The sequence below is a fragment of the Delftia sp. 60 genome (assembly GCF_002754395.1).
Taxonomy (GTDB): Bacteria; Pseudomonadota; Gammaproteobacteria; order Burkholderiales; family Burkholderiaceae_C; genus Comamonas; species Comamonas acidovorans.
In genome coordinates this window covers 12,501-69,276 of the sequence record NZ_PEFD01000001.1, presented here as the reverse complement: position 1 = coordinate 69,276, position 56,776 = coordinate 12,501, and the positions used below count along the sequence as shown (strand labels likewise).

48 protein-coding genes (2 of these 48 only partly in view) are annotated in these 56,776 nt (G+C 68.0%); 27 read left to right on the top strand and 21 right to left on the bottom strand.

The window, feature by feature from the left end; genetic code table 11:
* Positions 1–927 carry the 3' portion of a glycerophosphodiester phosphodiesterase gene (locus CLV01_RS00290; RefSeq protein WP_180288344.1) on the top strand. 237 nt of this gene lie to the left of the window's left edge, so the window shows 927 of its 1,164 coding nt (coding positions 238–1,164); the start codon falls outside the window, past its left edge; it ends in the stop codon at positions 925–927.
* Here CLV01_RS00290 and CLV01_RS00285 read toward each other — a convergent pair.
* Both CLV01_RS00285 and CLV01_RS00280 read right to left on the bottom strand, forming a co-directional pair.
* Complete coding sequence (locus CLV01_RS00285; protein WP_099732625.1) at positions 911–1,561, bottom strand: NAD(P)H-dependent oxidoreductase; 651 nt, start codon at positions 1,559–1,561, stop codon at positions 911–913. The genes CLV01_RS00290 and CLV01_RS00285 overlap by 17 nt on opposite strands.
* 52 nt (positions 1,562–1,613) lie before the next feature.
* Positions 1,614–2,111 (bottom strand): MerR family transcriptional regulator, encoded by a 498-nt coding sequence (locus CLV01_RS00280; RefSeq protein WP_257221161.1) that lies wholly within the window; start codon positions 2,109–2,111, stop codon positions 1,614–1,616.
* Positions 2,112–2,122: 11 nt separating this feature from the next.
* Here CLV01_RS00280 and CLV01_RS00275 point away from each other — a divergent pair, with 11 nt between their 5' ends.
* Both CLV01_RS00275 and CLV01_RS00270 read left to right on the top strand, forming a co-directional pair.
* On the top strand, positions 2,123–3,631 hold the full coding sequence (locus CLV01_RS00275; protein WP_099732626.1) for a M20 family metallopeptidase: 1,509 nt from the start codon (positions 2,123–2,125) through the stop codon (positions 3,629–3,631).
* On the top strand, positions 3,631–4,515 hold the full coding sequence (locus tag CLV01_RS00270) for an alpha/beta hydrolase (protein WP_099732627.1): 885 nt from the start codon (positions 3,631–3,633) through the stop codon (positions 4,513–4,515). The genes CLV01_RS00275 and CLV01_RS00270 overlap by 1 nt, the downstream gene beginning before the upstream one ends.
* On the opposite strand, the gene CLV01_RS00265 is transcribed toward CLV01_RS00270, so the two are convergent.
* Positions 4,502–5,254 (bottom strand): 16S rRNA (uracil(1498)-N(3))-methyltransferase, encoded by a 753-nt coding sequence (locus tag CLV01_RS00265; RefSeq protein WP_099732628.1) that lies wholly within the window; start codon positions 5,252–5,254, stop codon positions 4,502–4,504. The two genes, CLV01_RS00270 and CLV01_RS00265, sit on opposite strands and share 14 nt — an antisense overlap.
* A 13-nt stretch (positions 5,255–5,267) precedes the next feature.
* Positions 5,268–6,365, bottom strand: a complete 1,098-nt coding sequence (locus CLV01_RS00260) for an aminoglycoside phosphotransferase family protein (RefSeq protein ID WP_099732629.1) — start codon at positions 6,363–6,365, stop codon at positions 5,268–5,270.
* 92 nt (positions 6,366–6,457) lie between these two features.
* On the opposite strand from CLV01_RS00260, the gene CLV01_RS00255 reads away from it, so the two are divergent.
* The 3 genes from CLV01_RS00255 (at position 6,458) to rsmA (ending at position 11,205) form a co-directional block, all read left to right on the top strand.
* Positions 6,458–8,893, top strand: a complete 2,436-nt coding sequence (locus tag CLV01_RS00255; protein WP_099735025.1) for an LPS-assembly protein LptD — start codon at positions 6,458–6,460, stop codon at positions 8,891–8,893.
* A 41-nt stretch (positions 8,894–8,934) separates the two neighbouring features.
* Positions 8,935–10,362 (top strand): peptidylprolyl isomerase, encoded by a 1,428-nt coding sequence (locus tag CLV01_RS00250; RefSeq protein WP_013804794.1) that lies wholly within the window; start codon positions 8,935–8,937, stop codon positions 10,360–10,362.
* 75 nt (positions 10,363–10,437) lie between these two features.
* Entirely contained in the window at positions 10,438–11,205 is a 768-nt protein-coding gene (gene rsmA, locus CLV01_RS00245; protein WP_099732630.1) for a 16S rRNA (adenine(1518)-N(6)/adenine(1519)-N(6))-dimethyltransferase RsmA, read from the top strand.
* An 86-nt stretch (positions 11,206–11,291) separates the two neighbouring features.
* On the opposite strand, the gene CLV01_RS00240 is transcribed toward rsmA, so the two are convergent.
* From CLV01_RS00240 to CLV01_RS00195, 10 genes are all read right to left on the bottom strand, one after another.
* Positions 11,292–11,717 carry a barstar family protein gene (locus CLV01_RS00240; protein ID WP_013804792.1) on the bottom strand — a complete coding sequence of 142 codons (426 nt, stop codon included), beginning with the start codon at positions 11,715–11,717 and terminating at the stop codon, positions 11,292–11,294.
* Between the two features lie 149 nt (positions 11,718–11,866).
* A complete protein-coding gene (locus CLV01_RS00235; protein ID WP_013804791.1) occupies positions 11,867–12,286 on the bottom strand; it encodes a ribonuclease domain-containing protein in 420 nt (139 codons plus the stop codon).
* A 310-nt stretch (positions 12,287–12,596) separates the two neighbouring features.
* Positions 12,597–14,906, bottom strand: coding sequence for an NADP-dependent malic enzyme (locus CLV01_RS00230; RefSeq protein WP_012207827.1), 2,310 nt, complete (start codon positions 14,904–14,906; stop codon positions 12,597–12,599).
* A 194-nt stretch (positions 14,907–15,100) separates the two neighbouring features.
* A complete protein-coding gene (locus CLV01_RS00225) occupies positions 15,101–16,567 on the bottom strand; it encodes a M81 family metallopeptidase (RefSeq protein WP_099732631.1) in 1,467 nt (488 codons plus the stop codon).
* The gene (locus tag CLV01_RS00220; RefSeq protein WP_012207825.1) at positions 16,564–17,859 is read right to left on the bottom strand and encodes a Zn-dependent hydrolase; all 1,296 of its coding nucleotides are present in this window, start codon (positions 17,857–17,859) and stop codon (positions 16,564–16,566) included. Before CLV01_RS00220 ends, CLV01_RS00225 begins: the two co-directional genes overlap by 4 nt.
* A 32-nt stretch (positions 17,860–17,891) precedes the next feature.
* Positions 17,892–18,602, bottom strand: a complete 711-nt coding sequence (locus CLV01_RS00215) for an ABC transporter ATP-binding protein (RefSeq protein ID WP_013804788.1) — start codon at positions 18,600–18,602, stop codon at positions 17,892–17,894.
* A complete protein-coding gene (locus tag CLV01_RS00210) occupies positions 18,599–19,378 on the bottom strand; it encodes an ABC transporter ATP-binding protein (RefSeq protein WP_012207823.1) in 780 nt (259 codons plus the stop codon). Before CLV01_RS00210 ends, CLV01_RS00215 begins: the two co-directional genes overlap by 4 nt.
* A complete protein-coding gene (locus tag CLV01_RS00205) occupies positions 19,375–20,367 on the bottom strand; it encodes a branched-chain amino acid ABC transporter permease (RefSeq protein WP_170962116.1) in 993 nt (330 codons plus the stop codon). The genes CLV01_RS00210 and CLV01_RS00205 overlap by 4 nt, the downstream gene beginning before the upstream one ends.
* A 5-nt stretch (positions 20,368–20,372) precedes the next feature.
* Positions 20,373–21,233, bottom strand: a complete 861-nt coding sequence (locus CLV01_RS00200; protein WP_012207821.1) for a branched-chain amino acid ABC transporter permease — start codon at positions 21,231–21,233, stop codon at positions 20,373–20,375.
* A 199-nt stretch (positions 21,234–21,432) separates the two neighbouring features.
* Complete coding sequence (locus CLV01_RS00195) at positions 21,433–22,638, bottom strand: ABC transporter substrate-binding protein (RefSeq protein WP_099732632.1); 1,206 nt, start codon at positions 22,636–22,638, stop codon at positions 21,433–21,435.
* Between the two features lie 244 nt (positions 22,639–22,882).
* On the opposite strand from CLV01_RS00195, the gene CLV01_RS00190 reads away from it, so the two are divergent.
* Both CLV01_RS00190 and CLV01_RS00185 read left to right on the top strand, forming a co-directional pair.
* The gene (locus CLV01_RS00190; protein ID WP_063328573.1) at positions 22,883–23,899 is read left to right on the top strand and encodes a FadR/GntR family transcriptional regulator; all 1,017 of its coding nucleotides are present in this window, start codon (positions 22,883–22,885) and stop codon (positions 23,897–23,899) included.
* 113 nt (positions 23,900–24,012) lie between these two features.
* Positions 24,013–25,029 (top strand): Bug family tripartite tricarboxylate transporter substrate binding protein, encoded by a 1,017-nt coding sequence (locus CLV01_RS00185; RefSeq protein ID WP_013804784.1) that lies wholly within the window; start codon positions 24,013–24,015, stop codon positions 25,027–25,029.
* Between the two features lie 80 nt (positions 25,030–25,109).
* Here the strand turns inward: CLV01_RS00185 and CLV01_RS00180 are convergent, their stop codons facing one another.
* Positions 25,110–26,468, bottom strand: a complete 1,359-nt coding sequence (locus CLV01_RS00180) for an aspartate aminotransferase family protein (RefSeq protein ID WP_099732633.1) — start codon at positions 26,466–26,468, stop codon at positions 25,110–25,112.
* Between the two features lie 245 nt (positions 26,469–26,713).
* On the opposite strand from CLV01_RS00180, the gene CLV01_RS00175 reads away from it, so the two are divergent.
* Positions 26,714–27,682, top strand: coding sequence for a LysR family transcriptional regulator (locus tag CLV01_RS00175; RefSeq protein ID WP_088166382.1), 969 nt, complete (start codon positions 26,714–26,716; stop codon positions 27,680–27,682).
* Positions 27,683–28,109: 427 nt separating this feature from the next.
* Here the strand turns inward: CLV01_RS00175 and CLV01_RS00170 are convergent, their stop codons facing one another.
* The gene (locus CLV01_RS00170; RefSeq protein WP_043783055.1) at positions 28,110–28,367 is read right to left on the bottom strand and encodes a DUF2061 domain-containing protein; all 258 of its coding nucleotides are present in this window, start codon (positions 28,365–28,367) and stop codon (positions 28,110–28,112) included.
* 149 nt (positions 28,368–28,516) lie between these two features.
* Between CLV01_RS00170 and CLV01_RS00165 the strand changes: the two genes are divergently transcribed.
* The 5 genes from CLV01_RS00165 (at position 28,517) to sigJ (ending at position 35,496) form a co-directional block, all read left to right on the top strand.
* The gene (locus CLV01_RS00165; RefSeq protein ID WP_099732634.1) at positions 28,517–32,287 is read left to right on the top strand and encodes a PAS domain S-box protein; all 3,771 of its coding nucleotides are present in this window, start codon (positions 28,517–28,519) and stop codon (positions 32,285–32,287) included.
* The gene (locus CLV01_RS00160; protein WP_012207812.1) at positions 32,284–33,285 is read left to right on the top strand and encodes an HD-GYP domain-containing protein; all 1,002 of its coding nucleotides are present in this window, start codon (positions 32,284–32,286) and stop codon (positions 33,283–33,285) included. The genes CLV01_RS00165 and CLV01_RS00160 overlap by 4 nt, the downstream gene beginning before the upstream one ends.
* Positions 33,286–33,379: 94 nt before the next feature.
* Positions 33,380–33,904 carry a GNAT family N-acetyltransferase gene (locus tag CLV01_RS00155; protein ID WP_099732635.1) on the top strand — a complete coding sequence of 175 codons (525 nt, stop codon included), beginning with the start codon at positions 33,380–33,382 and terminating at the stop codon, positions 33,902–33,904.
* 79 nt (positions 33,905–33,983) lie between these two features.
* Entirely contained in the window at positions 33,984–34,484 is a 501-nt protein-coding gene (locus tag CLV01_RS00150) for an NUDIX hydrolase (RefSeq protein WP_012207810.1), read from the top strand.
* A gap of 70 nt (positions 34,485–34,554) precedes the next feature.
* Positions 34,555–35,496 carry an RNA polymerase sigma factor SigJ gene (gene sigJ, locus CLV01_RS00145; protein ID WP_099732636.1) on the top strand — a complete coding sequence of 314 codons (942 nt, stop codon included), beginning with the start codon at positions 34,555–34,557 and terminating at the stop codon, positions 35,494–35,496.
* Positions 35,497–35,504: 8 nt separating this feature from the next.
* On the opposite strand, the gene CLV01_RS00140 is transcribed toward sigJ, so the two are convergent.
* From CLV01_RS00140 to fur, 3 genes are all read right to left on the bottom strand, one after another.
* Entirely contained in the window at positions 35,505–36,719 is a 1,215-nt protein-coding gene (locus CLV01_RS00140) for a DUF1501 domain-containing protein (RefSeq protein ID WP_099732637.1), read from the bottom strand.
* Positions 36,720–36,736: 17 nt separating this feature from the next.
* Positions 36,737–38,314 carry a DUF1800 domain-containing protein gene (locus tag CLV01_RS00135; protein WP_099732638.1) on the bottom strand — a complete coding sequence of 526 codons (1,578 nt, stop codon included), beginning with the start codon at positions 38,312–38,314 and terminating at the stop codon, positions 36,737–36,739.
* Positions 38,315–38,455: 141 nt separating this feature from the next.
* Complete coding sequence (fur, locus tag CLV01_RS00130; protein WP_013804774.1) at positions 38,456–38,881, bottom strand: ferric iron uptake transcriptional regulator; 426 nt, start codon at positions 38,879–38,881, stop codon at positions 38,456–38,458.
* A 156-nt stretch (positions 38,882–39,037) separates the two neighbouring features.
* Between fur and CLV01_RS00125 the strand changes: the two genes are divergently transcribed.
* The 4 genes from CLV01_RS00125 (at position 39,038) to CLV01_RS00110 (ending at position 41,850) form a co-directional block, all read left to right on the top strand.
* The gene (locus CLV01_RS00125; protein ID WP_099732639.1) at positions 39,038–39,586 is read left to right on the top strand and encodes an outer membrane protein assembly factor BamE; all 549 of its coding nucleotides are present in this window, start codon (positions 39,038–39,040) and stop codon (positions 39,584–39,586) included.
* Positions 39,587–39,710: 124 nt separating this feature from the next.
* Positions 39,711–40,547 (top strand): 4-hydroxy-tetrahydrodipicolinate reductase, encoded by an 837-nt coding sequence (dapB, locus tag CLV01_RS00120; RefSeq protein WP_099735026.1) that lies wholly within the window; start codon positions 39,711–39,713, stop codon positions 40,545–40,547.
* 64 nt (positions 40,548–40,611) lie between these two features.
* Positions 40,612–41,346 carry a MotA/TolQ/ExbB proton channel family protein gene (locus CLV01_RS00115; RefSeq protein ID WP_099732640.1) on the top strand — a complete coding sequence of 245 codons (735 nt, stop codon included), beginning with the start codon at positions 40,612–40,614 and terminating at the stop codon, positions 41,344–41,346.
* A gap of 24 nt (positions 41,347–41,370) precedes the next feature.
* Positions 41,371–41,850 carry an ExbD/TolR family protein gene (locus CLV01_RS00110; protein ID WP_012207802.1) on the top strand — a complete coding sequence of 160 codons (480 nt, stop codon included), beginning with the start codon at positions 41,371–41,373 and terminating at the stop codon, positions 41,848–41,850.
* Positions 41,851–41,877: 27 nt separating this feature from the next.
* Here the strand turns inward: CLV01_RS00110 and CLV01_RS00105 are convergent, their stop codons facing one another.
* Entirely contained in the window at positions 41,878–43,092 is a 1,215-nt protein-coding gene (locus CLV01_RS00105) for a mechanosensitive ion channel family protein (RefSeq protein WP_099735027.1), read from the bottom strand.
* A gap of 362 nt (positions 43,093–43,454) precedes the next feature.
* Between CLV01_RS00105 and leuS the strand changes: the two genes are divergently transcribed.
* The 3 genes from leuS to holA are packed head-to-tail and all read left to right on the top strand — an operon-like array spanning position 43,455 to position 47,798.
* Positions 43,455–46,190, top strand: coding sequence for a leucine--tRNA ligase (gene leuS, locus CLV01_RS00100; RefSeq protein ID WP_099735028.1), 2,736 nt, complete (start codon positions 43,455–43,457; stop codon positions 46,188–46,190).
* Between the two features lie 43 nt (positions 46,191–46,233).
* Positions 46,234–46,740 (top strand): LPS-assembly lipoprotein LptE, encoded by a 507-nt coding sequence (locus CLV01_RS00095; RefSeq protein WP_012207799.1) that lies wholly within the window; start codon positions 46,234–46,236, stop codon positions 46,738–46,740.
* A 5-nt stretch (positions 46,741–46,745) separates the two neighbouring features.
* Positions 46,746–47,798 (top strand): DNA polymerase III subunit delta, encoded by a 1,053-nt coding sequence (gene holA, locus CLV01_RS00090; protein ID WP_012207798.1) that lies wholly within the window; start codon positions 46,746–46,748, stop codon positions 47,796–47,798.
* 10 nt (positions 47,799–47,808) lie between these two features.
* Here the strand turns inward: holA and CLV01_RS00085 are convergent, their stop codons facing one another.
* Positions 47,809–48,111, bottom strand: a complete 303-nt coding sequence (locus tag CLV01_RS00085) for a hypothetical protein (RefSeq protein WP_099732641.1) — start codon at positions 48,109–48,111, stop codon at positions 47,809–47,811.
* A gap of 189 nt (positions 48,112–48,300) precedes the next feature.
* Between CLV01_RS00085 and CLV01_RS00080 the strand changes: the two genes are divergently transcribed.
* The 6 genes from CLV01_RS00080 to CLV01_RS00055 form a co-directional block, all read left to right on the top strand.
* Positions 48,301–49,581 (top strand): glutamate-5-semialdehyde dehydrogenase, encoded by a 1,281-nt coding sequence (locus tag CLV01_RS00080; protein WP_012207797.1) that lies wholly within the window; start codon positions 48,301–48,303, stop codon positions 49,579–49,581.
* Between the two features lie 89 nt (positions 49,582–49,670).
* Positions 49,671–51,128 (top strand): Trk system potassium transporter TrkA, encoded by a 1,458-nt coding sequence (trkA, locus tag CLV01_RS00075; protein WP_012207796.1) that lies wholly within the window; start codon positions 49,671–49,673, stop codon positions 51,126–51,128.
* 10 nt (positions 51,129–51,138) lie between these two features.
* On the top strand, positions 51,139–52,605 hold the full coding sequence (locus CLV01_RS00070) for a TrkH family potassium uptake protein (protein WP_013804766.1): 1,467 nt from the start codon (positions 51,139–51,141) through the stop codon (positions 52,603–52,605).
* An 81-nt stretch (positions 52,606–52,686) separates the two neighbouring features.
* Positions 52,687–53,982 carry a glutamate--cysteine ligase gene (gene gshA / locus CLV01_RS00065; protein WP_012207794.1) on the top strand — a complete coding sequence of 432 codons (1,296 nt, stop codon included), beginning with the start codon at positions 52,687–52,689 and terminating at the stop codon, positions 53,980–53,982.
* Between the two features lie 97 nt (positions 53,983–54,079).
* Positions 54,080–55,948, top strand: coding sequence for a potassium transporter Kup (locus tag CLV01_RS00060; protein WP_034397428.1), 1,869 nt, complete (start codon positions 54,080–54,082; stop codon positions 55,946–55,948).
* A gap of 50 nt (positions 55,949–55,998) precedes the next feature.
* Positions 55,999–56,776, top strand: the 5' portion of a protein-coding gene (locus CLV01_RS00055; RefSeq protein WP_013804763.1) for a benzoate/H(+) symporter BenE family transporter. It continues 404 nt past the right edge of the window; only the first 778 of its 1,182 coding nucleotides appear in the window; it begins with the start codon at positions 55,999–56,001; its stop codon lies beyond the right edge, outside the window.

Here is a 56,776-nt window from a genome sequence, read left to right as displayed (position 1 = left end):
ATCACGCGTGATGGCGTGCTGGTGGCGCGGCATGAGAACGCCATCGCCATCCTGGCGGCCGACGGCAGCCTCAAGGAGGCCACCACCAATGTGGCCGACCGCCCCGAGTTCGCGGCGCGCAAGACCACCAAAACCATCGACGGGCAGGCGATCACGGGCTGGTTCGTGGAGGATTTCACGCTGGCCGAGCTGAAGACGCTGCGTGCGCGTGAACGCATCCCGGCGATCCGCCCGGCGAATGTGCAGTTCAATGACCGTTTCGAGGTGCCCACGCTGCAGGAGGTCATCGACCTGGCAAAGGCGGAGAGCGCGCGCACGAACCGCACCATAGGCATCTATCCCGAGACCAAGCACCCGAGCTACTTCCAGTCCATCGGCCTGCCGCTGGAGCCCGTGCTGCTGAAGCTGCTTGCGGACAACGGCTGGAACCATGCGCAGGCGCCAGTCTTCGTGCAGTCCTTCGAGGTCGAGAACCTGCGCTGGATACGCGCGCGCAGCAGCCTGCGCCTGGTGCAATTGCTGGCGCCCAAGGGCAAACCCTATGACAGCGTGGCGCGCGGCACGGGCCCCGGCTATGCCGACATGGTCACGCCCGCAGGCCTGGCCGAGATTGCGCGCTATGCCAACGGCATCGGGCCGAGCAAGAGCATGGTGATCCCCGTGGTGCAGGGCGCCAATGCGGCGCCCACGGCGCTGGTGGCCGATGCCCACCGTGCGGGGCTGCTGGTCCATCCCTGGACGCTGCGGCCCGAAAACGCCTTCCTGCCCCTGAGCCTGAAATCGCCACCCGCACAGGACGGCACCCGGCGCGGCAATGCACGCGCCGACATGGACGATTTCCTGCGCACGGGCATCGATGGCATCTTCACCGACGATCCGTCGGTGGGGCGCGCGGCCATTGATGACCTGCTCAAACCGAAGCCTTGAGACGGCGCGCCGCCGCGCGCTTGCCTGCTGCCTGCGCCTGCTCCAGCCACTGCTGCACACGGGCGGCCTCGGCGCCGAGCACGGGGCCGAAGCTATGTATGCGCACGGGCCGGATGCCGCTGAATTCCAGGATGGCGCGGCGCATCTGGTGGTGGCCCGGCATGTGCGCCACCCAACGGTAGTACCAGGGCGGTGAATCCATGCTCACCAGCAGGTCGGCCGTGCGGCCGGCCAGCAGCCGGTCCCACAGCACCGAGCCCTTGCGGTACTTGAAGGCGAAGCCCGGCAGAAAGATGCGATCGATGAAGCCCTTGAGCAAGGCCGGCAGGCCGCCCCACCAGGTGGGATAGGCCCATGCCAGGTGGCTGGCCCACAGGATGTCGGCCTGGGCCCGCTGCAGGTCAGGCTCCAGGGGCTGGTCCTGGCGGTAGCCGGCATGCAGCAGCGGGTCGAAGTCCAGTTCGCCCAGGCGCAGCAGGCGTACCTCGGCGCCGCTGTCGCGTGCGCCCTGTGCGTAGGCGTCGGCCAGGCCTGCGCACAGGCTGCTGGCCGACGGGTGGCCGAGGATGATCAGGATGCGCTGGGGATGCGTATCGGCAGGAGGGCGGGAGGTGCTTGGAGACATGGAGCCCATGTTCGCCTTGCCCCTTGGGGCAGGGTCAAGCACCCGGGCTCAGGCCGCGTGCTCAGGCCAATGCGGGTTCGCAGGCGCCCTGGGTACCTGCCGTCTCCAGGCTGCATTCGAGCAGTTCGCGCTCCAGCGCCGCCAACTGGGACTGCTGTGCCTGGAGGCGCCGGATGTCCGCCTGAACCTGGGTGCTGCGCTCGCGCAGCAGCCGGGCCAGGGCTTCCCAGCTTGTGGCCTCATGGATGCGGTGCAGGCCGTGCAGCTCGTCCAGCCGAAAGCCCAGTCCCAGCGCCTGGCGGATGCGCTGCACAAGCACCAGGTCCTGCTCGCCATAGATGCGGTAGCTGCCTGCCCGTGCCACGGCGCCGAGCAGGCCCCGTGATTCATACAGCCGGACGGCCTTGGGCGAGCAGCCGGCGCGTCGGGCGAGTTCTCCGATATACATGGCGCGATCGTAGTCGTTGGCGGCGGGGTGTCCGGGGTCCGTGCCGCCTTGGCGCACAATGACCGGATCGCGGCGCTGGCTTCGCTCGAACGGTGCGCCGACCCATGACACGAGGACCCGCCATGAACGCACGCACCCCTTCGCAGCTGCTGCAGCCCGCAGCCGCGCTTGACCAGATCAGCCGCTCCTGGGACGAGCGCATCGTCCCGGCGCTGACCGAGTACATCGCCATTCCCGCCAAATCGCCCATGTTCGCGCCCGACTGGGAGCAGCAGGGCCACCTGGAGACCGTGCTGCGCAATGCGGCCGACTGGGTGCTGGCGCAGAGGGTGGCCGGCCTGACGCTGGAGATCGTGCGCCAGCCCGGCCGCACGCCGGTGCTGTTCTTCGAGGTGGAGGGCACGCAGGACAAGGCGGCCTCCAGCCCCACGGTGCTGATGTACGGCCACCTGGACAAGCAGCCAGAGTTCGACGGCTGGCGCAGCGACCTGGGCCCGTGGACGCCCAAGTACGAGAACGGCAAGCTCTATGGCCGTGGCGGCGCCGACGACGGCTATGCGGTCTACGCCAGCATCGCGGCCGTGCAGGAGCTCAAGCGCCAGGGCGTGCCGCACCCGCGCATCCTGGGCCTGATCGAGACCTGCGAGGAAAGCGGCTCGCGCGACCTGTTGCCCTATGTCGATGCCCTGCGCCCGCGCCTGGGCGATGTGGGCCTGGTGATCTGCCTGGACAGCGGCGCCGGCAACTACGACCAGCTGTGGCTGACCACCAGCCTGCGCGGCATGGCCAGCGGCACGCTGAAGGTGGAAATCCTCACCGAGGGCGTGCATTCGGGCGATGCCTCGGGCGTCGTGCCGTCGTCCTTCCGCATCCTGCGCCAGGTGCTGGACCGGCTGGAGGACAGCAAGACCGGGCGCCTGCTGCCTGCCAGCTTCCACTGCGAGGTGCCGGCCGAGCGCATGGCGCAGATGCGCGATACGGCGGCCATCCTGGGCGAGGAGACCTATGCCCGCTTCCCCTGGGCGCACTACGACTGCGGCGGCTCCACGCTGTTCGCCCTGCCCACCACCACCGACCCGGTCCAGGCCCTGATCAAGCGCACCTGGGAGCCCACGTTGAGCGTGACCGGCGCCGAGGGCCTGCCCGCGCTGCAGGACGCCGGCAACGTGCTGCGCCCCTATACCGCCTTCAAGCTCAGCCTGCGCCTGCCGCCCCTGGTCGATGCCGCTGCCTGCGTGCAGGAAATGAAGGCGCTGCTGGAGGACAACGCTCCCTACCAGGCCCGTGTGACCTGGCAGGGCCTGTCGGGCGCCAGCGGCTGGAATGCGCCGGCCATGGACGGCTGGTTCGAGGACGCGCTCAACGCGGCAAGCCAGGCGCATTTCGGCGCCTCCTGCGGCTACATCGGCCAGGGCGGCACGATTCCGCTGATGAACATGCTCAGCCAGGGCTTTCCCAAGGCCCAGATGATGGTCTGCGGCGTGCTCGGACCCAAGAGCAATGCCCACGGTCCCAATGAATTCCTGCATGTGCCCTATGCCAAGAAGCTCACGGCCGCCGTGGCCCAGGTGATCGCCGCCATGGCCGGGGCGCAGGCAGCCGCCGAGGCGGACGCTGCTGGCGTGGCGTGATGGCAGCGCCGGCCCCCGCACCCGTTCCCGCACCTGCCTCGCAAGGCCAGGTCACGCGCCTTGCGTCCAGCGACGGCGCCGAGCTGTCGCTGCGCGACTGGCCCGTGGACGGGGGCCAGGCGCGCGCCACCGTGCTGCTGGTGCACGGCCTGGGCGAGCACATCGGTCGCTATGAGGCGCTGGCCCGGCGCCTCAATGCCTGGGGCTATGCGGTGCGCGGCTACGACCAATACGGCCATGGGCGCTCGGCAGGGCCGCGCGGCGGCTTGACGGCCGATGGCCGGCTGCTGGATGACCTTGCCGCCGTGGTCGATGCCACGCGTGCCCAGCAGCCCGCTGGCCAGCCGCTGGTGCTGCTGGGCCACAGCCTGGGCGGCCTGGTGGCTGCGCTGTTCGTGGCGCGTGCCATCCGGCCTGTCGATGCGCTGGTGCTGTCTTCGCCGGCCTTCGACGTGGGTCTGTCGCCCATCCAGAAGCTGCTCGTGGGCACGCTGCCGCGCCTGGTGCCCGACCTGCGCGTGTCCAACGGCCTGCAGATTCCCTATCTCTCGCATGACGTGGCGGTCTGCGATGCCTACCGCGCCGATCCGCTGTGCCATGACCGCATCAGCGCACGGCTGGCGCGCTTTCTGGCGCAGGGTGGCCCGCAGGTGCTGGCCCGCGCGGGGCAGTGGAGCGTGCCCAGCCTGCTGATGTGGGCGGGGGACGACAGGCTGGTGGCGCCGGCCGGCAGCCAGGCCTTTGCCGACCGCGCGCCGCCAGCCGTGGTACAGGCGCAGTGCTTTGACGGCGCCTACCACGAGCTGTTCAACGAGCGCGATGACTTCGCCGCGCCTGTGTTCGCGCGGCTGCGCGACTGGCTGGGCCGCTTCAGGCCAGCGTGAGCGCCGCCAGCGCAGCCAGGGGCGCGGTTTCCGCGCGCAGCACGCGTGGCCCCAGCGTGACGGGCACAAAGCCCTGGGCTCGGGCCAGGGCCTCCTCGGCAGGCGACAGGCCGCCCTCGGGGCCGGAGAGAAAGACCACGGGTGCATCCTCGGCCGTGGCATCCAGGATCTCACCCAGCGGCCGCGTGCCCTCGCCCAGCGACAGCAGCAGGCGCAGCGTGCCGGGCGGCAGCTGTTTCGCACCGCCCTCCAGCCAGTCCTCCAGGTCTGCAGGGGTGTGCAGCGGGGGAACGCGGTTGCGCGTGCACTGCTCGCAGGCCGATACGGCCACGGCCTGCCAGTGGGCGAGTTTTTTCTCGGCGCGCTCGCCCTTGAGCTTGAGCACGCTGCGCTCGGCCACCAGCGGGGTGATGCTGGCGGCGCCCAGCTCGGCCGCCTTCTCCACCAGCCAGTCCATGCGTTCGTTGGCCGTGATGCCGGCCAGCAGGTGCACGGGGCGCAGGGGCTCGCGTTCCACGGCGTGGTGCGCGCCTATGCGCACGGCCACGTCGCTGCGGCCCATGCGCATCACGGTGGCCTCGAACTCGCCGCCGCTGAAGCCTTCGCCGGCACGGCCTTCGAAGAGGGTGATGCCGTCGCCGGGCTGCAGGCGCAGCACCTGCACATGGCGCGCCGCGCCGGGCGGCAGGTCGATGTCGGCGCCGCTGCGCAGCGCAATGGGGCAGTGAAAGCGTGGCATGGCGTATCCGTTCTCAGACGCGCCCGTAGGCCCAGCCGACCTGGGGCTGGATGTTTTCGATCTGGTCCACCAGGCGCAGCAGCGGCATCAGCTCGCGGTAGCGGCTGCAGGTGGAGCGGATGTAGTGGATGAAGCGCGGCGCGTCGGCCAGGTAGCGGGGCTTGCCGTCGCGCAGCGTCAGCCGCGCGAAGATGCCGGCCACCTTGAGGTGGCGCTGCAGGCCCATCCACTCCACGCCCCGGTAGAACTCGCCGAAATCGTCGCCCCAGCCGCTTTGGCTGCGCGCGCCGACCAATCCCGACTTGCGCGCCTTCTCCCAGTAACGCACGGTAATGTCGATGACAAAGTCCTCTTCCCAGCTGATGAAGGCATCGCGCAGCAGGCTGGCGATGTCATAGGTCACCGGGCCATAGACCGCATCCTGGAAGTCCAGCACGCCCAGCGGGCCGCTGGCGGTCACGGGCTGCATGAGATTGCGCGTCATGAAGTCGCGGTGCACGAAGACGCTGGGTGCCGCCAGGTTGTGGGCCACGATCTGGTCGAAGGCCTTGGCCAGCGTGGCCTGCTGCCTGTCGTCGAGCACGGTTTCGCGGTGGCGCGCGATGTACCAGTCGGGGAACAGCTGCAGCTCGCGGCGCAGCAGCGCGTCGTCATACGCGGGCAGCACGTCGGGGCGCGAGGCGGTCTGCCAGGCCAGCAGCACCTCCAGCGCCGAGCGGTACCAGGCTTCCGCGTCCTGGGGCTTTTCCGGGTCCAGCGCCTCAATGACGGTGTGGCCGCCCAGGTCGGACAGCAGCATGAAGCCGTGCGCCGCATCCCAGTCCAGGATCTGCGGCACGGCCAGCCCGGCCGAGGCCATCAGCGCCTGCACCTTGGCGAAGGGCGCGCAATCTTCCTTGTCCGGCGGGGCATCCATGACGATGAGGCTGGCGCCCGCGCTGGTGTCCAGGCGCAGATAGCGGCGAAAGCTGGCATCGGCCGAGGCAGGGCGCAGTGTTTCGGGGCGCAGCGCGTGGCGGGCGGACAGCGGGGCCAGCCAGGCGTCGAAGGCGGCGTGGCGGGCGGGGTCGGCCCAGACAACGCCGGCCGTGGGGGTGTTTGGATGGCTCATGGATAATCGCGATTCTACAAACCGCCACCCCGGCGAATGCCCGGCGGTGATGCTAGGCTTGCGCCTTTGTCCACCCGCCGCTGTTGACCACCGTGTACCTCCGACCGCCGCTCCCCGATCCGCTGGCTGCCCGCGCGCCCGCGCGCCCCGCTGTACGCCCGCTGGCCTGGCTTGTGGCTCTCGCATGGGCCGGTGGCTCCACGATGGCCCAGGCCCAGCCCGCTGCAGCCGACGAAGGCCGGCTGCAGCAAGTCCGCCCGCTGCGCCCCAGCACGCTGATGCAGGAAACCTATCCCGAGGCGGTGCGCTCCCAGCAGCCCGTCTATGTGCGCGGTGACGCGCTCAGCGGCCAGCCGGACATCAACTCTGTGGTCGAGGGCAATGCCGAACTGCGCCGTGGCGACACCATGATCCGCGCCGACCGGCTCGAATACCAGGTGCCCGACGACCGCGTCAATGCCTCGGGCGCGGTGCACATCAACCAGGCCGGCAATGTCTACGAGGGCTCGCAGCTGGACCTGGAGGTCGATGCCTTCAAGGGCTTTTTCGACAACGCCGGATATCGCTTCCTGGCCAATGGCGCCTACGGCAAATCCTCGCGCGTGGACTTCATCGACCGCGACCATGCCGTGGTCCACGATGCCACCTACACCACCTGCCAGCGCGACGACGAGGCCAGTTGGGAGCCGGCCTGGATGCTGCGCGCCCGGACCCTGCACATCGATATGGCCGAGGAAGTGGGCGTGGCCGAGGGCGCTGCCCTGCAGTTCAAGGGCGTGACCGTGCTGCCCGTGCCGCGCATGAGCTTTCCGCTGTCGGACAAGCGCAAGTCGGGCCTGCTGCCTCCCACCATGGGCCTGGACAAGCTCAGCGGCATCGAATACACGCAGCCCTACTACTGGAACCTTGCGCCCAACCGCGACATGACCCTGTATCCCTCGGTCATGAGCAAGCGCGGCGTCAACCTGGGCGCCCAGTTCCGGTACCTGGAGCCGACCTATTCGGGCGAGGCCTATGCGGCCTACATGCCCGGCGACCGCCAGCGTGACCGGGACCGCTGGGCCTACTCGCTGCAGCACCGGGGTGTCATCGACTCGCCCATCGGCGGCCTGGGGTTGAACATGAACCTCAACCGCGTCAGCGACGACAACTACTGGCGTGACTTCCCGCTGGCCGCCAAAACGCTGCGCGAGCGCCTGCTGCCCAACGATGTGAACCTGTCCTGGGCGCGGGGCGACAATGTGCTGACCCTGCGCACCCTGTACTGGCAGACCATGCAGGATGCATCGGCGCCCATTGCCCCGCCCTACGGCATGAAGCCGCAGCTGCAATGGCGCTACACGCCGCTGGACCTGCCGCACGGCCTGGACTTCAGCTTTGTGGCCGACACCACGCGCTTCGAGATCGACAAGCCCCTGGCCGGCATGACCTACAACAACGGCCAGCGCAGCTACATGCTGGCCCAGGTGAGCCGCCCCTTCCTGTCGCCGGGCGCCTTCATCACGCCCAGGATCCAGTTGCACACCAGCAACTACCAGGTGGACAGCCTGATGAGCAACGGCAGCCGCAATGCCTCGCGCACGCTGCCCACGGTCAGCGTGGACAGCGGGCTGGTGTTCGAGCGCGACACCACGCTGTTCGGCCGCCAGCTGCTGCAGACCTTCGAGCCGCGCGCCTTCTACACCTACACGCCCTACCGCGACCAGAGCTTTCTGCCGCTGTATGACACGGCGCGCAACGACTTCAACTTCGCGAGCATCTACTCCGAGAACGACTACAACGGCCAGGACCGCATTGCCGACAACCACCTGCTGACCCTGGGCGCGACCACGCGCCTGATCGACGGGGCCACGGGTGCGGAAAAGGCGCGCTTCGGCATTGCGCAGCGCGTGCGTTTCTCCGACCAGAAGGTCATCCTGCCCGGCGAGGTGCCGGCCACCAGCCGCCTGTCCGACGTGCTGCTGGGTGCGGCCATCAACTGGACCGATGCCTGGTCCACCGAAGGCACGACCCAGTACAACCGCGACCTCAACCGCTCGGTGCGTACCACCTTTGGTGCGCGCTACAGCCCCAGCTCCTACCGCACGGTGAACGTGGCCTACCGTACCCAGTACGACACCGTGGCGCGTACCGACGCCAGCAAGCTGGTCGATGTGGGCTGGCAATGGCCCATCAACGACCTGTGGGGCGACAAGGGGCGCGACCTGGGTGCCGGCCGTGGCCAGGGCGGCGGGCGCTGGTACACGGTGGGCCGGTTGAACTACAGCCTGAAGGACCGCAAGCTCGTCGATACCGTGGTCGGGCTGGAGTACGACGGCTGCTGCTGGATTGGCCGCGTGGTGCTGGAGCGCCTGCAAAGCTCCATCACCCAGTCCAACACCCGGCTGCTGTTCCAGATCGAGTTCGTCGGCTTCTCGCGGCTGAGCCTGGGTGCAGACCCGCAGCGCAGCCTCAAGCAGAATGTGCCGCGCTACCAGTACCTGCGCGAGTCCGTGACGCCTCCCAGCCGCTTCACCAACTACGATTAGAGCCAACGCTCCAAACACGCTTTTTGCAAGGCATCTCTCCCATGCGTTTTCTTTCCCAGACCCATTGCTGCGCAGCTGCCGCTGTGGCGCTGGCCTTGCTGGCCACCACAGCCCAGGCGCAAGGCCTGCGTGTTCCGGGCCAGTCCAGGGCGCCCCAGGCCGGCGATGCCTCCGTCTCGCGTGCGCTGGACGCCACCAACCTGCCCTCGTCGCGCGATCGCGGCGCCAAGGCTGGCGTGCGCTCGGCCGATTACATCGTCGCCGTGGTCAACTCCGAACCGGTGACCAACAACGAAGTGCGTGCCCGCATGGCGCGCGTGGCGCAGAACATTGCCGAGCAGGGCGGCCAGATGCCGCCCGAGGCGCTGCTGGCCCGCGAGGTGCTCGAGCGCCTGATCGTCGAAAAGGCCCAGCTGCAGGAAGCCAAGGACACGGGCCTGCGCGTGGATGACTACGCCGTGGACCAGGCGCTGACCAATGTGGCGCGGCAAAACGGCCTGGACAAGGCGGGCCTGCAGTCCCGCCTGCGGGCCGAAGGCGTGAACGAAAAGCAGTTCCGCGAAGAGCTGCGCCGCCAGATCACGCTGCAACGTCTGCGCGAGCGCGATGTGGACGGCCGCGTGCGCGTCACCGATGCCGACATCGATCGCTACCTGGCTGAGCAGCGCAGCGGCGGTGCCGACAAGGCACCGGCCGCCGTGAACCTGGGCCACATCCTGATTTCCGTGCCCGAGAACGCCAGCCCCGCCGAAGTGGCCGAGCGCGAGGCCCGCGCCAAGCAGGCCGCCGAGGCCGCCCGCACGCAAGGCGACTTCCTGGCCGTGGTCAAGGAGTTCTCCGATGTGCCCGACGGCCAGGGCGGCGGCGCCATGGGCATGCGCCCGCTGGACCGCTATCCCGAGCTGTTCACCAAGGCAGTGGGCCAGACGGCGCAGGGCGGCATCGTCGGCCCCTTCCGTTCGGGCGCGGGCTTTCACGTGCTCAAGGTGCTGGAGAAGTCGCAGGCCGGCATGCCGTCCGTGGTCACGCAAAACCATGCGCGCCACATCCTGCTGCGCATTGGCGACCAGATGACCGAGGCCGATGCCGCCAAGCGCCTGGCCGACTACAAGCGCCGCGTGGACAGCGGCCAGGCCAGCTTCGAATCGCTGGCCCGCGAGTTCTCGCAGGACGGCAGCGCGCGCAACGGCGGCGACCTGGGCTGGGCCTCGCCCGGCCAGTTCGTGCCCGAGTTCGAGCAGGTGCTCAATGCGCTGCAGCCCGGCCAGGTCAGCGACCCGCTGGTCTCGCGCTTCGGTGTGCACCTGATCCAGCTCATCGAGCGCCGCCAGGCTGCGCTGACGCCCCGCGAGCAGCGCGACATGGTTCGCAACGTGGTGCGCGAGCGCAAGCTCGAAACCGACTACCAGACCTGGCTTCAGGAGCTGCGTGGCCGCGCCTACGTCGAGTACCGCGAGCCTCCGCAATAAGACACCCCCGAGCAGCTGCGGCTGCGGCAGTCCACAATGGAAGGCGGTGCCATGGCGCACCGCCTTGCTTTTTCTATGAAACACATTCCTCGCAAACGTTTCGGCCAGAACTTCCTGACCGATGACGGCATCATCGACGGCATCGTGAGCGCCATCGACCCCCGGCAGGGCCAGTCCATGGTCGAGATCGGGCCGGGCCTGATGGCCCTGACCCAGCCCCTGGTCGAACGCCTGGGCCGGCTCACCGTGATCGAGCTGGACCGCGACCTGGCCGTGCGCCTGCGCCTGCACGAGCAGCTCGACGTGGTCGAGTCCGACGTGCTCAAGGTGGACTTCCGTGCCATTGCCGCGCGCCTGGGCGTGCCCAAGCTGCGCATTGCGGGCAACCTGCCCTACAACATCTCCAGCCCCATCCTCTTTCACCTGCTCGAGCAGGTGGACGTGGTCGAGGACCAGCACTTCATGCTGCAAAAGGAGGTCATCGACCGCATGGTGGCGTCGCCCTCCACGGCCGCCTATGGGCGGCTGACGGTCATGCTGCAGTGGCGCTATGCGATGGAGAGCGTGCTGTACGTGCCGCCCGAGAGCTTCAATCCGCCGCCCAAGGTGGACAGCGCCGTCGTGCGCATGGTCCCGCGCGAGTCGCCGGCGGCCCTGGACGCGAAGCTGCTGGAGGAGATGGTGCAGGTGGCCTTCAGCCAGCGGCGCAAGATCCTGCGCAACACGCTGGGGCGCTGGCTGGAAGCCAAGGGCTTTGACGGGGAATTCGACCTGCAGCGCCGCGCCGAGGAAGTGCCGGTGTCCGAATACGAGGCACTCGCCGCCCGGTTCACGCGCGCCTAGGCACAGGCGCCCAGCGACTGCAGCGCCGACAGAGCCCACAGCACCCGATTGGGCGCTGTGGGCTCTGGGCCCTCAATGTCCTGCGCTTACAGGAACGAGTAGAAGCAGCGGAACGGAATCTTGCGCTCGGCCCAGTACTCGGCCGCGTCGCGGAAGCTGTCCAGCAGCTGCTCGCGCACTTCCTTGTCGAACTTGGGCGTGGTCGGGATCTGGTCGAGCACGAGCACAAAGCCCGGCTGCGGGCCGGCCTTGTGGATGGGGTCGGTCAGGCAGTCATAGAGCGCGTCGAAGTTCTTGCCGAAATGCGCGGGGAAGAAGAACTGCGTGGCCAGCAGTTCCAGGATATCGGCCTTGGTCTGCGCATGGGCCAGGTTGGCATACAGAAAATGGCACCCCAGCGTCTCGGCCGCCTGTTGCAGATCCTCCACCCTGTAGGCGCGGATGGACTGCACGATGTTGGCGCGCACGTTCCGCAAAGGGGTGTCGGGGATCTTACGAAGTGGTGCATCCATCTCCGTGGCTCTTTCTCTAACGTGGATGTGGCCTGCGGGGACGGGCTCATGGCCTTCGGCATCCCTGGGCTGTGGATGAAATGCAGACCCCTGCCAGCGCACTGCGTCGGACACGGAGGGTCGAACTGGCTGTAGAGACTGGGTCGAGGTCATTCGATGATCTTGCGAAAGCTGCTGTAGTGGTCGCTGGTGTAGTAGCAGGCATCGGGCTGCTGGGGCTCCCCGCCGCAGACGATGCGGCGGGCTCCACGGTCACGCGAACCGGGCGTGCGCACCGTGTACTCACGGTAATAGCCGCGCGACTGGCGCGGCAGGATGCGCTCGCGGTTGCCGAACACCGTGCCGTCCTTGTCGTGGGCAAAAGGCCCGCCGCGCAGGATCAGCGTATACGTGGAACGGCCTTCGCGCGGCAACTCGGACAGGGCGACGGTGGCCACGGCCGCCGTCGTCTCCACGCTCTCGGGCGCCGAGCGGCGCGCATCAGCGAGCGAGGGTGACAGCACAAAGGCGGCCCCGACGATGAGCGCTAGACCGGACTGGTACGCCTTGGCGGCGGCTGCCTTCAGCATCAACTACACCTTTCAGAAATCCAGGGAAGCCCTGAAATCTCGACCCGCTAGTGTGACGGAACACCCCTCAAAATGCAAGTTCTGCCCAAAAAACAGGCAGCTTGACCAAGGAAATGTCTGGGGATTGAACAGTGAGAAGGCAACTCTGCGCCTGAGTTGCCTGCTATTCAATGCAAATGCCGCCCGTTGTCAAAAAAAGCGCGCGCGGCCAAAACGAGGGGCACCGAGCAAGGGCCGCCCCGCAGCGATGGTGTCGTCCCCCTCCCGCGAAGCGAGAGAGGGGGAAGCGGCGAAGCCGCTCAGGGGGTGCTTACCGATTAGCGTTAGCGTCCGCCACCGTCAGCGCCGTCATGTTGACGATGCGGCGCACCGTCGTGCTCGGCGTGAGGATGTGCACGGGACGGGCGGCGCCCAGCAGCACGGGGCCGATGGCAATGCCGCCGCCAGCGGCCTGCTTGAGCAGGTTGTAGCTGATGTTGGCCGCGTCGATGTTGGGCATGACCAGCAGGTTGGCATTGCCCAGCAGCGTGCTGTTGGGCATGAGCTGGGCGCGGGCCTTGCCGTCCAGGGCCACGTCGCCGTGCATCTCGCCGTCCACTTCCAGCCACGGTGCCTGCTCGCGCAGCAGCTCCAGGGTCTGGCGCATCTTGACGGCGCTGGGCTGGTTGCTAGAGCCGTAGTTGGAGTGCGACAGCAGGGCGGCCTTGGGCTTGACGCCGAAACGCATCATTTCCTCGGCGGCCATGATGGTGATCTCGGCCAGCTGCTCGGCCGTGGGGTCGTAGTTGACGTGGGTGTCCACCAGGAAGACCTGGCGGTCGGGCAGCAGCAGGCCGTTCATGCAGGCATAGGTCTGCACGCCGGCGCGGCGGCCGATCACCTGGTCCACATACTGCAGGTGGTGCGATGTCTGGCCCCAGGTGCCGGTGATCAGGCCATCGACTTCGCCCTTGTGCAGCAGCATGGAGCCGATCAGGGTCAGGCGGCGGCGCATCTCGATCCGGGCGATGGGCACGGTGATGCCCTTGCGCTCGGTCATGCGGTGGTAGGTCTGCCAGAAGTCGCGGTAGCGCTCGTCGTGCTCGACGTTGACCACGTCGTAGTCCGTGCCTTCCTTCAGGCGCAGGCCGAATTTCTCGATGCGCTGGGCAATGATGGCCGGGCGGCCGATCAGCGTGGGGCGCGCAATGCGCTCGTCCACCACGATCTGCGTGGCGCGCAGGATGCGCTCTTCCTCGCCCTCGGCGTAGGCCACGCGCTTCTTGGCGGCCTTTTTGGCCGCGGCGAACAGCGGCTTCATCATGGTGCCCGAGGCGTAGACGAAGGTCTGCAGGTGGGCGCGGTAGGCATCCATGTCCTGGATCGGGCGCTGGGCCACGCCGCACTCGGCGGCAGCCTGTGCCACGGCCGATGCGATCTTCATCATCAGGCGCGGATCGAAGGGCTTGGGGATCAGGTACTCAGGGCCGAAAGTCAGTTGCTCGCCCACGTAGGCGGCCGCCACTTCCTCGCTCTGCTCGGCCTGGGCCAGCTCGGCGATGGCGTGGACGGTGGCGATTTCCATCTCGGTGGTGATGGTGGTCGCACCGCAGTCCAGGGCACCGCGGAAGATGTACGGGAAGCACAGGACGTTGTTGACCTGGTTGGGGTAGTCCGAGCGGCCCGTGGCGATGATGGCGTCGCTGCGCACGGCCTTCACGTCTTCGGGAATGATCTCGGGGTTGGGGTTGGCCAGCGCGAAGATCACCGGGCGCGCGGCCATCTTGACCACCATGTCCTGCTTGAGCACGCCGCCAGCGGACAGGCCCAGGAAGACGTCGGCGCCTTCGATGACCTGGCCCAGCGTGCGCAGCTCGGTGGCGCGCGCGAACTGGGCCTTGTCCTCGTCCATCAGCTCGGTGCGGCCCTCGTAGACCACGCCGGCCAGGTCGGTGACGAACACGTTCTCGCGGCGCAGGCCGACCTTGAGCAGCAGGTTCAGGCAGGCCAGGGCGGCGGCGCCCGCGCCCGAGGCCACGAGACGGACCTCCTCGATCTTCTTGCCAGCCACCTTGAGCGCGTTGACCATGGCCGCAGCCACGGTGATGGCCGTGCCGTGCTGGTCATCGTGGAAGACGGGGATCTTCAGGCGGCGGCGCAGTTCGCGCTCCACGAAGAAGCACTCGGGTGCCTTGATGTCTTCCAGGTTGATGGCGCCGAAGGTGGGCTCCAGCGCGGCGATCACATCGACCAGCTTTTGCGGGTCCTTCTCGTTGATCTCGATGTCGAAGACGTCCACGCCCGCGAACTTCTTGAACAGGACGGCCTTGCCTTCCATCACCGGCTTGGAGGCCAGCGCGCCGATGTCGCCCAGGCCCAGCACGGCGGTGCCGTTGGAGATCACGGCCACCAGGTTGCCGCGCGCCGTGTACTTGAAGGCGGCGGCCGGGTCCTTGACGATCTCTTCGCAGGGCGCTGCCACGCCGGGCGAGTAGGCCAGGGCCAGGTCATGCTGGTTGGCCATGGGCTTGGTCGGCACGATGGTCAGCTTGCCGGGCTTGGGAAACTCGTGGTATTCGAGTGCGGCACGGCGCAGCTGGGCACGTTTATCGGAAGGGGTCGGGGCCGTGTTGTCGGACATCAAGCGTCTCCAGCGAAGGCATGGCCAACGCACGCGCGGATCAGCCCGCGTGCCGTCGGCCGAGGTAGGGGGGAACCGATTGTAGGCCGACAGGCAATAGCCGGGCCCTGCTGTGAAACTGTTGTGATGCCTGGTTGCCCAATGCCCCGCGGCGGCGGCGGTCTTTGCTTGCGCGCCGCTGCAAAGCCGGGCAATCACATGGCGTCCAGCGGAAACACCGGGCGGCTGACCCGGGCGAACGGAAAGCGCGAATAGTCCGAGGTGGTCACGCCGGGGCTGTCGCACTCGACCAGGCCGGCGGACAGCGGCACGAAGACGGGTCGGCAGTACATGCGCGACTTGAGCAGCACGAAGCGAAAGCGCGTCGGGTCCATGCCCACGCAGTGGAACACGCCCAGGTCCCAGGGCTCGTGCGTCTGCTCGGTGATCACGATCTGCGCTGCGCCCGTGTCCAGGCAGACCGTGCGGCCCATGTGGCAGCGCTGGCCCGTGTAGATGGGGCCGCTGACCGTGTAGGCGCCGTCGCTGACGGCGCGCACCGTGCCGCGCAGCCGCAGCGGCTGCTTGTGCAGGCCTATGCCTTCGAGCGATACCTTGTTGCCCAGCGCGATCTCCACCTCGGCGCCTTCGCCCGCCGCCGTGAGCGAGGCAACCGCTTCGGGGTCGCACAGCGGGCCCACGGCAAGGCCTGACAGGCCCAGCTCCAGCGCGGTCTGCAGCACGTCCATGGTGTCGCAGGTGCCGCCGGACATGCAGTTGTCGCCATGGTCGAGCAGCAGCACGGGGCGGTCGGCGCCTTCGGCCAGGGCCTGGGCGCGGCGCAGCGAATCGGCCAGCGGCTCGCTGCGGTAGATGAAGTCGGCCCGGCGCTGCCAGATCCGGGCGGCCAGCGCGTCCACGCTCGCCTGGGTGGCCGCGCGCTCGTCGGTCCTGCAGGTGGCGACCACGCTCACGCAGGGCGCGGCGATGTCGGCCAGCGAGAAGCCGCCGAACACCGAGACCGCGGGCAGGCCCTCCGCTTCCAGGGCGCGCGCTGCGTTCACGGCGTCCAGCATGGGGCCGTCCAGCGTGGTGCTGCGCAGCGTGTGGCTCATCAGGGGCAGGCGGTGCCAGCACACGGCGTAGCGCGCGCGGCCGGCCAGCATGTCCAGCAGCAGCCGGCCCGCGTGCTCGCCGGTCTCGTACATGTCGATGTGCGGATAGGTCTTGAAGCCGACCATCACATCGGCATTGCCCACCATTTTTCCGGTGATGTTGCCGTGCAGGTCCAGCGCCACGCCAACGGGCACGCCGGGCGCGGCGGCGCGCACGCGTTCGAGCAGGTCGCCTTCGCCATCGGCACTGTTCTCGGCCACCATGGCGCCGTGCAGGTCCAGCAAGATGGCATCGCAGCCCGGCGCGGCCGCCACGATGCGTTGCGTGAGTTCGTCGTAGGCGGCAGCATGCACGGGGCCGCTGGGATTGGAGGTGGCCGACACGGGCGTGACCAGGGTGGCGCCCGCCGCCTCGGCCAGGTCGATGAAGGCGGCCATGGCCGTGCGCATGCCCTTGTTGGCTGCGTAGGCCGCCTCGCCATAGGTGGGCGCAAACGCCTCGATGGGCGTGGGCACGGGCGAGAAGGTATTGGTCTCGTGGTTGAGCCGGGCGATCAGGACCTTCATGCCGGCACCCCGCCGTCCGCTGCCTGCACCACGCCGGCGGCCGCCAGCATGGCGCGCAGCAGCACGTTGCAGCCGGCCTCCAGATGTGCGGGCTCGGCGTCCTCGATCTCGTTGTGGCTGATGCCGTCGGCGCAGGGCACGAAGATCATGGCAGCAGGCGCCACGCGGGCCAGGTAGACGGCATCGTGGCCCGCGCCGCTGACCACGTCCATGGCGCTGTAGCCCAGGTCGGCGGCATTGGTGCGCACGGCCTCCACCAGGTGCGGCGTGAAGGGCTGGGGCGGGAAGTAGACGACCTGCTCCACGCCAATGGTCACGCCACGCGCGGCCGCAATGCGCTCGCAGGCCGCGCGCAGTGCGGCGTCCATGTCCAGCAACTGGCCGTCGTCCGGCGCGCGCAGGTCCACGCTGAGCTTGACGCCGCCCGGGATCACGTTGCGCGAGTTGGGAAACACCTCCAGCGATCCCACGGTGCCGCGCGCATGCGGCAGGCGGTCCAGGGCGATGCGGTTGACCTCGGCCACGATGCAGCTGGCGGCCAGCAGCGCGTCGTGGCGCAGCTCCATGGGCGTGGGGCCGGCATGGGCCTCCATGCCCTGCACGCTGACGTCGTACCAGCGCTGGCCCAGCGCGGCGCTGACCACGCCGATCACGCGTTCATGGTTTTCCAGCACCGGGCCCTGCTCGATATGGGCTTCGAAATACGCGCCCACCGCAGGCGCCGGGCCGGCCGGCCCGGCATAGCCGATGGCGCGCAGCGCCTCGTCCACGCTCACGCCCTGGGCATCGCGCTGGGCCAGCGCATGCTCCAGCGTGAAGGCATTGACGAACACGCCCGAGCCCATCATCACGGGCACGAAGCGCGAGCCTTCCTCGTTGGTCCACACGGCCACTTCCACCGGGGCACGCGTGCGCACGCCGCCATCGTTGAGCGTGCGCAGCACCTCCAGCCCGGCCAGCACGCCGTAGTTGCCGTCGAACTTGCCGCCCGTGGGCTGGGTGTCGATGTGGCTGCCCGTCATCACGGGCGGCAGCGCATCGTCCAGGCCCGCGCGCCGCGCGAAGATGTTGCCGATGGCATCGACGCGGATGCTGCAGCCGGCCTCGCGTGCCCATTGCACGAAGAGATCGCGCCCCTGGCGGTCCAGGTCCGTCAGCGCCAGGCGGCACACGCCGCCCTTGGGTGTGGCGCCTATGCGCGCCAGGTCCATCAGCGATTGCCACAGGCGGGCGCCGTCGGTGCGCAGCCCGGCCGCAACGGCGGTGGCTGCAAGAGGGGTACTGAGATCCATGAATGACTCCTGGGAATGCGAAAAGCGGTGGATCAGGCGATCCCTACACCGAGATACCGGTCCTTGATGGCGTCATCGGCCAGGAAAGCGGCATTGCCTGCCTCATGCGCAATCGCACCCTGTTCGATGATGTAGTGGCGGTCGGCCAGCTGGGTGCAGACCTCCAGGTTCTGCTCCACCAGCAAGATCGCCACGCCAGCGGCCTTGATGGTCTTGAGCTGGGCCACGATCTCCTCCACGATCACGGGCGCCAGGCCCTCGACGGGCTCGTCCAGCATGAGCAGGCGCGGCGCGTTCATCAGGGCGCGGCCTATGGCCAGCATCTGCTGCTCGCCGCCCGACAGCTGGCCGCCGCCGTTGCCGCGCCGCTCCTTGAGGCGCGGGAAGATGCGGTAGATGTCGGCCAGTTGCCAGGGCGAGCGTTTGCGCTGGCCCAGCAGCAGGTTCTCCTCCACCGTGAGCAGCTTGAAGATGCCGCGGTGCTCTGGCACCAGGCAGATGCCGCGCTGGGCCACCTGGTGCGTGGCCAGCCGGTGCACGGGTTCACCGCCGAAGCGGATCTGCCCCTGCGAGGGCTGCATCACCCCCGCGATGGACTTGAGCGTGGTGGTCTTGCCCGCGCCGTTGCGGCCCAGCAGCGTGACCAGCTCGCCGTCCTGCACCTGCAGCGACACGCCCTGCAGCACATGGCTCTTGCCGTAGTGGGCGTGTATGCCCTCGACCGAAAGCAGGGGACCGCTCATGCCTTTCCTCCCGTGATCATGTTGCCCAGATAGGCGCTGCGCACGCGCTCGTCGGCGCGGATCTCGTGGGGCAGTCCTTCGGCCAGCACGCGGCCTTGCTGCATGACGGTGATGGTGTCGGAGATGTCCATGACGATGTTCATGTTGTGCTCGATGAGCACCACGGTGTGCTCGTCCCTGAGGCCCTGGATCAGGCGCTTCATCTCGTCCAGGTCGTCGATGCCCATGCCCGAGGTCGGCTCGTCCAGGAAGATGGCCTTGGGCCGTGCGGCCAGGGCCATGCCCACCTCCAGCCGCCGCTGCTGGCCGTGCGAGAGGTTGCCGGCCGGCGTGTCCGCGTGGCGCTCCAGGCCCAGGCGCGACAGCACGCTGGCCACGGTATCGGCCAGGGCGCGAGCACCCACGGGCGCGTTCCAGCAGTCAAGGGCCCTGGCGGGGGCCACGCCCTGCGCGGCCAGGCGCAGGTTCTCGCGCACGGGCAGGGTCAGGAACAGGCTGGTGACCTGAAAGGACCGTGCCATGCCACGGCGCACGCGGCGGTGGTCGGGCTCGCGCGTCACGTCGTGGCCGTCGAAGACGATGCGCCCGCCGCTCACGCTCTTGGTGCCCGTGAGCATGTGGAACAGCGTTGTCTTGCCCGCGCCGTTGGGGCCGATCACCGAGTGCACGGTGTGGGCGCGGACCTTGAGGTCCACGCCGCCCAGGGCGACGAACTTGTCATAGCGTTTCTCGACGCCCACGGCCTCGAGCAGGATGGGAGATGCTGCGGCGCTCATGCCTGGCCTCCTTTGGTTTCTGCAGCGGCCGCCTCGGCATCTGCCGGCCCTTTGCGGCGCACCAGGGCCCACAGGCTCTCGCCCAGGCCCCACAGGCCGCGCTGCAGGCCCAGGCTCACGATCATCAGCACCACGCCCAGCAGCAGCAGCCAGCGCGGCCACAGGGTGGACAGCCAGTCGCCCAGCAGCACATAGAAGGCCGCGCCCAGCACCGAGGCCAGCAGGTTGCCCGTGCCACCGATCACGGTCATCACCAGGATCATTTCGCTGGTGTGGTACTCGGCGTTGGACAGCGGGGCGATGCCCGTCATCATGGCGTGCAGCGCGCCGGCCAGGCCCGTGACCGCGCCCGAGATCACGAAGGCCTGCAGCTTCAGCAGCCTCAGGTCGTAGCCCACGGCGGCGGCGCGCTCCTCGTTGTCGCGCACGGCCAGCAGGGTGCGGCCGAACATGGAGTCGCAGACGCGGCGCAGCAGCCAGAACACCACCAGAAAGAGCACGGCCACAAAGCCGTAGTACTGCCAGGGCGTGGCCAGCGGCCACAGCGTCTGGCCGGCCACCGCGAGGGCGGGGCGGGGCACATCGAGCAGGCCGTTGTCGCCGCCGGTGATGTCCGTGGCCGAGTAGGCCAGAAAATAGAACATCTGCGCAAACGCCAGGGTCAGCATCACGAAGTAGGTGCCGCGCTGTCGTATGGCCACCCAGCCGACGATGGCCGCGCCCACGGCCCCCATGGCCGTGGCGGCCAGCAGGGCCAGCGGCATGGGCAGAGGCCAGCGCGTCAGCAGCAGGGCGATGGTGTAGCTGCCCAGGCCGAAGAAGATGCCCTGCCCGAAGGACAGCAGCCCCGTGTAGCCCAGCAGCAGATTGCAGCCCATGGCCGCGAGGCCGAAGATCAGCACCTCGCTGGCCAGCGAGCCCGACTGCATGCACAGCGGCATGGCGACCACGATGGCCAGCGCGAGAAGGAGATGGGAATGCCTGGTCATGGTCTTCATCCTTTGCGGCCCAGCAGGCCATGGGGTCGCAGCAGCAGCACGGCGGCCATGGCCACGTAGATCATCAGGCGCGCGCCCTCGGGCCACAGCGTGCTCATCACGCTTTGCACGATGCCGATCAGCAGGCCGCCGACCAGGGCGCCGCCGAAGCTGCCCAGCCCGCCCACGACCACGATCACGAAGGCCACGCCCAGCGCCTCCACGCCCATGAAGGGCTCGGCGCCGCGTATGGGCGCAGCCAGCACGCCGGCCAGCGCCGCCGTGGCCGCGCCCAGCGCGAACACCAGGCTGAAGATGCGCAGCACGTTCACGCCCAGCAGGGACACCATCTCGGTCGATTCGCTGCCCGCGCGCACCGCGCTGCCCAGCCGCGTGCCCTCCAGCAGCCACCACAGCAGCACGGCCAGCACGGCGGTGAAGCCGATCACGAACAGCCGGTACTTGGGATAGACGAAGCTGCCCCACATCACCACGCCCTGCAGCAGATCGGGCACGGCCACGCTGTCGCCCAGCGGGCCCCATTGCACGATCACCAGCTCCTGCACCACCAGGGCCAGGCCCACGGTGACGATGATGTGGAACTCATGCGCCTTGGCATACACATGGCGCAGCATGAGCTTTTCCACCAGCCAGCCCAGCGCGCCCACGGCCAGCGGCACCACGACCAGGGACAGCCAGAAGCTCATGCCCCAGCGCGTCATCTGGTAGCAGAAATAGGCGCCCAGCAGGTAGAAGGCACCGTGCGCGAAATTCACGAAACGCAGCAGGCCGAAAACGATGGACAGGCCCACGGCCAACAGGAAATACAGCATGCCTATGCCGATCCCGTTGATGGTCTGAAGCAGATAGATGCTCATACAGGGTCCGAAACGATGGACGAAGGAGGCGGCGCGGAATGCGCGATGGTTTGAACCCCGTGCGACACAGGGCTGAGCCCTTGAACTGGCACGGCCCAACTCAGGGACACCGAGCAAGGGCCGCCCCGCCGCGAGGGTGTCGTCCCCCTCCCGAAGGAGAGGGGGAAGGCGCGCAGCGCCTCAGGGGGTGCCTTTCATCTCAGACCAGCTTGCAGCCGGTCTGATCGATGGGCAGGAAGGACTTGCCTGAGCTGACCACATCCACGTAGTCGTCCTTGTTCTTCATCTTGGACTTGGCCTTGCCCTTGAGCAGGTAGTAGCTCTTGAGCACCTGGTGGTCTGCCTTGCGCACCTCTTCCTCGCCCGTCAGGCCCTGGTACTTCATGCCTTCCAGCGCGGCGACCACGGCCTTGGGGTCGGCCGTGCCGGCCTTGATGATGGCGTCGATCATCAGCTTGGTGCAGATGTAGTGGCCGGCCAGGCTGTAGTTGGGATTGGCCTTGAACTTGTCGTTGCAGCGCTGCACCAGGTCGCGGTTGAGCGGCGTGTCCACCGTGTGCCAGTACTGGGCGCCGAAGTACACGCCGTCGCACAGGTCGGCGCCCAGCGATTCGAACTGCTCCAGCCCCGAGGCCCAGGCGATCAGGATGGTCATGTTCTTGTTCATGCCGAAGCTGATGGCCTGGCGCAGCGTGTCCGAGGACTGGGCGCCGAAGTTCAGCAGCAGCAGCACGTCGGGCTTGGCGGCCACGGCGTTGGTCAGGTAGCCGCTGAACTCCTTTTCGGACAGCGAGTGGTAGCTGTTGCCCACATGCTCGATGCCCTTTTCCTTGAAGATGTTCTTGGCCGCCGTCAGCAGGCCGTCGCCGAACACGTACTGCGGCGTGATGGTGTACCAGCGCTTGGCCTTGGGCAGGGATTCGACCAGGGGGCGCACGGTCTGCTCGATGGCGCCGAAGGTGGGTGCCGACCAGCGGAAGGTGGCGCTGTTGCAGTCCTTGCCCGTGATCTCGTCGGCGCCAGCGGTGGTGATGAAGATGCCGCCGGTCTTCTCGGCCTCCTTGCCCATGGCCAGCGCCTCCGACGACAGGATGCCGCCTGCGAAAAAGCGCGTGCCCTGCTGCTGCGAAGACTCCTGCAGCTTGCGCACGGCCGTGGCGGGCTTGCCCTCGGTGTCCAGCACGGTGTAGGCCAGCGGGCGGCCCAGCGCCTTGCCGTACTGCTCGATGGCCAGCTTCATGCCCAGATCCGCGTACTTGCCGTTGGCCGCGAAGGCGCCCGACATGGGCACGGGGCAGGCGAACTGGATGCTGTCCTTGGACTGCGCCCAGACGCTGCGGCCCAGGCCCAGCGATGCGGGCAATGCGCCCAGTGCCGAGAGTTGCAGGAGGTGACGACGTTGCATGGGATCTCCGTGATGGGGACTGAAGGCGCGGCGGCCCGGGTACGCTTTTCAGAGCAAGTTGCATGCCAGTCGAAATGGGTGCGTGCAGGCTCCTTGATTCATATTTATAGTGATAAATAGAAGAAATAGGGCGCGTGCTAACCCTAGGCGGGCACGGCCACGCGCCATGGCGGTGCATACTGCACCAAACCCGCATGCAGACTGGGCGCGGACACGATCCGGTGCCCTTCCGGAGAACACAACAATGGATACACCCAAGTCGCCCTCCCTGGCAATCCGGCAGCTCAAGCGCCCGGATCTCGTGGCCCAGGAGATCAAGCGCCTGATCACCGAAAAGAACCTCAGCCCCGGCGACCGCCTGCCGCGCGAAAGCGAGCTGCAGGCACAGTTCCAGGTCAGCAAGGGCACGATCCGCGAGGCCCTCAAATCGCTGGAAGTGCAGGGGCTGATCACCATCTCCACCGGCCCTTCGGGCGGTGGCACGGTCGTCGAGGTGCCGCTGGACCGCACGCTGCAGTTCATGCAGAACTACCTGTTCTTCCAGGAGGTGACCATCGACGACATCTACACGGTGCGCCAGATGCTGGAGCCCGAGCTGGCGGCAGGCGCCGTACCGCATCTGACCGAGGCGGATTTCGATGCGCTGGAGCACAGCATCGCCTGCTGCGACCCCACGCAAAGCAGCGAGGACCTGGTGAGCCAGCGGCGCGAGGACGTGAACTTCCACGACATCCTTGCAGCGGCCAATCCCAACCCCTTCCTGCGCTTCACCTGCGAGCTCATCAACGAGATGATTCGCCAGCTCATCGTCTTCGCCAACCGCACGCCCCAGTCCGAGCACCGGCGCTTTGGCGAGGCCAATGCCCGGATCCACCGCGACATCGTGCAGGCCGCACGCGAACGCGATGCCGTGAAGGTGCATGCACTGATGCAGCAGCACATGCGGGATGCGGCCAGCAGCGTCAAGCGCATGAAGGGCCGCATCCAGGGGCGGCTCATCCTGGATGCCGACAGCCTGCGCAGCCCGCGTCCGCAACGCGCCGTGCAGCCGGTGGAAAAGCCTGCGATGGCAGTGCCGAGGACTGCACCAAAAAAGGCACCGAAACCGGCAGCAAAAACAGCGCCAACAACAACGGCAAGGCCGGCCGCGAAGACCGCCGCAAAAGCCGTCGCGAAGACCACCGCAAAGGCGGCTCCGAAGGCGCCCGCCAAGTCACCGTCGGCGCGTCCCGCCGCCGCACGCAAGCGCGCGGCCTCCTGAACTGTCCCGCGCCGGTCATTGCCGGCCCAGGCCACGCGTTTCGCGCCGCCCGCTGCTGGTATGCTGCCGCGCGCTCGGCCTTCACGCATTCCACCCCCTCACGAGACAACAGCATGAGACAAACCCCTTTCGCATCTTCCCGTACCCCTGCCCTGTGGCGCGCCCTGGCCGGCGGCCTGGCGCTGGCGGCCACGCTGGCGGCGCCCCTCGCCCATGCCCAGGGCGCAGGCAGCTATCCGTCCAAGACCATTCGCCTGGTCGTGCCCTTTGCGCCTGGCGGCTCCACCGACATCCTGGGCCGCCTGCTGGCGCAAAAGATGGGCGAGAGCATGCACACCACGGTGGTGGTGGACAACAAGCCCGGCGCCAACGGCACCATTGGCTGCGACCTGGTGGCCAAGGCGCCGGCCGACGGCTACACCGTGGTGCTGGGTGATGTGGGCTGCATGGCCATGGCCAAGGGCCTGTACACCAAGCTGCCCTATGACCCGCTGCGCGACTTCGCGCCCATCAGCCTGGTGGCACGCAGCCCGCTGGTGCTCACCGTGGGCGCGCAAAGCCCGTTCCACTCGCTCAAGGAGCTGACGGCGGCGGCCCAGGCCCAGCCCGGCAAGCTCAACTACCCCTCGTCGGGCACGGGCGGCCCCAACCATCTGGGCGCCGAGCTGTATGCCATGCAGGCCAAGGTCAAGATCGGCCACGTGCCCTACAAGGGCAGTGCGCCTTCGGTGGTCTCGCTGGCAGCCGGTGAGACCGACTTCGGCTTTCTCACGGCCGTGACGATTGCCGCGCAGCTCAAGGCCGGCAAGGTGCGCGCCCTGGCCGTGGCCCACAACGAACGCCTGCAGTCCATGCCCGACGTGCCCACCATGTCCGAGGCCGGCCTCAAGGACTTCACGGCCGATGCCTGGTTCCTCGCGGCCGTGCCCGCAGGCACGCCCAAGCCCATCGTCGACAGGCTCTACGCCGAGATCGCCAAGGCCCTGCCCGCGCCCGAGGTCAAGGAAAAGCTGGACGCCATGGGCGTGCTGCCCTCGGGCCTCAAGCCCGATGCCTCGGCCCAGTTCCTGCGCGTGGAAGTGGACAAGTGGCGCGATGTGATCAAGAACGCGGGCATCACGCTGGACTGATTTCGCAGCCTTGCCATTGCCATGTAAAAAAGCCCCTGCGGCCTCACGGCCCAGGGGCTTTTCTCATGTGCCGGAGATACTCAGTTCGTTTCCGTCAGGGCATCGCCCAGGGCGCTGACCAGCCGCTCGATCTCGGCCTTCTCGCTGATGAAGGGCGGCGCGATCTGGATGGTGTCGCCGCCGTAGCGCACGTAAAAGCCCTTGTCCCAGCACTTCATGGCGATCTCGTAGGGACGGCGGGCCGGCTCGCCGGGCAGCGACTCGATGGTGAAGCCCGCAGCCAGGCCGAAGTTGCGGATGTCGGCCACATGCTTTGCTCCCTTGAGGCTGTGCACGGCCTGCTCGAAGAACGGGGCCAGTGCGCGTACGCGGCCCGGGCCGTCCTCGCGCTGCAGCAGGTCCAGCGCGGCCACGCCTGCTGCGCAGGCAATGGGGTGGGCCGAGTAGGTGTAGCCGTGCGGGAACTCCAGCATGTACTCGGGGCCGCCCGCTGCCATGAAGGTGTCGTAGATCTCCTTGCTGGCCACCACGGCGCCCAGGGGCTGGGCGCCATTGGTCACCTGCTTGGCGATGTTCATGATGTCGGGCGTGACGCCGAAGGCCTCGGCCCCCGTCATGGCGCCGCAGCGGCCGAAGCCCGTGATGACCTCGTCGAAGATCAGCAGGATGTTGTTCTGCGTGCAGATCTCGCGCAGGCGCCGCAGGTAGCCGGCCGGGGGAATCACCACGCCGGCCGATCCCGAGAAGGGCTCGACGATGACGGCTGCGATGTTGCTGGCGTCATGCAGTGCGATCAGGTCCAGCAGCCGGTCGGCCAGCGCGCGGCCATCGGTGGTGGGCATGCCTTTGTGGAAGGACCCCAGCGCTGGCTGCGTGTGCGGCAGGTGGTCGGCCTCCACGCCCTGGCCGAAGGTCTTGCGGTTGCCCACCATGCCGCCGACCGAGATGCCGCCGAAGTTCACGCCGTGGTAGCCCTTCTCGCGCCCGATCAGCCGGGTCTTGCCGCCCTGGCCCTTGGCGCGCCAGTAGGCGCGCGCCATCTTCAGCGCCGTGTCGGCCGCCTCCGAGCCCGAGCCCGTGAAGAACACATGGTCCAGGCCTGCAGGCGTCAGCTCCTTGATCTTGTTGGCCAGCGCGAACGAGGCCGGGTGGCCGAACTGGAAGGCCGGCGCATAGTCCAGCTGCTGGGCCGCGCGGCCGATGGCTTCGGCGATCTCGCGGCGGCCATGGCCCAGGCCCGAGCACCACAGGCCCGACAGGCCGTCGAAGATCTTGCGGCCGTCGGCATCGGTGTAGTAGGCGCCCTGGGCGCTGGTGATCATGCGCGGGCGCGCCTTGAACTCGCGGTTGCCGGTGAAGGGCATCCAGTGGGCGTCAAGCCAGGCGGCATCGGTGCGCGTGGCGGCTGCAGCGCCTTGTTCGGTGGGAACCAGGGTCATGGTGATCTCCTCGGGCCGGGAAAGAAATAAAGGAACCGGCCCATTGTGATCGTGCCTTTTGATTTCTCGAAGTGCGTGATATCGAGGTTCACTTGCGGATTCCTGCAAGTGAGCAGGGGCTTGCCGGTCCGGGCCCGGAGAGCGCGCATTGTGGGAATCCATGGCCGATGCCGCCCTGGTGCTCGCCTATAGTGGCTCCCCTGTAGTGGTGGCCGGTTCAGGCGGGCACCGGGAGGCGAAGGGCGATGGCGGATTTTTCGATGGACAGCACCCCAGGCCGCCCGGCGCGGGACGGGCGCGCGCGCGCCGCGCTGGGCCAGCTGGGCGACATGGACCTGCGCCTGCTGCGCGTGTTCAAGGCCGTGGTCGAGTGCGGCGGCATGTCGGCTGCCGAGCTGGAGCTGAACATCGGCAGCTCCACGCTGAGCCGCCATATGAAGGACCTGGAGGAGCGCCTGGGCCTGACGCTGTGCCGGCGCGGGCGCGCGGGCTTCGCGCTCACGCCCGAAGGCCACCGCATCTATGAGGCCACCTTGCAACTGCTCGGTGGCGTGGAAGGCTTCCTGGGCCAGGTGGACGACATCCATGGCCGGCTGGCCGGCACGCTGGACGTGGCGCTGTTCGACAAGACCGTGGGCAATCCGCAGTCGCGCATTCCCGAGGCGATCGGCGTTTTGCACGACCAGGCGCCGCAGCTGCATCTGCGCCTGCATGTGGCGTCCATCCAGGCCATCGAGCGCGGGCTGATGGAGGGGCGCTGGCAGGTGGGCGTGCTGCCATCGGCACCCAGTTCGGGCGCGCTGGACAGCGCCCGGCTGTTTGGCGAGCGCATGCAGCTGTACTGCGCTCCCGGCCATCCGCTGCATGGCGCAGACCATGGCGGGCTGGACTGGGACAGCCTGGGTGCGCATGCCTTCGCAGGCCTGGGCTACCAGTCGCCCAACATGGCGCTCAGCCACCAGGCCGGCCTGCAGCGCCAGGCCACGGGTTTTGACCAGGAGGCCATTGCCATGCTGGTGCGATCGGGCCGCTACCTGGGCTTTCTGCCCGATCACTATGCACAGGCCATGCAGGACCAGGGCCTGCTGCAGGCCGTGGCACCGCACCGCTTTTTCTATCTGTGCGATTTCTTCGCGGTCTGGCGCAATGCCGTGGCCCCTGGGCGTGCGGCCCGGGTGTTCATTGACGCGCTGTTGGCCGTGCACCATGGATGAACGGGTTCATCACAGCCTTGGAAAGAGGAAATTCACAGGTTTGATATCAGGATGTGCACAGGTTTTTGCACAGCTTGTGCTCAGGTTTTTGCAGCGTATGCGCTTGACAATGTTTGGCATTGTGGCCGGGGCCAGGGCTTCAGTCCGCCCCGATTGCGCCGACATGCATGCATGGATTCCGTGTCGGCCCTGGGCCGTACGAGCAGCGCCTTGATACCAACGATTTCGCATTTTCCGGGTTCTTGCCACCATGCGCCGCCATGTCCACCTCTCTTGCCGCCACGGCAGGGCCGGGTTTCAGCCCGTGCCGCCATCGACCATCCTGGCCAGGGTCTCGGCCAGCCATTTCCCGAATGAGTCTGCGCCAAGGGGCTGCATGGGTGCCGGCATGGGCATGGGCATGTTCATCTCCGCGCTCCCGGCAGGCTCAGGCTGCAGCCGTGGGCGGCGCCATGACGGCGGCATCGGCACGGCGGCGCAGGCCCCGTTCCCAGAGCTTTTCATGGAAGAAGAAGGCCACGGCCTGGACGGTGGGCTCCAGCAGGCTGAGCGTCAGCGCGGCCCAGAGGTTGCGGGTCACGGCATAGGCCACGGCCGCCGCCACCGTGACGTGGATGACGTAGTAGCTGGCGGTTTTCATCAGCGTGTGGCGGTGGTGGTGCAGGGTCTGGCGGATGCGGGTCATGGGGCTTTCCTCGGGGCTTTTCTCGTGATGAGACTCCATGCTAGGTGTGATAAATAGCTGCGGCCAATCGAAAATGATTATCAAAGACATGAAGACTATCGATGGCGGGCAGGCAGGTGCCGTGGCCCTGTGCCATTCAGGGGGGCACCATGAATTGGGACGACATCTTCGTGCTCGGATGGGCGCCCCATCCGCAGTGGTTCCAGTGGCTGCATCCGGGCCTGGTGGTGCTGTCGGTGGGGGTGGCCGTGGCCACGTCGATGATGGCCATGCAGATCGCGGGGCTGGCGCGCAATGCCGCCTCGCCCCGGATACGCCGCACCGGCGTGCTGACCGGCGCCTTCTGCCTGGGCGCCGGCATCTGGGCCATGCACTTCATTGGCATGCTCGCCTTTGTGCCCTGCACCTTCGGCGATTACGACCCCTGGATCACTGCGCTGTCCATGCTGCCCAGCATGCTGGCGTCCTGGCTGGCGCTGACGCTGATGGTGCGGCCCCGGCTGTCCGCCCAGGCGCTGGTCGGCGGCGGCGTGCTCATGGGGCTGGGCATTGGCTCCATGCACTACATCGGCATGGCGGCGGCCCAGACCTGGAGCCTGATGCTCTACGACCCCTGGGGCGTGCTGCTGTCGGTGATCGTGGCCGCCACCATGGCCATGCTGTCGCTGTGGGTGCGCTTTCGGCTGGGCAACACGGGCCGCCTGTGGCCCACGCTGGTGGCCGGCATAGTCATGGGCCTGGCCATTTCCTGCATGCACTATGCGGGCCTGTACGCACTGCGCCTCAAGCCCGGTATCGATGCGCTGGCGCAGCAGCAGGCGCCCACGCATGCGCTGCTGGTGTTCTCCATCGTGGGCGTGGTGGTGCTGATCTTCGGCCTGGTGCTCGCGGTCAACATGACGCTGCGCTACCGCCAGATCTACCGGCAGGTCCAGCGCAGCGAGTCGCGCCTGCGCGCCGTGGTGGATACGGCGGTGGACGGCATCGTGATGATCGACGGGCGCGGCAGCATCGTCTCGTTCAATGGCGCGGCCGAGCGGCTGCTGGGCTGGACGGCGCAGGAGGTGCTGGGCCGCAGCGCCAGCCTGCTCATGCCTGCGTCGGGCTGCGATGGTGAGGGCGGCTCGCTGGAAAAGCAGCTGGCCGCGGGCTTTGCAGGCCTGCTCGGCTCCAGCCGCGATGTCCATGCCCTGCACAAGGACGGCACGCAGATCGCCGTGCGCCTGGCCGTGGGCCGGGTGGCGATTGCGGGCGATCCGCTGTTCGTGGGCTTTGTGACCGACATCCGCGAGCGCCGCCAGATGCTGCAGTCGCTGCGCCGCAGCGAGGAGCAGTACCGCACCCTGATCAACAACGTGCCGGGCACCACCTTCCGCTGCCTGTACGACGGCAAGTGGACGCCGCTGCTGCTCAGCCGCTCCATCAAGGAGCTGACCGGCTGGACTGAGCAGGACTTCACGGACGGACTCACGGGCTGGGACCGGCTCATCCATGCCGAGGACCGCGACCGGCTGGAGGCTGCGGTCTCGCATTCGCTGTCACGGCGCCAGACCTACAACGCCGACTACCGCCTGCTGCACCGCGACGGCAGCACCCGCTGGGTGTCCGAGACCGGGCGCGGCGTCTTCAACGAGCACGACGAGCTGACCTGGATCGACGGCGTGATCATGGACCAGACGGCGGCGCGCGCGCGCAATGCCGAGTTCGAGGGCACGGTGCGCGCCATCGACCTGTCGCTGGCCACCATCGAGTACGACCTGCTGGGCCAAGTGTTGCGCGCCAACCGCAATTTCCTGGACCTGTTCGGCTACCGGCTCGACGAGGTCGCGGGCCGCCACCACGGCATGTTCTGCGAGCCCGGCTATGCCCACACGCCCGAGCATGTGCAGTTCTGGCGCCGGCTGGCCGAGGGCGAGTTCCAGGCCGGCGAATTCCTGCGCTGCGGGCGCGAGGGGCGGCGCATCTGGGTGCAGGCCACCTACAACCCCATACGCGACGCCGACGGCCGGCCCTACAAGATCGTCAAGCTGCTCACCGACATCAGTGCCCAGCGCAAGCTGGCCCAGGAGCTGGTGCTGGCCAAGGAGCATGCCGAGGCGGCCGCCGCCGCGCGCAGCACCTTCCTGGCCAACATGAGCCACGAAATCCGCACGCCCATGAACGCCATCATCGGCTTCACCGAGGCGCTGCGCGAAACCGCCCTGCAGCCCACGCAGGCGCGCTACCTGGACACGGTGCACTACGCGGCGCGCTCCATGCTGCGCCTGCTCAATGACATCCTGGACACGGCCAAGCTCGACAAGGGTGCGGTGGAGCTGGAGATCGAGGATTTCTCGGTGCGCGAGCTGTGCCAGCAGATCCTGGCGTCGCTGCGCATCACGGCCGACCGCAAGGGCCTGGACCTGCGCCTGGACTACGACCCGCACACCCCGGCGGCCCTGCGTGGCGACGGCATGCGCGTGCAGCAGATCCTGGTGAACCTGCTGGGCAATGCCGTGAAGTTCACCGAGCGTGGCCATGTGCTGCTGCGCGTGCGCTACGAGCAGGGCGTGCTGCAGCTCGATGTGCATGACACGGGCATCGGCATCGCGCCCGAGAAGATCCACCGCATCTTCGACCCCTTCGCCCAGGCCGACGCCTCGACCACGCGGCGCTTTGGCGGCACGGGCCTGGGCACGACCATCTCGCGCCAGCTGGCCGAACTCATGGGCGGCAGCATCCAGCTGCACAGCACGGTGGGCGTGGGCACGGTGTTCGAGGTGCGCCTGCCCCTGCCCGTGGGCGAGAGCCCGCTGTCCGAGCGCGGGGCGGCCAGCCGCGGCCTGCCGCCGCTGCACATCCTGGCCGTGGACGATGTGCCCGAGAACCTGGAGTTGCTGCAGATCAACTTCTCCAGCCAGAACCACCAGATTGCGCTGGCGCATGACGGCGCCGAGGCGCTGCGCTGCGTGCAGGCGCAGGAGCCGCCCTTCGACGTGGTGCTGATGGACCTGCAGATGCCGGGCATGGACGGCCTGGCGGCGGCGCGCGCCATCCGCGTCTGGGAGCGGCAACTGCAGCGCCGGCCCGTGCCCATCGTCGCGCTGTCGGCCAGCGTGCTGGAGAAGGACCGCAGCGACGCCAGCGCCGCCGGCATGGACGGCTTTGCCTCCAAGCCGCTGGACATGGCGCGGCTGCAGGCCGAGATCGCGCGGCTGCTGTCGCTGCAGGTGGCGCTCAAGGAGGCCAGGCCGCCCGCGCCCGCCAGCGCCCAGGCGGGGCTGCCCGATGTCACGGTGGACTGGGCCTCGGGCATTGCGCTGTGGGGCCGGGTCGATCCGCTGGTGGCCGCCATTCGGCGCTTTCTGAACGAGCAGCTTGACCTGGCCGATCGCCTGCGCCGCGCCCTGCAGCGCCCGGGGACCGAAGCCCTGGTGGGCTTGGCGCACCGCGTGCGCGGCGCGGCAGGCAACCTGGGGCTGCAGGCCGTGTACCGCCTGGCATCGCGCCTGGAAGGCCATGCGCAGGATGGCGCCCCGCAACCCCAGCTGCTTGCCCTCATCGACCAGTTGCAGCAGGCGCTGGATGCCGTGACGCAGGAGCTGCGCCAGCGCCATCCGGCCGCCATGCCGGTGGCCGAGGTCGCGGGCCAGGCGCTGCCCGGCGGCACGGCACCGGCGCCGCCCGTGGCCGATGCCGGGCCGCAGGGCGGCGCGTCCTGCCTGCCGGCCGATGCCCGGCCCTGGCTGGAGCGCATCGTTGCCGCATTGCAAAGCGGGGAGCTGGACGGGCAGGCCATGCAGGCCCTGGTGCGCATACTGACGGCCGAACAGCTGCAACCACTGCAGCAGGCACTGGATAATTTCGACTTCGAGCGTGCGCAGGAATGCGCCCAGCAGCTGCAGCAGCAACTGCCCTCGATCGATGGAGACAGAGCATGAATGCGCCCAATCTACTGGCAACGGACAAGCGCCCGCGCCTGCTGCTGGTCGATGACGACCCGACCAACCTGCATGTGCTGCGCCAGATCCTGGGCGAGGACTACCGGCTCTCGTTCGCCACGGACGGGCGCAAGGCACTGCAGCTGGCACAGCACCAGCCGGACCTGATCCTGCTGGACATCATGATGCCCGAGCTCGATGGCTACGCCGTGTGCCGCCAGCTCAAGGCACAGGCCGACACCGCCCGCATCCCGGTGATCTTCATCACGGCTCTGTCGGACGGGCAGGACGAGGCGCTGGGCTTTGCCTCCGGCGCGGTGGACTACATCGTCAAGCCCGTGCGTGCGCCCGTGGTGCGCGCGCGGGTGCGCAACCACCTGTCGCTGGTCAAGCTCGACGAGTTGCGCAGCACGCGGCTGCAGATCGTGCAGCGCCTGGGCCGCGCGGCCGAGTACCGCGACAACGAAACCGGCATGCACGTGATCCGCATGAGCCACTACGCAAAGACGTTGGCGCTGGCGGCCGGCTGCACCGACGAGTGGGCCGACGACCTGCTCAACGCGGCGCCCATGCACGACGTGGGCAAGATCGGCATCCCCGACGCCATCCTGCTCAAGAACGGCCCGCTGACGGCCGAGGAATGGACGGTCATGCGCCGCCATCCGCAGATCGGCGCCGAGATCATCGGCGAGCACGATTCCCAGGTGCTGCAGATGGCCTACAGCATTGCGCTGACCCATCACGAGAAATGGGACGGCACGGGCTACCCGCAGGGCCTGGCGGGCGAGGACATTCCGCTGGCCTCGCGCATCGTGGCCGTGGCCGACGTGTTCGACGCGCTCACCACGGAGCGCCCCTACAAGCACGCCTGGACCGTGGACGACGCCATGGAGCACATAGAGCAGCAGGCCGGCGCCCACTTCGACCCGCGCCTGGTGCCGCTGTTCATCGGCCTGCGCCCGCAGCTGGAAGACATACGCGAGCGCTGGAAGGATTGACCGTACCGGCAGCACCGATTCCGGCAGGGCATGCTGGGGCATGGGCCATCGCTTACCCTGGCGGGCCTGCCATCGGCGCTCAAATGACCTGTCCATGTCTTCTCCCCCGTCCCTCGCTGGCCGCTTCCATGTCCGCGCACTGACTGCTGCCGACCTGTCCGATCTGCTGCACATCCAGCTGGCCTGCTATGGCGCGGACTATGCCGAGAGCGGCGAGGTCTTTGCGCGGCGCCTGGCCAGCGCGGCGAACTGCTCGCTGGCGCTGGAGCAGGGCGGCCGGGTGCGCGCCTATCTCGCGGCCTACCGCAGCCTCATGGCCAAGATCACGCCGCTGCACGGTGACTTCGAAGCCGTGGAGCAGGCCGACACCCTCTACCTGCACGACATGGCCGTGCACCCCGACGCTGCAGGCCAGGGCCTGGCGCGCGCGCTGCTGGCGCCGCTGTGGGACAGGGCGCGTGCCGAGGGCCTGCGCCACACGGCCCTGGTCTCGGTGCAGGGCTCACGCGGCTACTGGGAGCGCCATGGCTATGCCGTGCAGGCGCTGGCGAACCCGCTGCAGCAGCAGCGCCTGGACAGCTATGGCGATGGTGCGCTGTACATGGTCCGGCCGCTGTAGGGCGCGGTGTCGCGTGGGTGGCCGGCAGGGCGTGTTGAGGGGGTTTTGGCCGGGGACGTGGCGGCCGCCTCTGGTCATAATGCGCGCCATGCCCGATCGCTGGAAACCCAATGTCACTGTGGCGGCCATCATTGAGCGCGATGGCCGTTTTCTGCTGGTGGAAGAAGACACGGCCGATGGCGTGCGCTACAACACGCCCGCAGGCCATCTCGACCCGGCCGAGTCGCCCATCGCCGCCTGCGTGCGCGAGGTCGACGAGGAAACCGCGCACGACTTCGTGCCCACGGCCCTGGTCGGCATTTACCTGAACCGCTTCGTGCGCACGCGCACGGGTTCGGACATCACTTATCTGCGCTTTGCATTCACGGGCGAGCTGGGCGACTTCCGGCCCGGCCAGCCGCTGGACGACGGCATCCTGCGCACGGTCTGGATGACGCTGGACGAACTCAAGGCCTGCGCAGCCCAGCACCGCAGCCCGCTGGTGATGCAAAGCATCGAGGACTACCTGGCCGGCCGCCGCTATCCGCTGGAGCTGATCCATACCGATCCCAGCGTGATGCAGGCTCCGCAGCCCCACTGAGTCACCAAGGCACCGAGCACCATGCCGGCCCTGTCTGTCACAAAACGCCACGCTCCCGCGTCTTGATGGCATGCAGACCTCCTCCGCCCCTGACGATCCCCTGGCGCTGTTCGAGCGCCACCGCCCGCGCCTGTTCGGCCTGGCCTACCGCATGCTGGGCCAGCGCGCCGATGCCGAAGACCTGGTCCAGGAAGCCTGGCTGCGCTGGCATGGCGCCGAGCGCGCCGGCATAGAGCAGCCCGAGGCCTGGCTGGTCTCCGTGACCACGCGTCTGGCCATAGACCGGCTGCGCCGCCTGCGCGCCGAGCGCGAGCACTACCAGGGCTTCTGGCTGCCCGAGCCCCTGGTCCAGCCCTGGGCCGAGGAGTCCGCGCCCTCGGCCGAAGACCTGCTGGAGCGGGCCCACGACGTGTCCACGGCCCTGATGTTCGTGCTGGAGCAGCTCACCCCCGACGAACGTGCGGCCTTCCTGCTGCGCGAGATCTTCGATGCCGACTATGCCGAGGTGGCCCAGGCCCTGGGCCGCAGCGAGGCCGCCTGCCGCCAGCTCGTGCACCGCGCCCGCAGCCATGTACAGGCCGGCCGCCCGCGCTTTGCGGCGCCGCCCGAGGCCCATGCCGCGCTGCTGCAGCGCTTTGCGCAGGCCGTGCAGGGTGGAAACTTCGCGCAGATCCAGGCGCTGTTCGCGCCCGATGCCGAGCTCATCAGCGACGGCGGCGGCAAGGTGCCCTCGTTCGGCCGCGTGCTGGAGACGGGCCGGCGCCTGGCCCTGCTGTACTTCGCCACCACGCGCCGCATGCGGCGCAACGGCCAGCAACAGAGCCTGCATCTGGCGCGCGTCAACGGCCTGCCGGGCCTGCTGCGCTGCATCGACGGCGAGCTGGAGTCCGTGCAGACGCTGCTGGTCGAGGACGGCCTGATCCGCTGCATCTACACGCTGCGCAACCCCGACAAGCTGGCCGGCGTGGCCGTGCCGGCGCCACTGCCGTTCCCGGCAGGCCCTGCAGCGTAGTCAGAGGGTCAGATGAACTGAAGATCGCGGGGCGTGACGCCCTCGAACACGCGCTGCAGCTGGGCCGGGCTCAATCCATACATGCGCTGGAACAGGCCGCCCAGCACGGCGCGGTACTCGTTGAGCACGGGATGGTCGCGGTTCTGGAACAGGTTTTTCTGGTTGACCTCGACCTGCTCGCCCACGATGCGACCGCCCGCGCGCGAGGACAGCCCGCCGCCCAGCAGCCAGTAGGTCGTGCCGTGGCCGTGGTCCGTGCCCTTGTTGCCGTTCTCGCGGAAGGTGCGGCCGAACTCGCTGATCACCACCACCACCGTATGCCGCCAGGCCTCGGGGCCGATCTCCTGGGCAAAGCCGGCCAGGCCCCGGCCCAGCTCGTCCAGCCGCCCGGCCAGCGCGCCCGTGGCGCCGCCCTGGGCCACGTGCGTGTCCCAGCCGCCCACATCGACGAAGCCCAGGTCGAAGCGATCGCGCATCAGGGCCGCCATGCGCTGCGCCACCAGGGCAAAGCCGCGTGCGCTGATGGCATTGCGCCCGGCCTGGTCCATTTCCTCCTGCACGCTGCGCTGCACGGCATCACGCACCGCAAAGCCCTCCTGCACGGCCGGGCCCAGGGCAGTGCCCGCGTACATGGCGGCAATGGCCTGGCTGCGGCGATCGTCCAGGCCGCCCTTGCCCACGGATGCCAGCGCCATGTTGGCGGCCGGCAGGCTGCCGCGCAGCAGCAGCGGAAGCTGGGGCGTGAAGGCCATGGGCGATACCGCCGTGCGGCCATCCTGCCCCAGCACCTGGGCCAGCCGGTTCAGAAAGCCCGACTGGTAGCTGCGGCGCCCGTCCAGGCCCTGGCCCAGCTCGATGGAGTCCTGCGTCTCGAAATGGCTGCGCGACAGGTCGTGCGTGCCCGCAAAGGGCACAAAGCAGGCCTGGCCTGCCTGGAACAGCGGGTGGATGCTGTCCTGCAGCACCGGGTGCAGGCCCCAGCGGTCGTCCAGCGCCAGGGCTCCCCGGGCCTCACCGGGCCGGGCAATGGCGATGCTGGGGCGGGCCTCGTAGTAGAAGTCGCTGTGCGTGGGCACGAGCAGATTGCTGCTGTCATAGGCGCCACGCAGGAATACCAGCAGCAGGCGCGGCGTGGCTGGCTGGGGCGTGGCGGCCTGCAGCCGGCCCAGGTGGGCGGCAAAGGGCAGGGTGGAGGCCAGGGACAGAAAGTGGCGTCGCTGCATGGACAGTCTCCCGGGGGTCAGCGGAACATCATTTCGGGGGCGGACAGGAAGTAGGTATTCCAGTCCGCCGGATTGCGGGCCTGGGCCAGTGCCGCCTGCGTGGCCTGGCTCCACTGCGGCAGGCGCTGGCGCACGCTGGCCAATTCCGACAGCGTGGGGTAGGGCGGCTTCTCCAGCGCGTCTGCGGGGTCGGCGCGGAACAGCACGGCGCTGCGCGTGGCGATCTGGCGCGCCACCTCGAAGCGCGCCGCCATCTGGCCCGAGCTGGCCCAGTCGGACTGCATCTGCGGATAGCCGTCCGGCGTCTCGTGCGCATAGAGGTTCTGCCCCAGCCGGTTGACCCAGCCCAGCACCGGCGCCACGTCGGCCGCCACGCGCTGGTCCACCGACAGCCGCGTGGCGGCCAGCACGTAGTGCAGCGGATCGCGGAACTTGCGGCCGAAGCGGGCGGCCTCGGGATCGGCCAGCAGCGTGGCCACGGTGGCCGCGATATCGCCCCGGCTGCGCGTGAAGGCCTGGGCCGTGCGCTGCACCAGGGCGGGCGGCGGATCGTCGGCAATGAAGAACACCGCCAGCTTGCGCGCGATGAACTGCGCCGTGGCCGGCGAGGCGACGATGCGGTCCAGCGCCTCCTGGACCTCGGCCATGCCGCGTGCGTGCAGGGGCTGGCCCAGGAAGGTCTTGGGGCCGTAGTCGTGCCGGTTGGGGTTGAACTCGAAAAAGCCCGAGCGCAGGTAGTCGCCCTGGCGCTCGGGGCGCATGCGCGGCGGCGGCGTGCCGGCCGGCTGCAGGCTGATGCCCACGCCGGTCAGGATGCGCGCCATCTCCTGCACATCGGCCTGGGTGTAGCCGCTGCCCACGCCCATGGTGTGCAGCTCCAGCAGTTCGCGCGCGTAGTTCTCGTTGATGCGGCCTGCCGCATTGCTGGCGTTGTCCAGGTAGCGCAGCATGGCCGGGTGGCGCAGCGAGGCCTCCAGCAGGCTGCGAAAGCTGCCCAGCGCATGCGGGCGTATGGCCTGCTCCTCGTAGTCGCCCACCCAGGCGCGGATATCGGCCTTGCGCAGGCTGACGCTGAAATGGTTCATCCAGAACCAGGTCATCTGCTCCTGCAGCTGCGCCGGCGAGTACAGCGCGCGGATCACGAAGCGCTTCTGGGCATCGTTGCCCAACTGGTTCAGCGTGCGCTGGTAGGTCTGCTGCAGCGTGGCCTTTTCATCGGCCGATGCCGCCTCCTGCACGGCCTTGCGCTGGGTCTCCAGTTCCAGCAGCACCTCGTTCATGGGGCGCTGGCTGATGCCCAACTGGTCAATCCGCTGCTGTGCCTGCGGCGGCAGCGGCCGGGGGCCGGGCTGCAACTGCCGGGCCAGCCAGGCCTTCAGGCCCAGGCGCTGCAGCTGTGCATCCTCGCTGTCGGTGGCGCCCCAGGTCACGCGGTCCAGCCATTGCTGGCGCTGCGCGGCGGTGAGGGGCGCATCGGGCAGGGTATGGAGTGCAGGCGTTGCGGAGGAGGGCGGCGCCTGCAGGGGCGCGCAGCCCGTGGCCAGGGTGATGGCGCAGAACGTGAGAGCGATGGCGAACGGCGATGTGCGGCGCATGGTGTCTCGGTGGGTAGGGGCATCCATTTGATGCCAGCATCCTCCGCCCATGTGCTTCGCCCTGTAAAGCGCCGGTAGCAAAAAGTAAAAGGCAAAAAAAGCGGAGTGTGAAGCACTCCGCTTTTTTTGAGGGACCCGGCCTTATTTGCTGGGCCGGCTCGCGCATTCCGCGCACTGTCCGTACAGGGCCATCGAATGGTCCTGGATCACCCAGCCCTTGGCCTTGGCGATCAGGTTCTGGCGCTTTTCGATATCGGGATCGTAGAACTCCTCGACCTTGCCGCAGCTGGTGCACACGAAGTGGTCGTGGTGCTGGCCTTCATTGAGTTCGTAGACGGCCTTGCCGCTCTCGAAATTGCTGCGGATGAGGATGCCGGCCTGCTCGAACTGCGTGAGCACGCGGTAGACCGTGGCCAGGCCGATGTCCGAGCGTTCGTCCAGCAGCACGCGGAACACGTCTTCGGCCGTCATGTGGCGTTGCGCACCCGTCTGGAAGATCTCCAGGATCTTCAGGCGGGGAAGCGTGGCCTTCAGGCCGGTACTCTTGAGTTCGTCGATGTTCTTCATGTCTGGGTCTTTGGCAGAGACTGCCCGCTGGACTGCCACCATGGCAGGCGCGGGGCGGCGAACAAAATGGCCCTGGTGCCAGGGGCGTCGCATGATCGCAAGCCCTAGGGACCAGCCGCTACAATGATCCACGATCATATCCCTATGCTGATACCAATGCATGTTCAAGCCCGTTGCCGCACGAGTGCGGCCCTGATGCTGTTGATCGGGGTGGCGCTGGCAGGCTGCAGCAGCCTCGATGGCGCCGCGCACCGAGTCGCCAATGTCGTCACTCCCTACAAGGTCGAGGTCGTCCAAGGCAACTTCGTCTCTCGTGAACAGGTCGAGGCCCTGCAGCCCGGCATGAGCCGCCAGCAGGTGCGCGACATTCTCGGCACGCCGCTGGTCACCAGCGTATTCCACGCCGACCGCTGGGAATATGTGTTCACCATCAAGCGCCCCGGCGTCGATTCGCAGGTGCGCAAGCTGACCGTCTTCTTCAACGGCGACCTGTTTGCCCGCTCCGAAGGCGACGAGATGCCCACCGAGGCCGAATTCGTCGCCAGCCTGGGCTCCAAGAAGAAGCTGGGCAAGATTCCGCAGCTGGAAGCCAGCGAGGAGCAGCTGTCCAAGTTCCCGGCTGCCAAGCCTGTGGAAGAGCCCGTGGCCGCCGAGCCGCCGCCCACAGCGGCCAGCTACCCGCCACTGGAATCCGGCGCCCGTTGATATCGCCGCCCGCGCGCCGCAAGGCATGCGGGCGTTTTTCCGTGGATGAAGGCCGCTGCAGCGCCTGTCTGGCGCCGCTTTTGCCTGCTGTCCATGCATTGAGCTTGTGCATCCCTTTCCCGACATGAACGCCACGACTGCCACTTCCTCCAGCAACAACCAGCGCCTGCGTGTGGCCGTGGCCGGCGCCTCCGGCCGCATGGGCCGCATGCTGATCGAGGCCATCGCGCAAAGCGATGACCTTGCGCTGGCCGCCGCGCTGGACCGCGCCGACAGCCCTTCGCTGGGCACCGACCCCTCGGCCTTCCTGGGCCAGCCCAGCGGCATCGCCATCGAAAGCGATGTGCGTGCCGCGCTGTCCAAGGCCGATTGCCTGATCGACTTCACGCGCCCCGAAGGCACGATGGACCACCTGGCCATCTGCGCCGAGTTGGGCGTCAAGCTGGTCATCGGCACCACGGGCTTCAGCGACGAGCAAAAGGCCCGCATCGCCGAGTACGCCCAGCGCACGGCCGTGGTGCTGTCGCCCAACATGAGCGTGGGCGTGAACGTCACCTTCAAGCTGCTGGAGATGGCGGCCAAGGCGCTGTCCAGCGGCTATGACATCGAAGTCGTCGAGGCCCACCACCGCCACAAGGTCGATGCCCCCTCGGGCACGGCCCTCAAGATGGGCGAGGTCATCGCCGAAGCTCAGGGCACGAAGCTGGCCGACCGCGCCGTCTACGAGCGCTTCGGCCACACCGGCGCGCGCGAGGACAACACCATCGGCTTTGCCACCGTGCGCGGCGGCGACATCATCGGCGACCACACGGTGCTGTTCGCGGGCACGGGCGAGCGCATCGAGATCTCGCACAAGTCCAGCAGCCGTGCCGGCTATGCGCAGGGCAGCCTGCGGGCGGCACGCTTCCTGGCAGGCAAGGCAACGGGTCAGTACGACATGAACGATGTCTTGGGTCTGTGATGGCACAGACCCTGGGCCGTAGCGCCGCGTACCTCTCTTTGGCCATACGGGCGAGATAAAGACCATGACCGGCCCACTCTGGCTCTGGTGGCAGCAAGGCGACACCGTGGCGCGCGGCACGGCGCTGCTGCTGCTAGCGCTGTCGGTGGCCAGCTGGGTGGTCATCGTCTGGAAGATCTGGTTCATGGCCGCCAGCCGCCGCCGCGTTCCACAGGCCATTGCGGCCTTCTGGAGTGCGCCGGACCTGGCCACGGGCCAGGCTCGCATGGCCGAGGGCGATCGCCAGCAACTGGTGGTGCCCATGGCCGGGGCCGTGTCCCAGGCCCTCGCGCCCACGGGCGGCAGCGGCATGGCGCTCTCGGGGCGCGCAGCGCGCTCCGTGCGCCTCACGCGCGGCCTGCGCCAAGCGCTGCAGTCGGCCAGCCACCAGCTTCAATGGGGCCAGACCCTGTTGGCCACCGTGGGCGCCACGGCGCCCTTCGTCGGCCTGCTGGGCACCGTCTGGGGCATTCACCACGCGCTGGCCACATTGGCCGGCAGCGGACAGATCGGCATCGAGCAACTGGCCGGCCCTGTGGGCGAGGCCCTGGTGATGACGGCAGCCGGCCTGGCCGTGGCCCTGCCAGCCGTGCTGGCCTATAACCTGCTGGGCCGCGCCGCCGCCCAGATGGAAGCCCTGCTCGAAGGCTTTGCCCATGACCTGCAGGCCATGTTCGGCCTGGAGCAGCCCGGGCAGGCGCAGCCGGATGACGGCATGCCCGTCGCCGGCCTGCCGGCCGGCCCCATGGAAGCGCCCTGACCGGGCGGCCAGGCAGGAGCGCACATGGCCTTCGGACGACTGAGCGGCAAGGAGAGCGCCCCCCAGCCCATGCACGCCATCAATGTCACCCCGCTGGTGGACGTGATGCTGGTGCTGGTGGTCATCTTCATTCTTGCGGCACCCATGCTGGCTGCCTCCCTGCGCGTGCAATTGCCCCAGGCCCAGGGCACCCAGCCCATGGCGGCAGCGGGCGAGGACGATGCGCTGCTGCTGGAGGTCGATGCGCAGGGCGCGCTCTGGGTGCAGGGCCAGCCCACCACGCCCGAGGCACTGCGCGAGCGTCTGGCCCGGCTTGGCGCCCGCAATCCCCAGGCCGAGCTGCAATTGCGTGCCGACCAGGCCGTGCCCTATGGCCGCGTGGCCGAGCTCATGGGCTGGGCCCACGCGGCGGGCCTGACGCGCATGGGCTTCGTGGCAGAGCCTGCGCGAAGCCAGGAGGGCCGGTCCGCCGCCGTCCTGGGCCCTTCCGGCGCCGGGCGCTGAAGCGCCGCCGGGCCTGCGTCCGCGAACCTATTCCTGTCCTTCGGGCCAGCGCTCGCTGCCCGCCAGCCGCAGATGCTGGCCATGGTCCGAGGAACGCTGGTACAGGCTTAGCCCGAACAGCGGCAGCATGCCGATCAGGTGGTCGAAGATCGCGCCCTGTATGGCCTCGTACTCCACCCAGACCGTGGTGCTGGTGTAGCAAAACAGCTCCAGCGGCACGCCCATGGGCGAAGGCTCCATGGTGCGCACCAGCAAAAACATGTTCGGCGTCTTGTGGATGTGCGGATGGCGCAGCAGGTAGGCGTATGCATAGGCCTTGAAAACGGCCAGATTGCTGAGTTGCTGCGCGGCCATCTCGCTGCCTGCAGGCGCGTCGGCCATGCGCAGGTCGCCGCTGCGGGTCCAATGGTCCTTCAGGGGCTCCAGCAGCGCCAGTTTCTGCCGCTGCTCGGGCGTCAGCAGGCGGATGGTGTGGGCGTCTATGTGCAGCGAGCGGCGGATGCGGCGCCCGCCCGACTCGAACATGCCGCGCCAGTTCTTGTAGCTGTCGCTCATCAGCCGCCAGGTGGGAATGGTGGTGATGGTCTTGTCCCAGTTCTGCACCTTCACCGTGTGCAGCGCGATGTCGATCACGAAGCCATCGGCGCCGACCTGGGGCATCTCTATCCAGTCGCCCACGCGCAGCATGTCGTTGGAGCCCAGCTGCACGCCGGCCACGAAGGACATGATGGTGTCCTTGAAGATCAGCATCAGCACGGCCGAGGCCGCGCCCAGGCCCGACAGCAGCAACAGCGGCGAGCGGTCCACCAGGGTGGCGACGATGAGCACGATGGCGATCAGGAACACCAGCAGCTTGCCCAGCTGCACATAGCTCTTGATCGAGTGGGCCTGCGTGGCCTTGCGCTCTTCCTTGAGCTCGTGCGCCTCGTTCATGGCGTTGAGCAGGGCGCTGATCACGCGGGCCACGTGGTAGATGGTGCAGGCGATGGCCAGGTTCAGGATCAGCGTGGCCCACTGCGGCTGCAGCTGCGGTATGGCCTGCACGCCCGACTGCATGAGCAGCGAAGGCACGGCCTTGGCCAGCCGCTGCAGCACGCTGTCGTGCAGCAGCACCTGCGCCCATTCCATCTCCACCAGCGTGCTGCGCATGCGCGGAAGCACGCGCAGCAGCAGCCATTGCACGACAAACCCCGCCGAGCGGGCCAGCAGCACCAGCGCACACAGCGCGGCCAGGGCCTGCATGACGGGATCCCAGCCGGAAATCAAAGACCAGTTCAGCAAGAAAAACTCCAGGGCGTTGCAGTGCCGGCCTGCCTGCGGCCGGCACCATGAGGCCGCGCGCAGTGGCGGCATGCCCGGGAGATGCGCATCGGTTCCTGCGCAAGCCCGGGCTGGCGATGGAGGAACGCCTGCGGCATGGCGCCGCAGAGCTGGCAAGCATACGCAGTGCGGCTTTTCCCCGTGCCACAGGCGGGCAAGCGGCCGCCGATGACGCAGTACCGCCTGCGGGCTTGTGGGCGGCTTCGGGCACGGCCGGGCCGGGGGCCTAAAATCGCCGGTTGATTCCGGCAATCCACCTTGTCAGGCCCCTGGGCCGCAGCACCATGCAAGAGAAATACAACCACATCGACGTTGAGCGCGCAGCGCAAGACCACTGGTCCGCCCGCGACGCTTACCGCGTGACCGAAGACCAGGCCAAGCCCAAGTTCTACGCCTGCTCCATGCTGCCCTACCCCAGCGGCAAGCTGCACATGGGCCATGTTCGCAACTACACCATCAACGACATGCTGACGCGCCAGCTGCGCATGAAGGGCTACAACGTCCTCATGCCCATGGGCTGGGACGCCTTCGGCCTGCCGGCCGAGAACGCTGCGCTCAAGAACAAGGTGCCGCCCGCGCAGTGGACCTACGACAACATCGCCTACATGAAAAAGCAGATGCAGGCGATGGGGCTGGCCATCGACTGGAGCCGCGAGATCGCCACCTGCGACCCCGACTACTACAAGTGGAACCAGTGGCTGTTCCTGAAGATGCTGGAAAAGGGCATTGCCTACCGCAAGACCCAGGTCGTGAACTGGGACCCGGTGGACCAGACCGTGCTGGCCAACGAGCAGGTCATCGACGGCCGCGGCTGGCGCACGGGCGCGCCGGTCGAAAAGCGCGAAATCCCCGGCTACTACCTGAAGATCACCGACTACGCCCAGGAGCTGCTGGACCATGTCCAGGTGGGCGGCGACAAGGCCACGCTGACCGGCTGGCCTGAAAAAGTCCGCCTGATGCAGGAAAACTGGATCGGCAAGAGCTCCGGCGTGCGCTTTGCGTTCACCCACGACATCCGTGGCGCCGACGGCCAGCCCATCCAGGACGGCCGCCTGTACGTGTTCACCACGCGTGCCGACACCATCATGGGCGTGACGTTCTGCGCAGTGGCGCCCGAGCATCCGCTGGCCCTGCACGCCGCCGCCACGAGCCCCAAGCTGGCCGCCTTCATCGAAGAGTGCAAGAAGGGCGGCACCACCGAGGCCGAACTCGCGGTCAAGGAAAAGGAAGGCCTGCCCACGGGCCTGTTCGTCACGCATCCGCTGACGGGCGCCCAGGTCGAGGTCTGGGTCGGCAACTACGTGCTCATGAGCTACGGCGACGGCGCCGTCATGGGCGTGCCCGCGCATGACGAGCGCGACTTCGCCTTTGCGAAGAAGTACGGCATCGCCATCCGCCAGGTCATCGCGGTCGAAGGCGAGACCTTCAGCACCGAGGCATGGGCCGACTCGTACGGCGACAAGCAGCGCGCTGTCTGCATCGAATCCGGCGAACTCGACGGCCTGCCCCATGCGGCGGCCGTGGACAAGGTGGCCGAACTGCTGGCGGCCAAGGGCCTTGGCGAGAAGAAAACCACCTGGCGCCTGCGCGACTGGGGCGTGAGCCGCCAGCGCTACTGGGGCACGCCGATTCCCATCATCCACTGCGAGGACTGCGGCGCCCAGCCCGTGCCCGCCAAGGACCTGCCCGTGGTCCTGCCCCAGGACCTGGTGCCCGATGGCTCGGGCAACCCCCTGATCAAGAGCGAAGCCTTCCACGCCGGCGTGGTCTGCCCCTGCTGCGGCAAGAGCGCGCGCCGCGAGACCGACACCATGGACACCTTCGTGGACTCGTCCTGGTACTTCATGCGCTATTGCGACGCCAGGAACAGCGAGCAGATGGTGGCGGAAGGCGCCGAGTACTGGATGCGGGACCAGAATGCCGCCACCGGCGGCAGCGGCATGGACCAGTACATCGGCGGCATCGAGCACGCCATCCTGCACCTGCTGTACGCGCGCTTCTGGACCAAGGTCATGCGTGACCTGGGCCTGGTCAAGGTCGATGAGCCCTTCACCAAGCTGCTGACCCAGGGCATGGTGCTCAACCACATCTACAGCCGCCGCACGGCCAAGGGTGCCAAGGAGTACTTCTGGCCCAAGGATGTCGAGCATGTGTTCGACGAGACCGGCAAGATCGTGGGCGCCAAGCTCAAGGCCGAGGTGGACAGCGCCGATGGCCTGCTGCCCGTGGGCACGGACATCGACTACGAGGGCGTGGGCACCATGTCCAAGTCCAAGAACAACGGCATCGATCCGCAGGAGCTGATCGAGAAGTACGGCGCCGACACCGCGCGCCTGTACACCATGTTCACCGCGCCGCCCGAGCTGACGCTGGAATGGAACGATGCCGCCGTCGAAGGCAGCTACCGCTTCCTGCGCCGCGTCTACAACTTCGGCGCCAAACTGTCGCAGATGGACATGACCGGTGCCGTGCAAAGCGTGGCCGGCGCCAAGTCGCTGGACGACGTGGAGTTCGGCAAGGCCGCCAAGTCCCTGCGCCTGGAGATCCACACCGTGCTCAAGCAGGTGGAATACGACTACCAGCGCATGCAGTACAACACCGTGGTCTCGGGCGCCATGAAGATGATCAACGCGCTGGAGGACTTCAAGTCCTTCGACGACGCGGGCGCCCAGGTGGCGCTGATCGAAGGCTTCGGCATCCTGCTGCGCGTGCTCTACCCGGCCACGCCCCACCTGGCCCATGCGCTGTGGAGCGAACTGGGCTACGCCGCCCACCTGGGCGACGTGCTGGATGCGCCCTGGCCCCAGGTCGATCCCCAGGCGCTGGTGCAGGACGAGATCTCTCTGGTGCTGCAGGTCAACGGCAAGCTGCGCGGGGCCATCCTGGTGTCCTCGACGGCCGACAAGGCCGAGATCGAGCGCATTGCCCTGGCCAACGAGGAATGCCAGAAGTTCACCAACGGTGCCGTGCCCAAGAAGGTGATCGTGGTGCCTGGCCGCCTCGTGAACGTCGTGGTCTGACCCCCTGGGCGCCGGGCCTGCCCGGCGCTCGCAAGGAACAAGCATGCAAAAACGTACCCTGCTCACCGCCCTGGCCCTGGCTCCGCTGCTGGGGGCCTGCGGCTTTCGCCTGCGGGGGGTGCCGACCTTCGTGTTCCGCTCGCTGTACATCCAGGCGGGCCGGGGCTCTCCGGTAGCGCGGGAGCTGTCGCGCAATCTGGCCAGTGCCAGCGACAAGCTGACCGTGCTGCGCGATCCGGCATCGCCCGACGATGCCGAAGCGATCTTCCAGATCGTCAGCGAGCGGCAGGAGCGGGTCATCGTCGGCATGAACGCGCTGGGCCAGGTGCGCGAGTTGCAGCTGCGCCTGCGCGTGCGCTTCAAGCTGCGCACGCCCAATGGCGACGAGCCGATTCCCGAGACCGAAATCCTGCAGCAACGCGATGTGACGTACAACGAAACCAACGCGCTGTCCAAGGAAGCCGAGGAAGCCATGCTCTACAAGGACATGCGCACCGACATCGTGCAGCAGTTGCTGCGCCGTCTGGCCGCCGTCAAGAGCCTGACCTGAGCCCCATGCAGCTTGCCCTGAACCAGCTTGGCGGCCATCTGGCCAAGGGCCTGCGCCCGCTTTATGTGCTGCACGGCGACGAGCCGCTGCAGCAGCAGGAGGCGGCCGATGCCATCCGCGCCGCGGCGCGCGCGGCCGGCTATACCGAGCGCAGCAGCTATACCGTGGCCGGCGCGCATTTCGACTGGAGCGCCGTGCTGGCGGCCGGTGGCTCGCTGTCGCTGTTCGCCGACCGGCAGATCGTCGAGATCCGCATTCCCTCGGGCAAGCCCGGCAAGGACGGCGGCGCCGCGCTGCAGCAGATCGCCGAGTCCGCGCGGGGCAACGACAGCACGCTCACCCTGGTCCTGCTGCCGCGCCTGGACAAGGCCACCAAGACGGGGGCCTGGTTCAGCGCGCTGGAGGCCCAGGGCATGACGCTGCAGATCGATCCCATTGAGCGCGCCCAGTTGCCGGCCTGGATTGCCCAGCGGCTGGCGGCCCAGGGCCAGCGCGTCGCACCCGGCGAGGAAGGGCAGCGCACGCTGCAGTTCTTTGCCGACCGTGTCGAAGGCAACCTGCTGGCCGCGCACCAGGAAATCCAGAAGCTCGCGCTGCTGCATCCCGAGGGTGAACTGAGCCAGGCGCAGGTCGAGCAGGCCGTGCTCAATGTGGCGCGCTACGACGTGTTCAAGCTGTCGGAGGCTGTGTTGGGCGGGCAGCTGGCGCGCGTCTCGCGCATGCTCGATGGCCTGCAGGCCGAAGGCACGGCCGAGGTGCTGGTGCACTGGACCCTGGCCGAGGACATCCGCGCCATCTGCCGCGTGAGGGACGCCATGGCCGCAGGCCAGCCCCTGCCGATGGCGCTGCGCGCCCAGCGCATCTGGGGCGTCAAGGAACGCTTGTTCGAGCGCCTGCTGCCGCGCATCACCGACGCCCAGGCCGCGCGCCTGCTGCAATCGGCCCACGCGGTGGACGGCATCGTGAAGGGCCTGGCCTTCGAAGGCTGGCCGCGCGACGGCTGGCAGGCCCTGCGCCGCCTGGCCGTGGACCTGGCCCAGGCCGGCGCCAAGGGCTGACGTACCGTTCCTAGCGCGTCTTTTCCAACTGCGCCTGGGCCTTGGTGGCCCAGGTCTCAAGGTTGTCCAGCAGGTCCTTCTGGCTGAAGGAGCAGCTTTCCTCACTGAACAGCGCGCTGGACTCCAGTCGGTCCAGCAGATTGAGCAGCACTTCGCCGTAGCGCGGCGGCAGGGCCTGCAGCAACTCCGACGAGGCCCTGGCCTGCTGTCCGAGCATGGCGGCCGACAGCTGCTGCTGTGCCAGTTGGGCGAAGCCGGCATGCAGCTGGGCGAGCTGCTGGGCGGCGAGAAGAGTGTCGTGGCTGGTGGACATGGCGGGAAAACCTCTGCGTACTGGGCAGCAGTGTAGGGTGGCCGCGACATCCTGCCGGCCGCCGCAACGCGGGGTTTGCCCTCTGGCGGCCGTGCGCAGACGCACCCTGGCCGCATCGCAGCCGCATGTCGGCGCGGGGCATGCCCGGTCCCGGTGCGCAAATGGGCGCAACTCGGCGAGAATCTCGGAATGAACGCGCTCAATATCGTCGAATACACCCACAACCTGGGCGTTCAGGCCAAAGTGGCCTCCGCCCAGATGGCCCGAGCCTCGGCTGCCGTCAAAAGCCGCGCCCTGCTGGCGCTGGCGCGCCTGCTGCGGGAGAACGTGGAGCCGTTGCAGACCGACAACGCCCGTGACCTCGACCGCGCCGTGGCCAACGGCCTGTCCGCACCCATGGTGGACCGCCTGCGCCTGACGCCCAAGGTGCTTGAAACCTGTGCCCAGGGCTGCGAACAGCTGGCATCCATGGCCGACGTGATCGGCGAGATCATCGGCATGAAGCAAATGCCCAGCGGCATCCGCGTGGGCCAGATGCGCGTGCCCATCGGCGTGTTCGGCATGATCTACGAGAGCCGCCCCAACGTGACCATCGAGGCGGCCAGCCTCAGCATCAAGAGCGGCAACGCCTGCATCCTGCGCGGCGGCTCGGAAGCCATCGACTCCAACAAGGCACTGGCCGCCCTCGTGGCCAGGGCGCTGGCCGAAGCCGGCCTGCCCGAGCACGGCGTGCAGCTGGTGCAGACCACGGACCGCGAGGCCGTGGGCCAGCTCATCGCCATGCCCGACTACGTGGACGTCATCATCCCGCGCGGCGGCAAGGGCCTGATCGAGCGCATCAGCCGCGAGGCCAAGGTGCCCGTCATCAAGCACCTGGACGGCAATTGCCACACCTATGTCGATGATCCCTGCGACATCGCCATGGCCGTCAAGGTGGCCGACAACGCCAAGACCAACAAGTACAGCCCCTGCAACGCCAGCGAGAGCCTGCTGGTGGCGCGCGGCGTGGCCGCCGAGTTCCTGCCGCAGATCGGCGCCATCTACGCCGCCAAGGGGGTCGAGATGCGCGGCTGCCCCGAATCGCTGGCCATCCTGAAGTCCGTGGCCGGTGCCCAACTGGCCGAGGCCACCGAGCAGGACTGGAGCGAGGAATACCTGGCGCCCATCATCAGCGTCAAGATCGTCGCGGGTGTGGACGAAGCCATCGCCCACATCAACCGCTACTCCAGCCACCACACGGATGCCATCCTCACGCGCGACCACATGCATGCCCAGCGCTTTCTGCGCGAGGTGGACTCGGCCAGCGTCATGGTCAATGCCAGCACCCGCTTTGCCGATGGCTTCGAGTACGGCCTGGGCGCGGAAATCGGCATCAGCACCGACAAGTTCCATGCGCGCGGTCCTGTGGGCATCGAAGGTCTCACCTCGCTCAAATACGTGGTGCTGGGTGAAGGCGAAGTCCGCACCTGACCGGACCGTGCTGCGCGCCGGCAGGCACCCTGCCGGGACGCCCCGCGCCGGGATGCCCCGCGCCGGCACCGCAGCACCGCAATGAACCCATGAAAATCATCATTCTTGGCGCCGGCCGTGTGGGCTACAGCGTGGCCGAAAGCCTGGTGTCCGAACGCAACGACATCACGGTGATCGACACCGATGCGCGCCGCCTGCGCGAGCTGGAGTCGCGCTTCGACCTGCGCGGCGTCGTGGGCAACGGTATCGATCCCCAGGTGCTGGCCGAGGCCGGAGCCAAGGACACGGACCTGCTGATCGCCTGCGCCGCGCTCGACGAAACCAACCTGGTGTGCTGCAAGCTGGCCCAGGTGCTGTTCGAGATTCCCACCCGCATCGCGCGCGTGCGCTCCTCGGGCTTTGGCGATGACGAGACGCTGCTGGGCAAGGAAGGCTTCGGCGTGGACCGCATCATCTGCCCCGAGGAGTCGCTGACCAACTACATCAGCAAGCTCATCGAGTTCCCCGAAGCCATGCAGGTGCGCGCCTTCGCGGGCGGACGCGCCGCGCTGGCCTCGGTGCGTGCGCGCGACGGCGCCCCCGCCGTCGGCAAGCACATCGGCGAGCTGCGCGACTGCATGCCCGAGCTGGCCATGCGCATCGTGGCCATCTACCGGCGTTTCCTGGAGGAGCCCGACCGCTTCGTGCGCTGCGACGGCAACACCCGCATCGAGCCCGGCGACGAAGTCTTCATCCTGGCCGCGCGCGAGCATGTGGCCGAGGTGCTGCGCGCCATCCACCAGCCCGCGGGCCGGCCTTCGCGCCCCGTCTACCGCATCATGATCGCCGGTGGCGACCAGGTCAGCCTGCGCCTGGCGCTGCAGCTGTCGCGCGTGCCGGGCCGCTTTCACATCAAGATCATCGAGCCCGACGAGCAGCGCTGCCAGGACCTGGCCTCGCTGCTTCCGGCCGAGGTGCTGGTGCTGCACGGCGATGCCACCGACGAAGACCTGCTGGCCGATGAAAGCGTGGAGGACGTGGACCTGTTCCTGGCCCTCACCGACGACGACGAAAACAACATCATGGCCAGCCTGCTGGGCAAGCGCATGGGCGCGCGGCGCGTGCTCTCGCTGATCACGCGGCGCGCCTATGCCGACCTGATGCACGGCACGCAGATCGACATTGCGCTGTCGCCGGCCCAGGCCATGCTCGGCGAGCTGCTGGCCTATGTGCGCCGCGGCGACGTGCAGGCCGTGCACAGCCTGCGCCGGGGCGTGGCCGAGGCGCTGGAGATCGTGGCGCGCGGCGACCGCAAGAGCTCGCGCGTGGTCGGCCGCAAGGTCGAGGACCTGCGCGTGCCCGAGGATGCGCACATCGGCCTCATCGTGCGCGGCATTCCCGAAGGCGTGCCGGCCGACGAGATCGCGGCCGGCGCCGAGCCCGAGGTCATCATCCCGCGCGGCAACACCGTGATCGAGAGCGGCGACCACGTGGTCTTCTTCCTGCCCCACAAGCGGCTGGTGCGGGACGTGGAAAACCTGTTCCGCGTCAGCGCCACCTTCTTCTGAGCCCATACCCATGCGCGACCTGTTCCCCGTCCTGCGCGTGCTTGGCATGCTCATGGTCATGTTCGCGCTGTCCATGCTGCTGCCCTTTGCCGTGTCCTGGTTTGCCGACGACGGCATCTGGCGCATCTACCCCTGGGCCATCGGCATCACGGCGGCGGCGGGGCTGTCGCTGTGGGTAGGCCTGGACCATTTCCGGCGCGAGCTGCAGCCGCGCCACGGCGTCATCCTCGTCACCCTGGTCTGGGTGGTGCTGCCGCTGTGCGCCATGCTGCCGCTGGTGCTGGGCCTGGGCCATGTGGGCCTGAGCATCAGCTTCACCCATGCCTATTTCGAGGCCGTCTCGGGCCTGACGACGACGGGCGCCACCGTGCTCACGGGGCTGGACGCATTGCCCGTGTCCATCAATGTCTGGCGCACCTTCCTGCAATGGCTGGGCGGCATGGGCATCCTGATCCTGGCCGTGGCCATCCTGCCGCTGCTGGGCGTGGGCGGTGCCCAGCTGTTCCGCGCCGAGGCCGCCGGCCCCATCAAGGACACCAAGCTGACGCCGCGCATGACCGAGACCGCCAAGGGCCTGTGGGGCGTCTACGGCGTGTTCTCGCTGGCCTGTGCACTGGCCTTCTGGGCCGCGGGCATGGAGCCGCTGGATGCGCTGATGCACATGTTCGCCACGGTGAGCCTGGGCGGCCTGTCCTCGCACGACGCCAGCTTCGCCTACTTCGACTCGCCGCTGATCGAGCTGATCGCCCTGGTCTTCATGCTGCTGGCCAGCTGCAACTTCGCGCTGTACTTCGTGGCCATGCGCAAGGGCCGCTGGGACGGCTTCTGGCGCGACCCCGAAATGCGCGCCACGCTGGCCGTGCTGCTGGGCGGCGGGCTCATCGTCGCGCTGCTGCTGTGGGCCAAGGGCGTGTACGGGCCTGTCGAGGCGCTGCGCTACGGCATCTTCCACGTGGTCTCGGTGGCCACGACCACGGGCTTCACCACCGTCGACTACCTGAGCTGGCCCGTCTTCGCGCCCGTGCTCATGCTGCTGCTGTCGGGCGTGGCCACCAGCGCGGGCTCCACGGGTGGCGGCATCAAGATGGTGCGCATGCTCATCCTGCTCAAGCAGGCGCGGCGCGAGCTCACGCGGCTCGTGCACCCGCGCGCCATGCAGCCCGTGCGGCTGGGCAACGGCGTGGTGGACGACCGCATGATCTTCTCGGTGCTGGCCTTCATGCTGGTCTATGGCGCCACCGTGATCACGCTCAGCATGGTGCTGCTGCTCACCGACCTGGACCCGGTGACCGCCTTTTCCGCCGTGCTGGCCAGCGTGCACTGCATGGGGCCGGGCCTGGGCGCGCTGGGGCCGAGCTCCAACTATGCTGTGCTCACCGACTTCCAGACCTGGATCTGCACCCTGGCCATGCTGCTGGGGCGCCTGGAAATTCTCAGTTTCATGGCGCTGCTTTCCCCGGCTTTCTGGCGCCGATGATGCCGAAGAGACTAGGGAAAACACTTAGACCATGGTCCAATCTCTACAATTGCCCCCCACCGCCGTACCCAGAGGGTCTTTATGGTTCCACATCTCATCACGGCCCTGACAGGCCCGATCAACGAGCTTGAGCAGCGCATCCTCGACTCCATGCCGGCGATCGAGCGCTGGTTCCGGCTCGAATGGATGGAACACACGCCGCCTTTCTATTGCTCGGTGGACATCCGCAACGCCGGCTTCAAGCTCGCGCCCGTGGATACCAACCTGTTTCCTGGCGGCTGGAACAACCTGACCGACGAAATGCTGCCGCTGGCCGTGCAGGCGGCCATGGCGGCGATCGAGAAGATCTGCCCCGAAGCGCGCAACCTGCTCATCATTCCCGAGAACCACACGCGCAACACCCATTACCTGGCCAACGTGGTGCAGCTCAAGCGCATCTTCAACATGGCCGGTCTGAATGTGCGCATCGGCTCCATCAGCCCCGATGTGAAGAAGACCACCACCGTCACCCTGCCGCATGGCGACACGGTGACGCTGGAGCCGGTGATCCGCAGCAAGCGCCGCATCGGCCTCAAGGATTTCGATCCCTGCACCATCTTGCTCAACAACGACCTGTCCTCCGGAGTGCCGGGCATCGTCGAGGAGCTGTACGAGCAATACCTGCTGCCGCCCCTGCATGCAGGCTGGAGCGTGCGCCGCAAGAGCCGCCATTTCCAGAGCTACGAGGAAGTGGCCAAGCGCTTCGGCAAGCTGCTGGGCATCGATCCCTGGCTGATCAACCCGCTGTTCGGGCGCAGCGAAGGCATCGACTTCGCCAATGGCGTGGGCATGGAAGGCCTGGCCGAGCAGGTCGATGTGCTGCTGGCCAAGGTGCGCCGCAAGTACAAGGAATACGGCATCAAGGAAAAGCCGTTTGCCATCGTCAAGGCCGACAACGGCACCTATGGCATGGGCGTGATGACCGTGCGCGACGCCAAGGAACTGGCCGAGCTGCCGCGCAAGAGCCGCAACAAGATGGGCATGATCAAGGACGGCCAGACCGTGCACGACGTGATCATCCAGGAGGGCGTGCTCACCCAGGAGCGCATGAACAACGCCGTGGCCGAGCCCGTGGTCTACATGATGGACCGCTACGTGGTCGGCGGCTTCTACCGCATGCACCCCGAGCGCGATGTGGACGAAAACCTCAACGCGCCCGGTGCCGGCTTCGTGCCGCTGGCCTTCCAGCACAGCACCCAGCTGCCCCAGATCGGCGCCCGCCCGGGTGCCAGCATGCCCAATCGCTTCTACATGTACGGCGTGGTGGCCCGGGTCGCCATGCTGGCGGCCAGCTATGAGCTGGAGGCGACCAACCCCAACGCGGAAATCTACGACTGATCGGGGTGCTGTCCGATGCGCTCGTCATCAGGACAGCGGACAATGCCGGCATTTCAATTGACTGAAGCCATCTCCCCACGGGATGGCGCATAGACCTGTGCAGAAAACCAAATCTTCGTTGGCCGCGCTCACCCTGGGCGCCATCGGCGTGGTCTATGGCGATATCGGCACCAGCGTGCTGTATTCGGTCAAGGAGGTGTTCGGCTCCGGCCATGTGCCGTTTACCCAGGAGAACATCTACGGCGTCCTGTCGCTGCTGTTCTGGACGCTGACGGTCATCGTCTCGCTCAAATACGTGGTCCTGGTGCTGCGCGCCGACAACAACGGCGAAGGCGGCCTGGTCGCCATGCTGGCCCTGGCCTCGCAGACCGTCAAGGACAAGCCACGCCTGCGCAGCGTGCTGCTGCTCATCGGCATCTTCGGCACCTCGCTGTTCTATGGCGACGGCGTGATCACGCCGGCCATCTCCGTGCTTTCGGCCGTCGAGGGCCTGGAGGTGGTGTCCCCGCACTTCACCAAGGCGGTGATCCCGCTGACCCTGGTCATCCTGTTCCTGCTGTTCTGGTTCCAGAAGCACGGCACGGCAGGGATAGGGCGCTTTTTCGGCCCCATCACCCTGGTCTGGTTCGCCACCATCGCCGCCCTGGGCATACACCAGATCGCCGGCCATCCGGAAATCCTGGCGGCCATCAGCCCGCACTTCGCGGTGCGCTTCATCTGGGACAACCCCGGCACCAGTTTCATCATCCTGGGCGCCGTCGTGCTGTGCGTGACCGGGGCGGAGGCGCTCTACGCCGACCTGGGCCACTTCGGCAAGAAGCCCATTCGCCTGGCCTGGTTCTCCGTGGCCATGCCTGCCCTCACGCTCAATTACTTCGGCCAGGGTGCGCTGCTGCTGGCCAACCCGGCCGCTGTGAAGAATCCCTTCTACATGATGGCCCCGGCCTGGGCCCTGCTGCCCCTGGTGCTGATGGCCACCATGGCCACGGTCATCGCTTCGCAGGCCCTGATCACGGGCGCCTTCAGCGTCACGCGCCAGGTCATACAGCTGGGCTATCTGCCGCGCCTGGAAGTGCGCCACACCAGCGTGCGCGAGGCCGGCCAGATCTACATGCCCCTGGTCAACTGGAGCCTGTTCGTGGCCATCGCGCTGGCCGTGGTGCTGTTCCGCTCCAGCGGCAACCTGGCGGCCGCCTACGGCATTGCGGTGACGCTGGACATGCTGATCACCACCACGCTGACTTTCTTCGTGATCCGCTACCGCTGGAACTACCCGCTGGCCCTGTGCATTGCCGCCACCGGCTTCTTCTTCCTGGTGGACCTGGCCTTCTTCTCGTCCAACCTGCTCAAGCTGTTCGATGGCGGCTGGTTCCCGCTGCTGATCGGCGGCACGGTGTTCTCGCTGATGATGACCTGGCGCAAGGGCCGCGAGCTGCTGCACCAAAAGCTGCAGGCCGATGCCATCGACCTCAAGAGCTTCCTCGAATCGGTCTGGCGCCATCCCCCGGCGCGGGTGCCGGGCACGGCCGTCTTCCTGTCCGGCGAGCCTGGCACCGTGCCCAACGCCCTGCTGCACAACCTCAAGCACAACAAGGTGCTGCACAGCCAGAACATCTTCGTCACGGTGCGCAACCACGAAATTCCCTGGGTGGGCCTGGACAAGCGTACCGAGATCGAGGCCCTGGGCAGCGACTGCTGGCAGGTCATCATCAACTACGGCTTCAAGAACGAACCCGACGTGCCGGCGGCGCTGTCCCTGCTGCGCCCCCGGGGCTGCCAGCTCGACGCCATGGAGACCAGCTACTTCCTGTCGCGCGATGTCATCATCCCGCGCATCAGCCACCGCATGGCGCCCTGGCGCGAAAAGCTGTTCGCCCAGATGCACCGCAACGCCAGCCGTGTCTCCGACTTCCTGCACCTGCCCAGCAACTCCGTGGTGGAGCTGGGCTCCAAGATCGAGCTGTAGGCGTCGCCCGCGTATCGCACGATCCGCGACTGTGGTGACAGAATCGCGCGATGCGCTTTCTCCGTGACTTGAGTCCCTCCGCCTTTGCGGCCGGCTTCGTGGCCGTGCTCGTGGGCTTCACCAGCTCGGTGGCCCTGGTCTTCCAGGCCGCCCAGGCCTTCCATGCCACGCCCGAGCAGATCACCTCCTGGGTCTGGGCGCTGGGGCTGGGCATGGGCCTGTGCTCCTTGCTGCCCTCGCTGATACTGCGCATGCCCGTCATGGTCGCCTGGTCCACACCAGGCGCTGCCGTGCTGGCCACGGCGGGGCTTGCCGGAGGCTTTTCCATGGGCGAGGCCGTCGGCGCCTTCATCATCAGCGCGGGGCTGATCATCCTGGTGGGTGCCACAGGCTGGTTCGAGCGCGTCATGAACCGCATCCCCATGGAAATCGCTGCCGCCCTCCTGGCGGGCGTACTTGCCAACTTCGGCATGCAGGCCTTTGCCGCCGCCAGGCACGCGCTGCCCCTGGTGCTGGTCATGCTGCTGACCTATCTGCTGTCGCGCCGCCTGGCGCCGCGCTATGCGGTCATCGCCACGCTGGCGGTCTCCATCGCCTGGGTGGCGCTCACCGGCCAGATGCAATGGTCTGCCGTGCATGCAGGCCTTGCCTGGCCGGTCTTCACCATGCCCGAGTTCTCCGTGCCCGCCCTGGTGAGCCTGGCCTTGCCCCTGTTCGTCGTCACCATGGCCTCGCAGAACCTGCCCGGCGTGGCCGTCATCCGCGCCACGGGCTACAACCTGCCCATCTCCCGCATCATCAGCATGACCGGCATCGCCACCCTGGTGC

Excerpts from the sequence above, each read along its gene's own strand:
- CLV01_RS00285 (WP_099732625.1), bottom strand. The coding sequence starts at position 1,561 with ATGGGCTCCATGTCTCCAAGCACCTCCCGCCCTCCTGCCGATACGCAT.
- CLV01_RS00275 (WP_099732626.1), top strand. The coding sequence starts at position 2,123 with ATGAACGCACGCACCCCTTCGCAGCTGCTGCAGCCCGCAGCCGCGCTT.
- CLV01_RS00270 (WP_099732627.1), top strand. The coding sequence starts at position 3,631 with ATGGCAGCGCCGGCCCCCGCACCCGTTCCCGCACCTGCCTCGCAAGGC.
- CLV01_RS00265 (WP_099732628.1), bottom strand. The coding sequence starts at position 5,254 with ATGCCACGCTTTCACTGCCCCATTGCGCTGCGCAGCGGCGCCGACATC.
- CLV01_RS00260 (WP_099732629.1), bottom strand. The coding sequence starts at position 6,365 with ATGAGCCATCCAAACACCCCCACGGCCGGCGTTGTCTGGGCCGACCCC.
- CLV01_RS00250 (WP_013804794.1), top strand. The coding sequence starts at position 8,935 with ATGCGTTTTCTTTCCCAGACCCATTGCTGCGCAGCTGCCGCTGTGGCG.
- rsmA (WP_099732630.1), top strand. The coding sequence starts at position 10,438 with ATGAAACACATTCCTCGCAAACGTTTCGGCCAGAACTTCCTGACCGAT.
- CLV01_RS00240 (WP_013804792.1), bottom strand. The coding sequence starts at position 11,717 with ATGGATGCACCACTTCGTAAGATCCCCGACACCCCTTTGCGGAACGTG.
- CLV01_RS00235 (WP_013804791.1), bottom strand. The coding sequence starts at position 12,286 with ATGCTGAAGGCAGCCGCCGCCAAGGCGTACCAGTCCGGTCTAGCGCTC.
- CLV01_RS00230 (WP_012207827.1), bottom strand. The coding sequence starts at position 14,906 with ATGTCCGACAACACGGCCCCGACCCCTTCCGATAAACGTGCCCAGCTG.
- CLV01_RS00225 (WP_099732631.1), bottom strand. The coding sequence starts at position 16,567 with ATGAAGGTCCTGATCGCCCGGCTCAACCACGAGACCAATACCTTCTCG.
- CLV01_RS00220 (WP_012207825.1), bottom strand. The coding sequence starts at position 17,859 with ATGGATCTCAGTACCCCTCTTGCAGCCACCGCCGTTGCGGCCGGGCTG.
- CLV01_RS00215 (WP_013804788.1), bottom strand. The coding sequence starts at position 18,602 with ATGAGCGGTCCCCTGCTTTCGGTCGAGGGCATACACGCCCACTACGGC.
- CLV01_RS00210 (WP_012207823.1), bottom strand. The coding sequence starts at position 19,378 with ATGAGCGCCGCAGCATCTCCCATCCTGCTCGAGGCCGTGGGCGTCGAG.
- CLV01_RS00205 (WP_170962116.1), bottom strand. The coding sequence starts at position 20,367 with ATGACCAGGCATTCCCATCTCCTTCTCGCGCTGGCCATCGTGGTCGCC.
- CLV01_RS00200 (WP_012207821.1), bottom strand. The coding sequence starts at position 21,233 with ATGAGCATCTATCTGCTTCAGACCATCAACGGGATCGGCATAGGCATG.
- CLV01_RS00195 (WP_099732632.1), bottom strand. The coding sequence starts at position 22,638 with ATGCAACGTCGTCACCTCCTGCAACTCTCGGCACTGGGCGCATTGCCC.
- CLV01_RS00190 (WP_063328573.1), top strand. The coding sequence starts at position 22,883 with ATGGATACACCCAAGTCGCCCTCCCTGGCAATCCGGCAGCTCAAGCGC.
- CLV01_RS00185 (WP_013804784.1), top strand. The coding sequence starts at position 24,013 with ATGAGACAAACCCCTTTCGCATCTTCCCGTACCCCTGCCCTGTGGCGC.
- CLV01_RS00180 (WP_099732633.1), bottom strand. The coding sequence starts at position 26,468 with ATGACCCTGGTTCCCACCGAACAAGGCGCTGCAGCCGCCACGCGCACC.
- CLV01_RS00175 (WP_088166382.1), top strand. The coding sequence starts at position 26,714 with ATGGCGGATTTTTCGATGGACAGCACCCCAGGCCGCCCGGCGCGGGAC.
- CLV01_RS00170 (WP_043783055.1), bottom strand. The coding sequence starts at position 28,367 with ATGACCCGCATCCGCCAGACCCTGCACCACCACCGCCACACGCTGATG.
- CLV01_RS00165 (WP_099732634.1), top strand. The coding sequence starts at position 28,517 with ATGAATTGGGACGACATCTTCGTGCTCGGATGGGCGCCCCATCCGCAG.
- CLV01_RS00160 (WP_012207812.1), top strand. The coding sequence starts at position 32,284 with ATGAATGCGCCCAATCTACTGGCAACGGACAAGCGCCCGCGCCTGCTG.
- CLV01_RS00155 (WP_099732635.1), top strand. The coding sequence starts at position 33,380 with ATGTCTTCTCCCCCGTCCCTCGCTGGCCGCTTCCATGTCCGCGCACTG.
- CLV01_RS00150 (WP_012207810.1), top strand. The coding sequence starts at position 33,984 with ATGCGCGCCATGCCCGATCGCTGGAAACCCAATGTCACTGTGGCGGCC.
- sigJ (WP_099732636.1), top strand. The coding sequence starts at position 34,555 with ATGCAGACCTCCTCCGCCCCTGACGATCCCCTGGCGCTGTTCGAGCGC.
- CLV01_RS00140 (WP_099732637.1), bottom strand. The coding sequence starts at position 36,719 with ATGCAGCGACGCCACTTTCTGTCCCTGGCCTCCACCCTGCCCTTTGCC.
- CLV01_RS00135 (WP_099732638.1), bottom strand. The coding sequence starts at position 38,314 with ATGCGCCGCACATCGCCGTTCGCCATCGCTCTCACGTTCTGCGCCATC.
- fur (WP_013804774.1), bottom strand. The coding sequence starts at position 38,881 with ATGAAGAACATCGACGAACTCAAGAGTACCGGCCTGAAGGCCACGCTT.
- CLV01_RS00125 (WP_099732639.1), top strand. The coding sequence starts at position 39,038 with ATGCATGTTCAAGCCCGTTGCCGCACGAGTGCGGCCCTGATGCTGTTG.
- dapB (WP_099735026.1), top strand. The coding sequence starts at position 39,711 with ATGAACGCCACGACTGCCACTTCCTCCAGCAACAACCAGCGCCTGCGT.
- CLV01_RS00115 (WP_099732640.1), top strand. The coding sequence starts at position 40,612 with ATGACCGGCCCACTCTGGCTCTGGTGGCAGCAAGGCGACACCGTGGCG.
- CLV01_RS00110 (WP_012207802.1), top strand. The coding sequence starts at position 41,371 with ATGGCCTTCGGACGACTGAGCGGCAAGGAGAGCGCCCCCCAGCCCATG.
- CLV01_RS00105 (WP_099735027.1), bottom strand. The coding sequence starts at position 43,092 with ATGCAGGCCCTGGCCGCGCTGTGTGCGCTGGTGCTGCTGGCCCGCTCG.
- leuS (WP_099735028.1), top strand. The coding sequence starts at position 43,455 with ATGCAAGAGAAATACAACCACATCGACGTTGAGCGCGCAGCGCAAGAC.
- CLV01_RS00095 (WP_012207799.1), top strand. The coding sequence starts at position 46,234 with ATGCAAAAACGTACCCTGCTCACCGCCCTGGCCCTGGCTCCGCTGCTG.
- holA (WP_012207798.1), top strand. The coding sequence starts at position 46,746 with ATGCAGCTTGCCCTGAACCAGCTTGGCGGCCATCTGGCCAAGGGCCTG.
- CLV01_RS00085 (WP_099732641.1), bottom strand. The coding sequence starts at position 48,111 with ATGTCCACCAGCCACGACACTCTTCTCGCCGCCCAGCAGCTCGCCCAG.
- CLV01_RS00080 (WP_012207797.1), top strand. The coding sequence starts at position 48,301 with ATGAACGCGCTCAATATCGTCGAATACACCCACAACCTGGGCGTTCAG.
- trkA (WP_012207796.1), top strand. The coding sequence starts at position 49,671 with ATGAAAATCATCATTCTTGGCGCCGGCCGTGTGGGCTACAGCGTGGCC.
- CLV01_RS00070 (WP_013804766.1), top strand. The coding sequence starts at position 51,139 with ATGCGCGACCTGTTCCCCGTCCTGCGCGTGCTTGGCATGCTCATGGTC.
- gshA (WP_012207794.1), top strand. The coding sequence starts at position 52,687 with ATGGTTCCACATCTCATCACGGCCCTGACAGGCCCGATCAACGAGCTT.